Here is a 41,152-nt window from a genome sequence, read left to right as displayed (position 1 = left end):
GGCCGGCAGACCGAGGCGTCCGGTGGCCGCAGCGGTCAGCACGATCAGCGGGTCGGCGTCCTTGCCGGACCGGTGCAGGCGCGGTGCACCGAGCTTCGCCTCGGACAGCGTCCATTCGACCAGCGCCGGGAGGGACTTCGCCGGGCAGTCGAGGACCAGACCACCGACGCAGTACAGCGAACCGTCCTCGTCCAGCACGCCCAGCGGCCCGTGGGCGAAGCGCGGGTCGGTGTCGGTCGGAGTGTCGGCGGGCTTCTTCGTCGGAGCGTTTTTCGGTGCGACGTTTTTCGGCGGGGTGTTTCTCGGTGGGGTGTTTCTTGGTGAGTCGTTCTTCCGCGGGGCGTTGCTCCACGGGGTGTTCTTCGCGGCCGGTCGCCGTGACGGGGGTGGCTGCGGCTCGGTGGGGACGGCCGGGTGGGGAGCAGCGGCGGCGGCCGGCGGGGGAGGGAGATGCGCTGGAAGGGGTGCGAGGCGGGCTTCTCGGCGTCCATGTCCGGACTCAACCGGAATTCGGCCCCCGAGTTGCGGGACGCGGCCGGGACGGCTCTCAGATGCCCCTGCGGTGGTGACGGGCAGAAGATACGTTCGCGCCCGGGCGGACGGTCCGTCGGCCGCTTCTTGCTCAGCAGCCTCGGGTGCCACGGGTCCGGCCCCTGTGTTCCGCGCCGGTGGGGGCGCCTCGTATCGGCCCGGGGCGACGGAGCGGAGGACCCGGTGGGCCGGGTACCGCTCCGCGCCCGCCCGGCCGCATGCCACGAAGGCTCGCCGGTGACCTCAACTCCCGTTTTCAGCATGGAAGTTGCGCGACGGAAGTGGCGGGTGCCGCGCTTGCCGGGGGAGTCCGCCGGGTCCGGGTGCCGTGCGGCGCGCCGGACCCGGTCCCGCCGTCCACAGGCGGCCGCCGCCCGCGCGTGAACGGGCCCGCCGGCCCCCGTGGTTGGCGGCCCCGGGCGACGCAGCCCCGCGGACCCGGTGTTCGGTACCGGCCTGCCCGAACGGTCCCCCGTGTGGACGTCGTTCCCTGTCACCCGCGTGGGCGGGACGTGTCCGGGCGTCCCTGCCCGCGGCTGACGGGCGCCCGGACGCCCCGGGAACGGCGAGGCGACGCGCCTACCAGGGGCGCGGCCACGACGGGTGCCGGGCTCCGGGCCCGGCGGTGGGGTTCCGCGCGTGCTCCAGCGGCACGGACGGGTACGGCAGATGGAGCACGGATGCTCGGCACCGGCTCTGTTCGATCAACGTTCACCTGCATGGCTCACAGATCTCGCGCCGCCCGTGGGTCCCGGCCACGATCGAATCCGGGACGCCCCCCAGGACACCGGGCAGGCCGCCCCACCATTCGGCTCAGTGACCGGATCGCACCGGAACTGACGACGCACCACTGGGGCCATCGGGCCCCGAAGGAGATGCGTAGACGATGACAACGCTGTCGGAACGAATATCCCAGTCAGCCTTCGACGGCTCGCGGCTTCGGGTCGTGCTGCTTCTGGATCTCCACGACGGAGCCCAGCAGCGCTTCATGGAAGCCTATGAGCACCTGCGCAATCAGGTCGCGTCCGTCCCCGGGCACATCAACGACCAACTGTGCCAGTCCATCGAGAACCCCTCGCAGTGGCTCATCACCAGTGAGTGGGAGAGCGCACCGCCCTTCCTCGCCTGGGTCAACAGCGAGGAACACGTCAAGATGGTCCAGCCGCTGCACAGCTGTGTGCGCGACACCCGGTCGCTGCGCTTCAGCGTCCTGCGCGAGACCTCGAACATCGCCAGCCTCGCCCCCGAGCCCCCCAAGGGCCGGCTGCAGGCCAACCCCCGAGTCGGCGACGGCATCGTCCGGCACGCACTGACCTTCACCGTGAAGCCGGGCAGCGAATCGATGGTCGCGGAGATCCTCGCCGGCTACGCCTCTCCGGAGGCCCGGGTCGACGACACCACGCGGCTGCGCCGCACCTCCCTGTTCATGCACGGCAACCGCGTCGTGCGCACCGTGGAGGTACAGGGCGACCTGGTCGCGGCGCTGCGTCACATCTCCCAGCAGCCCGAGATCCGGGCCGTCGAGGAGGCCGTGAACCCGTATCTGGAGCAGGACCGCGACCTCAGCGACCCGAACTCCGCCCGGGTGTTCTTCACCCGCGCCGCGCTGCCCGCGGTGCACCACGTCTCGGCGAGCGGGCAGCAGCCCGACGGCATCCGCCGGCACGCGCTGTATTACCCCGCCAAGGAAGGGTGCGGGATGGCCCTGGCCAGGATGCTGGCCCACCAGGACGAGCTGGCCGCGGACGACCCGCAGTGCCCCATCACCGGCAGCACCGTCTTCCAGCGCGACGACGTGGTGGTCCGGCTCATCGACCTGCGGATCCCCCTCGACAGCGATCCCATGCTGGCGCTGGGTGTACGCGGTCCCCGCAAGACGGCGGTGCTGCGGCGCCTCCTCGACACCGATGAGGCCGGCGGTCTGTCGAACGACCGCGAGGTGGCGCACTTCCTGGAGCGCTCCGACATGGCCCTCATCACCGACCGCTGGGCGCCGGACGCCTGAGCGCACCCGCCCGCAGCAGGTTCCGTCCCCCTCAACCGCCGGCCCCACGCCCCTGGAGGAATCAGCCATGACCACGCACCGCCCACGCATCGTGGACCTCAGCGAGACCCAGCCCAACCGCCGGCGCGGAGGTGACCTGCGCGCCATGCTGACACCTACCGCGGTGGGCGCCACGAGCGGCTTCATGGGCATGGCACTCGTCCAGCCCGGCGAGCGCATCGGCGAGCACTACCACCCGTATTCCGAGGAGTTCGTGTACGTCGTCCAGGGCGCGCTCGAAGTGGACCTCGACGGGGAGGCGCACCCGCTGCGCCCGGACCAAGGGCTGCTGATTCCCCCTTATATGCGGCACCGCTTCCGCAATGTGGGGGACGTGGAGGCCCGGATGGTCTTCCACCTCGGTCCGCTGGCCCCGCGCCCCGAGCTCGGCCACGTCGACACCGAGGGCACGGAGGAGAGCACCCCCGCCGCACCGCCCGAACGCACGGAGCCGGTGTCATGACCCGCCGCGTGGCGGTCACCGGCGTCGGTATCGTCGCGCCCGGCGGTGTGGGGGTGCCCGCCTTCTGGGACCTGCTGTCCGCCGGACGCACGGCGACCCGTGGCATCACCCTCTTCGACCCGGAGGGGTTCCGCTCACGCATCGCCGCCGAGTGCGACTTCGATCCCGCGGCCCACGGTCTGAGCAGCGAGCAGGTGGCCCGCTCGGACCGGTACGTCCAGTTCGCCATGGTCGCCGCGCGCGAGGCGCTGCGCGACGCCGGACTGGACGCCGGGGCGGAGGATCCCTGGCGCATCGGGGTGTCCCTGGGCACCGCCGTCGGCGGCACCACGCGGCTGGAACACGACTACGTCGCCGTCAGCGGCCACGGGCAGCGGTGGGATGTCGACCACCGTCCGGCCGGCCGGTACCTGGAGCGGGCGTTCTCCCCGAGTTCGCTGGCCTCCGCGGTGGCCGAGCAGGTCGGTGCGCACGGGCCGGTGCAGACCGTCTCCACGGGCTGCACCTCCGGCCTCGACGCCATCGGCTACGCCTTCCACTCCATCGAGGAGGGCAAGGCCGATGTGTGCATCGCCGGTGCCTCGGACTCACCGATCTCCCCGATCACGGTCGCCTGCTTCGACGCCATCAAGGCGACCTCCCCCAACAACGACGACCCCGCCCATGCCTCACGGCCGTTCGACGCCCATCGCGACGGGTTCGTGATGGGGGAGGGCGGCGCCGTCCTCGTGCTGGAAGAGCTGGAACACGCCCGTGCCCGCGGCGCGCGTATCCACTGCGAGATCCGTGGCTATGCCACCTTCGGCAACGCCTACCACATGACCGGCCTGACCCAGGAAGGCCTGGAGATGGCCGAGGCGATCAACCGGGCCCTGGCCCACGCCAGGCTCGACGCCACACAGGTGGACTACGTCAACGCCCACGGCTCGGGCACCCAGCAGAACGACCGGCACGAAACGGCCGCGGTCAAGCGGTCCCTGGGCGAACACGCCCGCAGAATCCCGATGAGTTCCATCAAATCCATGGTCGGCCACTCACTGGGGGCCATCGGCGCGATCGAGATCGTGGCCTGTGTGCTGGCACTCACGCACCAGGTGGTGCCGCCGACGGCCAACTACGAGACTCCGGACCCGGAGTGCGACCTCGACTACGTGCCCAAGACGGCACGGGAGCTGCCGCTGCGTTCGGTGCTCTCGGTCGGCAGCGGGTTCGGTGGTTTCCAGTCAGCGGTGGTACTGACCCGACAGGGTGGGAGGGCATGATGAGCTCCCCGAAGGAACGTCGCTCCGTCGTCACCGGCATCGGCGTCATCGCCCCCAACGGGGTGAGCACCGAGACCTTCTGGAAGGCGACCGTCGAGGGCATCAGCGTCCTCGACCACGTCACCCGCGACGGGTGTGAACATCTGCCGCTCAAGGTCGCGGGCGAGGTCCGCGGCTTCGATCCGGGGGATCTGATCGAGGAGCGCTACCTCGTCCAGACCGACCGGTTCACGCACTTCGCCATGGCGGCGGCCAACCTCGCGCTGGACGACGCCCGGATGGGCCGCGCCGATTACACGGACTCGCCGTTCGCGGTGGGAGTCGTCACGGCCGCCGGATCGGGCGGTGGTGAGTTCGGCCAGCGGGAGCTGCAACGGCTCTGGGGCCAGGGCTCCCGTTACGTCGGCCCGTACCAGTCCATCGCCTGGTTCTACGCGGCGAGCACCGGCCAGATCTCCATCCGTGGCGGCTTCAAGGGGCCGTGCGGAGTGGTGGCCAGCGACGAGGCCGGCGGCCTGGACGCGCTGGCGCATGCCGCCCGCACCATACGGCGCGGCACCGATGCCGTCGTCGTGGGCGCCGCGGAGGCACCGCTGGCCCCCTACTCGGTCGTCTGCCAGCTCGGTTACGACGATCTGAGCCGGCTCGACGATCCGGCCCGCGCCTACCGCCCGTTCACCAGCGGTGCGTGCGGATTCGTGCCCGCCGAGGGCGGCGCGATGCTGATCGTCGAGGAGGAGGCGGCCGCCGTCGACCGCGGGGCGACCGTCCGTGCGGTGCTGGCCGGGCATGCCGCGACCTTCACCGGGGCCTCCCTGTGGGAGGAGTCCCGGGAGGGGCTGGCGCATGCGATCCGCGGCGCACTCCAGGACGCACGGTGCGCCCCGGAGGAGATAGACGTGGTGTTCGCCGACGCGCTCGGTGTCCCTGCGGCCGACCGGGCCGAGGCGCTGGCGCTCGCGGACGCCCTGGGCCGGCACGCCGCGCAGGTCCCGGTGACGGCACCCAAGACCGGTACCGGCCGGGCGTACTGCGGTGCCCCCGTTCTGGACGCCGCGGCCGCGGTGCTCGCCATGGAGCACGGCGTCGTGCCGCCCACCCCCAACGTCGTCGACGTCTGCCATGACCTCGACGTGGTGACCGGCCGGGCCCGCCCCGGCGAGTTGCGGACGGCGTTGGTGCTGAGCCGGGGACTGATGGGCTCGAACGCGGCAATGGTGCTGCGGCAGGGCTCCGGGTCCCCCTCGTGAGAAGGAGAACCCCGCATGAACGCTCAACTGACGCTCAATGAGCTGGCCGCGCTGATGAAGTCCGCGGCCGGCCTCACCGTCGATCCGAAGGAGCTGGCGAACCGGCCCGACGCGACCTTCGCCGAGTTCGGCCTCGACTCGCTCGGCCTCCTCGGCATCGTGGGCGAGCTGGAGAACCGGCAGGGCCGGCCGATGCCGACCGACGCCGAGCGCTGCAAGACGCCGCGCGACTTCCTCGACCTCGTCAACACCGCACCCGAATCCGTTCCTACGACAGGAGCCTGACATGTCCGGCCACACCGAGAACGACATCACCATCGCGGCGCCCCTCGACCTCGTCTGGGACATCACCAACGACATCGAGAACTGGCCGCAGCTGTTCAGCGAGTACGCCTCCGTCGAGGTGCTGTCCAGGGAGGGCGACAAGACCACCTTCCGGCTGACGATGCACCCGGACGACAACGGCACCGTCTGGAGCTGGGTCTCCGAGCGGACCGTCGACCGCCAGGGCCGCACGGTGCGCGCCCGCCGCGTGGAGACCGGTCCCTTCGCGCACATGGACATCCACTGGAAGTACGCCGAGATCCCGGGCGGCACCTCGATGCACTGGACCCAGGACTTCGCGATGAAGCCCGACGCGCCGATCGACGACAAGGGCATGACCGAGCTCATCAACCGCAACTCCCGGATCCAGATGGAACTCATCCGGGACAAGATCGAACAGCGGGACCGCGAGCGTCGCTCCGCCACCGTCAGCTGACGGCCCGCCAGGCCGCGTCCGGACCGCCACCCGGCGGCAATGAAGGGACCCCCCTGATGCATCACGCTCTGATCGTCGCCCGCATGGCACCCGGCTCCGCCCCGGACATCGCCGAGGTCTTCCGGGCCTCCGACCGTACGGAGCTGCCCCACCTGGTCGGGGTCAAGCGGCGGACGCTCTTCCAGTTCGGTGACGTGTATCTGCACCTCATCGAATCCGACCGGCCGCCCGGCCCGGAGATCGCCAAGGTGGCGGAGCACCCCGAGTTCCGCAACGTCAGCGAGCGGCTCTCCGCGTTCGTCAGCGCCTACGACCCGGAGACCTGGCGCAGCCCCAAGGATGCGCAGGCCCAGCAGTTCTACAGCTGGCAGTGCGAGGGCAGCGGCTGACGCGTACCCGGAGCCGGGGCGGGCCCCCGGCTTCCGCGCCGGCCCGGGCAGGGGCGAGGTCGCCTGGCGAGGAGCAGTCTCCTCGCCGGGCGACCTGCCGTGTATGCCCGGGTTCATTCGGGGACGGTGCACTCGAAGGCGTGCAGATACGGGTTGACGACCCGGAGCTCGCCGACCTTGAGCCCGGCGTCCGTCATCCGGCTCACCAGGCTGGACCTGGTGTGCTTGGCGCCGCCGACGTTGAGGAGCAGCAGCAGGTCCATCGCCGTGGTGAACTTCATCGAGGGGCTGTCGTCGACGAGGTTCTCGATGATCACGACGCGGGCGCCGGGACGGGCGGCCCCGACGACGTTGTGCAGCGTGCGGCGGGTGCTCTCGTCGTCCCACTCCAGGATGTTCTTGATGATGTAGACATCGGCCTGGACGGGGATCTCCTTCCGGCAGTCACCGGGCACGATCCGTACCCGTGAGGCGAGCGGGCCGCCGTCCCGCAGCCGCGGGTCCGGGTTCGCCACGACCGTGGGCAGGTCGAGCAAGGTGCCCTGCATCGCGGGGTACTTCTCCAGCAGGCTGGCCAGGACGTGCCCCTGACCACCGCCGATGTCCGCCACCGACGACGCGCCGGCCAGATCGAGCAGCTGGGCGATGTCCTGCGCCGACTGCTTGCTGGAGGTCGTCATCGCCCGGTCGAAGACCTCGGCGGACTCCGGTGCGTCCTGGTGCAGGTACTCGAAGAACCCCTTGCCGTAGAGGCCGTCGAAGACGTTGCGGCCGGAGCGCACCGCCTCGTCGAGCCGCGGCCAGGCGTCCCAGGTCCACGGCTCGGTGCACCACAGGGAGATGTAGCGCAGGCTGTGGGGGTTGTCCTCGCGCAGCAGCCGGGACATGTCCGTGTGGACGTACTTCCCGTCGTCGGTCTCCGCGAAGATTCCGTAGCAGGACAGGGTGCGCAGCAGCCGCTCCAGCGGCCGCGGCTCGGCCCGTACCGCGGTGGCCAGCTCCTCGGCGGTGGTGGGCCGGTCGCCGAGCGCGTCGGCGACCCCGAGGCGCGCCGCCGCCCGTACGGCCGCCGCACACGCGGCGCCGAAGATCAGCTCACGCAGCTGCATGGCCGGCTGGGGGGTGGGACTTACGGTGGTCATTCCGCCTCTATTCTCCCGTTGACGACGGGTGCATCCTGTGCTCCCGGTGCGGCCGTGGGCACAGTCCGGCCGGCTGCGAGGTCCGGCACACATTCCTGATGAACCGGTTGTGCCGGCCGGCGCGGTCCCGGTTGGCCAGGTCCACGGGCTTGTTGCGCAGCACGATGTTGTCGCTGATGACATTGCGCTCGTTGAGCGACTTCACGAAGCTGGGGAAGAGCACGACCCCGCCGGAGAACGGGGAGGCGCCGCGGTTCTCGCGGATCAGGTTGTGCCGCACCAGCGCCTGCTCGGTGCCGGTGAGCAGGACGCCGACCCCCTGGATGAACGGCAGGCGGCCATTGGCGGGGCAGTGCTTGTTGTTCTTGACGATGGTGTTGTCCCGTACGGTCAGCGCGCCCGCCCGGGGACGGGACTCGTCGCCGACGATGAAGATGCCGCCGCAGTTCCCGGCGATGCTGTTGTGGGCGGCCGTCAGATTCCGGACACGCTGGAGGGTGATGCCGATCCGGTTGTGGGACAGCCGGTTCCCGGTGATCGTGGCGCCCCGGTTGTCGGTGGCACCGCCCTCTTCGCCCACGACGTTCGCGAGGTAGATGCCGGAGTCGCCGTTGCCGGTGACGGTGTTGTCCCGGATCGCGGCGCGGGTGGACCTCTCCTGCGCGATGCCCCACACGCCGTTGCGCCGCGCGGTCACCCGGTGCACGGTCAGCCGGTCGGTGCGGGAGGCCCAGATGCCGGTCTTCCGGAAGCCCTGGACGGTCAGCCCGTGCAGCGTGACGCCGTGCAGCCTCCTGCCCCGCTCACCGATGATGCAGATGCCGTTGCCCTCGCGCCCACAGGCGTTCTGGGCCCGCTTGCCGGACGGACCGATCACCGTACGGCGGCCCGCGCCGATCAGGCGCAGCCGCGGCTTGGTGATCAGCACGCTTCCCCGGTAATGACCGGGACGGATGAAAAGGGTGTCGCCCGGCCGCGCCCTGTTCACCGCCCGCTGGATCGATTCGCCGGGGTGGACGACGTGGTATCCGGCCGGTTCGCTCGGTGCGGCCGCGCCCAGTCCGCCGACCAGCATCGCGGCGACGCAGCTCAGGTATTTCATCTGTCGTAGCGCCATGAGGCGAAGCTATGGGCGATCATGCCCGCTCGCCACATGTGGTGAGCCGTTGATGACGGTGGGTACGGCCGCCGGTGTGCGACACGCCGTCAGGTCCGGTGCCCAGGCAGGCACCGGACCGCCCATCAGGGCCGGTCAGCGGGGTCCCGCGGGCTCTCGTCGCCGGTGTGGAACGCCTCGCCGCACGGCACGGAACCGGCGGACCGGGAATCAGCTGACCGGGTATCGGACCGGCCATCGGACGGAGCGTCGGGACGGGCATCGGGGGCGTCGGGGCGGGCGTCGGGGCCGGTGTCCGACGGGGCATCAGCCGGCCCGTCCGGCCACACCTCGGTCAGGAAAGCCGCGAGGCTGGTCGGCAGAAACCACGGTCGGGCGCGGAAAACGGTCACGGAGGAACAACGCGCCAGGCCCGGCCGACGACACCGGCCCGGGGGCAGCGGGCCCGCTTGATCACCCCAACGGCCGCGGGGGAGGCGGTCGCCCCGGCCGGGGTCGCCCCGGCCGTCCGAGGGTGCCGGGCCGCTGCCGCCCGGCCCCCGCAGCGCCGCTGTCTCGCACGGCCGACGCAGGCTCAGCCCGCCCGCTCCACCGCGCTGCGCTCCACGCAGAACTCATTGCCCTCGATGTCGGCCAGGATCGCCCACCCGGTCCCGTCGGCCCGGCGGTGGTCGGCCACCAGGGTCGCGCCGAGCGCCAGCAGCCGCTCGACCTCCTCGTCCCGGCTCCGGTCCTGCGGCTGCAGATCCAGATGCACCCGGTTCTTCACCGTCTTGGTCTCGGGCACCGTGAGGAACAGCAGCGCACCGCCGGCGGTCGTGACCGTGGCCTCCGGATCGCCCGGCCGGTCGTCCTCGGCGAGCGTTCCACCCAGCACCTGTGCCCAGAAGCCGGCCAGACGGTAGGCGTCGGTACAGTCGATCGTGGTGTGCCGTATCCATGAAGTCATGGACGCCACTCTGTGGTTGAAGGACGGAGCTGTCCATCGGAAATCATCCGGCACACCACGCCGTGGGCGCGGTTCCGGCGTCCGCCTTCCGCAATTACCATGAGGGAAAATGCCGTTGAGCCGGACCGTGGCCGGCGGGCGACCGGGCGGGGACGCACCCGGGCGCCGGGACCGTCCCGGGCAGGGCCCACCCCTGCAAGTCGCCCGGCCCCGTCGTCTACAGTTGCAGAATTCCGCAATTCAACAGATGACGCGACGGCCGGTCGGCCTGAACGCGGAGGACATGCGTGGGCGGTTTCGCCGAATCGGTAAGGGAACGAGTGCGCGTGACGCGGTCCGCTCCTCGTCCCGGGGACGGGGCGCAGCGGTGAACGGTGCCTGGGTTCCGCCGGGTCGGGCCGAGGCCGGCGCACTGTCCGCGGCCGAAGCCGTGGGGGCGGCCTCGTGATCCGCCCGCTCCGTTCCCCGCTCGGTGACCGGACCGGAACCCTCCGCTCGTCCTGCGACGGAAAAGGGTGAGCGCTGATGTCCGGCGCAGCAAGGCGTAAGGGGCCACCGCCGTGGCGGGCGGTCCGCTCCCGTACCTGCATACCCACGCCCTCCGGGCACGGCACCGTACGCCCCTGCCGGGGGCGGCCGACCGGAGGGGGACCGCTGCGCACGGCCCCCGGCCGCGGCCGTGCCTGCCCGGAGAGCACCGCACCTCGCACCACCTCGCCGCGCTGCGGCATCCCGCACTCCCGTACGGCCGCGGTCCGGCCCGGAACCCAGCTGGCGCGGCTGCCCGGCGCGGTGCTGCTCACCCACCGGGCCCCCCGGCACAGCCTCTGGCGACGGGTCCTGCTCCACATCGTCGTCACCCAGCTCCTGCTGCTCTTCCTGGCGATGGTCATCTATCTGGGGCGGCACGCCGGGACGTGACGGACCACGCGGGCACGTGCCGCGCACGGACCGTCGGCACCCGCGCCGCGTCCGCCCGCTCCCGGACCCGCCACAGCCACGCGACATCACGCCCGAACGACCACACCAGGAGCGCCAGCGCCACCGCGACCGCCGCGGCCGCCGATGCCCTCGGCAGGATCCCGGCACCGGCCACCACCAGCACGACGCCCTGCAGCGCCGCCACGGTCTTACGGGCCATGCTGTGCGGCAGTGCCCCGCGCAGCCACGGCAGCGCCCAGGAGGCCGCGACGAAGGCGTACCGCATGAGGCCGATGGCCAGGACCCAGGCGCCCAGCGGCAGCGCGAGGTGGATGCAGAGCACCAGGATCAGGAAGGCGTCGACCTCCATGTCGAACCGCGCTCCGAGCGGGGTCGCCGTCCCGGTGTACCGCGCCACCTTTCCGTCCACGCCGTCCAGGACCAGCGCCACGGCGGCGAACGCGATCAGCACCGCGACCGGTACGTGCCGGCCGAAGGAGTCCGCGACCATCGCCGTCACCCCGCCGACCAGGATGGTGCGGGCCAGCGTGACGCGGTTGGCCGGTCCGAACGTCAGGGTCCATGACCGGCGCACCGCGACGGTGAGGACGGCCCAGGTGGCCACCGCGAAGACCAGGCCCGTCAGCCAGCCCACCACGCTCAGGCCGACCGCGCGGCACAGCACCTCCAGCAGCAACAGCTGCACGCCCATTCCTGCCGTAATGTCCGGTCCGAACGGCCTTGTGTCGTAGCGCTCTTGTACGGCCACCATGCCTCCCGTGACGTGTGGCGGAGTCGAAGGGTGTTGCGTATCGTGACGGCGTCCCCATGATCCCCAGCATTGTTGAACCATCCGCGTAGCGTCCAGGAGGATCCCTATGCCGCGCGTCGCTTGTGCCTTTTGGCTAAGCGTTTCAGGGCAGGGCGAAATCCGGACGGTGCCGGTCCCGGAGCCCCGTGACGACGAAGTCCTGGTGCGCACGCTCTGCTCCGGTGTGAGCCGTGGCACAGAGACCCTGGTCTTCCGCGGGGGTGTCCCCGAGAGCCAGCACGCCGTGATGCGGGCGCCGTTCCAGGAAGGCGACTTCCCCGCACCGGTCAAGTACGGCTATCTCAACGTCGGAGTCGTCGAGCAGGGGCCGTCCGCCCTGCTGGGCCGCACGGTCTTCTGCCTCTATCCGCACCAGACGCACTACGTCGTCCCGGCGAGTGCGGTGACCCCGGTACCGGACTCCGTCCCCGCCTCGCGCGCTGTGCTGGCGGGCACGGTCGAGACCGCGGTGAACGCCCTGTGGGACGCCGCGCCGCTGGTCGGCGACCGGATCGCGGTGGTCGGTGCGGGCATGGTCGGCTGCAGTGTGGCCGCGGTCCTCGCCCGCTTTCCCGGTGTCAGGCTACAGCTGGTCGACGCCGACCCCGCACGGGCCGCCACCGCCGAGGCGCTGGGGGTGGACTTCGCGCTGCCGCAGGACGCGAGGGGCGACTGTGACCTGGTCGTCCACGCCAGCGCCACCGAGCGGGGGCTGGCCCGCTCGCTCGAACTCCTCGCCCAGGAAGGCACCGTCATCGAGCTGAGCTGGTACGGCGACCGGCAGGTCAGCCTGCCGCTGGGGGAGGCCTTCCACTCCCGCCGGCTGGTCGTGCGCAGCAGTCAGGTGGGTGCCGTCTCCCCGGCCCGGCGCGCCCGTCGTACCTTCGCCGACCGGCTGGCGCTCGCCCTCGACCTGCTCGCCGACCCCGCCTTCGATGCGCTGGTCACCGGCGAATCCGCCTTCGAGGACCTGCCGCGGGTGATGCCCCGGCTCGCCTCCGGCGACCTCCCCGCGCTGTGCCACCGCATCCGGTACACCCCGGCGGACGGCTAGGCGGGGTCCGCAACGGCCCCGTGGACCGCCTGAATTCGCCCTCTCGCGACACCGTCACTGAGACCGACATCACACCGGAGGAACGGCCTTGTTCAGCATCACCGTCCGCGATCACCTCATGATCGCCCACAGCTTCCGTGGCGAGGTCTTCGGCCCCGCACAGCGTCTGCACGGCGCGACCTTCCTCGTGGACGCCACCTTCCGCCGGCCGGAGCTCGACGACGACAACATCGTCGTCGACATCGGCCTTGCCACCCGGGAACTCGGTGCCGTGGTCGGGGAACTGAACTACCGCAACCTCGACGAGGAGCCCGCCTTCACCGGCATCAACACCTCGACGGAGGCCCTGGCCAAGGTGATTGCCGACCGGCTCGCCGACCGCATCCAGGCGGGCAACCTCGGCGAGGGCGCCCGCGAGCTGACCGGCATATCGGTCACCCTGCATGAATCCCACATCGCCTGGGCGACCTACGAGCGCACTCTGTGACCCGCACCGGCGCCACGGCGACGGCGGAGCGCGTGGTGCATGTGGTCCTGCCCGGCGACGTCGACGATCCGGCGGCGCCCAGCGGCGGCAACACCTACGACCGCCGGGTGTGCCGCGATCTCCCCGCGGCGGGCTGGCGGGTGCGCCCGTATGCCGCGCACGGAAGCTGGCCGCGGCCGGACGCCGCCGCCCGCGTGGGGCTGGCGCAGCATCTCGCGCGGCTACCGGACGACGCCGTGGTCCTGCTCGACGGGCTGGTCGCCTGCGGTGTCCCGGAAGTGCTCCGCCCCGAGGCGGACCGGCTGCGGCTCGCCGTCCTCGTCCATCTGCCGCTGGGTGACGAGACCGGGCTCGATGCCGCCGTGGCCGCGGAGCTGGACGCCCGCGAACGCCGCACGCTGCACGCCGCCGAGGCCGTGGTGGCCACCAGCGACTGGGCCGCCCGCCGGCTCGTCACGCACCACGGACTGGCGGCCGCGCGCGTCCATGTCGCCAGGCCGGGAGCCGACCCGGCACCCCCCGCGCCCGGCACCGACGGTGCCTCCGGACTGCTGTGTGTCGCGTCGGTCACCCCGCGCAAGGGCCAGCACCTCCTGGTGGAGGCGCTGACGGAGGTCGCCGATCTGCCCTGGAGCTGCACCTTCGTCGGCGGGCTCGGCCGCGACACCGGCTACGCCGACCAACTGCGCGACCGGGTGACGGAGTTGGGCCTCGACGACCGGATCACCTTCACCGGGCCGCAGGCCGGCGCCGCGCTGGACGCGCGCTATGCCGCCGCCGATCTGCTGCTGCTCGCCTCGTCCGCCGAGACCTACGGCATGGTCGTCACCGAGGCGCTGGGGCGCGGGATTCCGGTCCTGGCCACGGACGTGGACGGGGTACCGGAGGCGGTCGGCCGGGCTCCGGACGGCAGGGTTCCCGGACTTCTGGTACCGCCCGGACGGCCGGCGGCGCTCGCCGGGGCGCTCCGTGACTGGCTCGGCGATCCGCAACTCCGCGGCCGGCTGAGGGAAGCGGCACGCGGCCGGCGTGCCATGCTGGAGGGGTGGGAGATGACGTCGCACAGTCTGGCCGGGACGCTCGATCGGCTTCGGCACGAGCCCCGGAGCACCCGATGAATGCCACCGACCGGCCCCGATTCGCCCCTGACTGGCTGGAGTTGCGCGAACGGGCCGATGCCGCAGCGCGCGCTCCGGAACTGCTGCGTCCGCTGCGCGAACGGCTCTTTGCGCAGCCGGCTCCGGACGGCAGCCGGGGGCTGGTGATCCGTGACCTCGGCTGTGGCACCGGCTCGATGGGGCGCTGGCTCGCCGTCCGGCTGCCCGGGCCGCAGCACTGGGTCCTGCACGACCACGACCCCTTGCTGCTCGCGCACGCCGGGGCGCGGATGCCGATAACCGCCGCCGACGGCACGCCCGTTGAGGCCACGACCACGCGCGGCGATCTGGCCGACCTCAGCGCCGCCGACCTCGCCGGCACCTCGCTGGTGACCGCCTCCGCGCTGCTCGACCTGCTCACCCGCGAGGAGGTGGAGGACCTCGCCGAGGCCTGTGTCGGCGCGGGCTGCCCGGCGCTGCTGGCGCTCTCCGTCGCCGGGCGGGTCGAACTGACCCCGCCCGATCCCCTCGATACCGAGATCGCCGAGGCCTTCAACGACCATCAGCGCCGTACGGACCAGGGCCGCGCGCTGCTCGGTCCGGATGCGATCGCGGCGGCGGTCGCGGCGTTCGAGCGGCGCGGTGCGACGGTCCTGGTGCGGTCCAGCCCCTGGCGGCTCGGCTGCGTCGAATCGGCGCTGATCGCCGAATGGCTGCGTGGCTGGGTCGGGGCCGCGCACGCCCAGCGCCCGGAGCTGGCGCCCGATGCCGTGGCCTATCTGCGCCGCCGGCTGGAGGAGTGCGCGGCGGGGGAGTTGAACGTCGAGGTGTACCACACCGATCTGCTGGCGCTGCCCCGGCCCGTCTCCGGGAGCGCGTGATGGACCGGTCCCGCTGGGCGGCGTGGCTCAGGATGCTCGCGGGACTGGCCATCCTGGTGGCGCTGGTGTGGCATCTGGGATCCGACGCCTTCGTGTCGGGCCTGCGCCGGATCGACGCCGCCACGCTGCTGGCCGGGCTCGCGATCGGCCTGCTGACCACGGTGTGCAGCGCCTGGCGCTGGTCGCTGGTGGCCCGCGGTCTCGGACTGCGACTGCCGCTGGGCCGGGCCGTCGCGGACTACTACCGGGCGCTGTTCCTCAACGCGGCCCTGCCCGGCGGCGTGCTGGGCGATGTGCACCGCGCGGTACGCCACGGTCGCACCTCCGGTGACCTGGGCCGCGGCGTCCGTGCGGTGGTCCTGGAACGCACCGCGGGCCAACTCGTCCTGCTCGTCGCGGGGGCGGCGGTGCTGCTCGTACGGCCCTCCCCGGTCCTGGCGCCGGTCGGCCGCATCCTCACCTCGCCCGCCGTCGCGCTGTCCGTGGCCGCGGTGGCCGTGCTGCTGACGGCGGCCGCGCTTGGGCTGCGGGCCCGGCGGGGTGCCTCGCGGGCCGAACGCGCCGTCCGCGGCATGCTGGCCGAGGTACGGCAGGGCCTGCTCGGGCGTGGGGTGTGGCCCGGTGTCGCGCTCTCGTCCGTGGCGGTCCTGACGGGGTATCTCGGGATGTTCGTGCTGGCCGCCCGGGTGGCCGGAGCCACCGCGCCGATCGCCGAACTCGTGCCGCTGGTGGTGCTGGCGCTGCTGGCGATGGCGCTGCCGCTGAACGTCGGCGGCTGGGGCCCACGCGAAGGCGTCGCCGCGTGGGCCTTCGCCGCCGCCGGCCTAGGCGCGGCGCAGGGGCTCACCACCGCCGTGATCTACGGCGTGCTGGCTTTCGTGGCGAGCCTGCCCGGCGCCGCGGTCCTGCTCGTGCGCCGCTCCGTCACCCGGCGTGGCGAGCGGCCGCAGGTCGAGCTCGAAGAGCGTGTCCTCGCCGAGCAGGGCGCGCCGCAGCGGCGGGCGTAGCGCCTCCCGCATCACCGGCGTTCCGGGAAACCGCAGCCCGGGGACGCCGTCGCCGAGCAGCACCGGCGCGACCGTGACGTACAGCCGGTGCAGCGCCCGGTCCTGCAGGAACCGCGACACGGTGACCCCGCCGCCCTCGATCAGCACCCGGCCCAGCCCGCGTGCCGCCAGCGCGGTCAGCAGACGCCCCGGGGAGGCGGCCGCCGCGTCCGGCAGCACCAGCACATCGACCCCGTCGGGCCGGGGGACGGGGGTGACGTCCGGCCCCACCACCCAGAGCGTCGGTGCGGCCCCATCGGTGAACACCCCGCTGTGCAGCGGCACCCGTCCCCGCGGATCGAGCACCACCCGCACCGGATTGTTGCCCGCACAGGCGCGCACGGTCAGCCGCGGATCGTCCGCCACCGCGGTGCCCGCGCCGACGAGCACCGCGTCGGCGAGCGCCCGCAGACGGTGCAGATGGCAGCGGTCCTCCGGGCCGGTGACGAAGTCGGCATCGCCCGTACGCGTCGCGATGAAGCCGTCCAGGCTCTGCCCGAGCTGGGCGAACGCGACCCGGGGGCCGGCCAGGCACAGCGGCAGATAGCGGGCGGTGAGCTCCACCGCCTCGGGGGTGGCGGGCTCTCCCCACCGCAGCCCGCCGTCGCCGTCGGACACCAGCCCGGCGGCGTGCGCCCCGGTGGTCGTACGGATGTCCCGCAGCCGGTCCCAGGCGGCCGCCGCGTCGAGTTCCTCAGTCATGGGCCGGTTCCCCCGCGCCGAAGAGTGCGGCATATTCGCCGAATGTCTCGGTCAGGCCGGCCAGCAATTCCCGGCCCTTCCGGGCGGACGCGAGTGACGGCCGTCCGATGACTCCGGATTCGGTATAGGCCGACATGCCCAGCGTCAGGAGGTGCTTCCGGTCATCGGCGACACAATCCGCCGATTCATAGCCTTCCTTGACCAATTCGGGATGGGCATGCAGCAGAATGGACGTCTCGGCCTCTCCGGCATGCATATCGGTGTGCCCGGACGTCTGCACCCCGGCGCGGGCGCGTGCCCGGTCCCAGTCGGCCGATCCGGGGAACAGCGCCATCCGCACACCGCGCCCGGCGGATTCCTGAACGACATTGCGCAGTACGTAATTTCCGCCGTGCCCGTTGACGAGAATGAGGGTGCCGATACCGGACCGGCTCAGCGAATCGGCGATGTCCGTGACGACCGCATGCAGGGTGCGCGCCGAAATGCTGACGGTCCCGGGCCAGGCGGCGTGTTCGTGGGAACAGGACACGGTCAGCGGCGGCAGCAGCTGGACCCGATGGGCGGCCGCGAGCTCCCTGGCGATGGTGCAGGCAATCACCGTGTCGGTGGCCAACGGCAGGAAGGCGCCGTGCTGTTCGAAGCTACCGATGGGCAGAACGGCCATCGTCGGCTGCCGTGCCCGGATGTCCTCGGTGGTGTCGGCCGGCCACGGGCCGGGGGGCGAAGTCGGGTGTCCCGAAGCGGTCATGGTGTGCTGCGGCCTTTCGTCGCTGACTCACCGAGTCATGGTCTTCGCAGCATACTTGTTGTGTTCTGAGTGAGTCCTGACGATCATTTCCTCACGCGGGTACGATCACGCCATGATGGACCCCGACGACGATGCCGTGCGCAACCTCCGTGTCGCTTTCGACGATGCTCTTGGCCAAAAACCAGGTGTGGAACGGGTGGTGGAGGTCCGGCTGCCCACCGCATACGGCGAATTTCTCGCCGTCGGTTATCTCGACCACCGCAGCGGCATCGAGCAAGTGGCGCTGGTCCACGGTGATGTGGCCGGCGAGCTGACGCTGGCCCGGATGCATTCGGAATGCCTGACCGGCGATGCCTTTGCGTCCACCCACTGCGAATGCGGCGACCAATTGTCCGCGGCGCTGCGCGCGATCGTGGCGGAAGGACGCGGCATTCTGGTCTATCTCCAGGGCCACGAGGGCCGCGGTATCGGCCTGCTGGCCAAGCTCCAGGCGATGAAGCTGCAGGAGGGCGGGCTGGACACGGTGGAGGCGAACATCGCGCTCGGGCTGCCCGTCGACGCCCGCGACTACGGCGCCGCGGCCGAGATACTGCAGGACCTGGGCGTGCGGTCGGTGCGGCTGATGTCGAACAATCCGCGCAAGCGCGAGGCGCTGGTGCGGCACGGCGTCGCCGTCGCCGAACAGGTCCCGCTGCTGATGCCGCCCCGTGCGGAGAACATCCGCTACCTCCGCGCCAAACGGGAGCGCCTCGACCACGACCTGCCGCATCTGGACGGCGTCACCGGGCTGTCCTGACGCGGCCGGCCGGTCCGCGCGGGTGGTCACGCAGGCCACGAGGGAGGGTCCCCGACCGTGTGGTCGCGGGCCCTCCCCCGGGTGATCCGGGCAATGGGACCGCCGGATCAGGAGGCGGCGACTGTCGCCCTCTCGGCCGCGGCGGCTTCCTGCCGGGCCGGCAGGACACGCTCCGCGAGATGACCGAAGACCAGCCCGAAGGCCGTCCACAGCACCAGTTGGATGGCGATCGCCGACAGCCGGAACTGCCAGAGGAGGGTGGCGGAGAAGTCGGCGGGCACCTCGTTGACGGCCGGCAGGAACGCGTACGCGAGGCCGACGGCCACCACGAACGCGGCGGCTGCCGCGACCGTGGCGTTCCAGTTGCCCAGCTTCGGAGCCAGCCGCCGCCCGAGGATCGTGGCGGCGACGGCCAGCAGGACGCCGAGCAGCATCATCAGGAAATACAGCGTGGTGCGGGTGCCGATGGTGTCGGGGTCACCGACGGACGGCGGGTTGGCCGGGTACTTCAGGAACGGTACGAGGTAGACGGCCAGCAGCGCCGCTCCGGAGAGCAGCACGGCCGTGGCCCGGGCACCGAAGCGGCCGATCCGCCCCAGCGCGAAGCAGAAGGCCAGTGCGGCGATCCCGCCCAGCGCCACGCCGTAGACCAGCACGCCGGTCGCCAGCCCCGCAGTGGACTGCAGACCGCGGCTGACGACCTCCATCTCGTGTTCGTGGCTGTGTGCTTCCTCGAACGCGATGGCGGCGTCCACCTGCGGTTCGCCCAGCAGAAAGGCGACGCCGAGGGCCACGACACCGGCTGCCAGCCCGGCGAGCATCCCGCGCACCAGAAGAGCTCTGATGGTGACGGAGTTCATGGGTGCGGCGTCCGATCAGTGGCAGGGGAATCCGAGGAGGTGGCGCCCGTCGTGGACCCACTCGTGGACGTCGGTACCGGAGAGCAGCGAGGTCGCGCCCTGCTCCGCGCCGATGAAGTACAGCAGCACGAGCATCAGGACGCCGAAGAACAGCGCCCAGGGGGCAAGGGCCTTGAGGGGGAGCGGGGCGGGGGTGACGGCGCCGGTGGCCGGGGGTGCGATGGTCTGAGCCATGGCAGAACCTCCTGTGCGGGGAACTCGCGTCCCTTGTCGGTGGAGTGCGCGACAACATGCCGGGTCTGGCTCGCCCGGTTCCGGCCCTGCTGGGCTGGTGAAGACCGGACATACAGTGGCGCGACCGCGCCGGGATCCCACCGGCTTCCGTCATGTCGTCGTCAATATCATCGGGAAGGTACCGCGGACCGTCCCCCGGGCCAAGGCCCCCGAGGGGGCGGAGAGGCGCAGGGCAGGGCGCGCCGGACGGCCAACTCCCTTGCGGCGTCGAGAGGTTGCCGTCGCGGGCGGCAAGCGAAAGAAGAGAGCATGACAACTCGGGTGATGTTGGTCTCAGCGGCCGCGGGTCAGGCCCAGCGCGAGGTGCGCTTCGACGACGACGGCCCGCTGAGCGAGGCCGGGCGGCGCCGGGCCCGGGCCGCCGCCGGAGCGCTGCCGCCCGTCGAGCGGAGCATGGTCTCGCCCTCGGTCCGGTGCCGGCAGACCGCCGAGGAGCTCGGACTGGCGGTCCGGTCCGCGCCGGAGCTGGCGGGCTGCGCGATGGGCGCCTGGCGCGGCCGGACCCTGGCCGAGGTCGCCGACGGCGATCCGGCCGCGGTGTCCGCCTGGCTCTCGGACCCGGCCTTCGCGGCGCACGGCGGGGAGTCGCTGCGGCAGCTGTGCGCGCGGATCGCGGGCTGGCTGGCGCGCACGGCCTCGGACGGGGGCCGGGTGCTGGCCGTCGTCGAGCCGGACGTCGTCCGTGCCGCGGCGGTGTGTGCCCTCCGGGTGCCCGAGGAGGCCTTCTGGCGGCTGGACGTTCCGCCGCTGACCGTGACCGAGCTGAGCGGCCGCGGCGGCCGCTGGAATCTGAGCCTGGGGAGGGCGCTCGACCGCAGGTGAGGGCGGTGCGGCGGCATTGGTTCACAATTCATCTGTCCTCTCATCTACACATAAAGGCGACATAAGCGCAGAATAAAAAGTGCGTGGTCCTACGCCACGCGGAAACGGCCAGCTTGCGAACGAAGGAGGCGAGTCGCATGGCCGACGTCTCACACCACAGGGGAGATCTCGCCGGTCACCCCGATGCATCGGAGATGCAGGCCCGGTACGACCGGGTACTCGGCGGGCGGGACGTGGTACTCGTCGACGGACCGGTGTTCCTGGTCGGCCTGTACTGCGCGGTCTCGCCGTGGATCCTCCACTTCACGGCCGCACAGCCGGCACTCGTGACGCACAACCTCATCCTCGGTATCGCGATCGCCCTGCTGGCGGTCGGGTTCACCGTGACACCGGAGCGGATGTACGGCCTGAGCGGCGCGATGTGCGCGATCGGTGTGTGGATGATCATCTCGCCCTGGGTCGTCGGCAGCGCTCCGGACGCCGGCGTCATCTGGAACAACGTCGTCATCGGCGCCCTGACGTTCCTGTTGGGCGCGATGTGCGTCGCCGCGGCGTCGAAGAGTCGCCGCGCCACCTGAGGCGCGCTCCCCGCGGGAGCGTGCGACGAGCCGCCGACCGTACGCCCCTCGGGGCGAGCCGGCCGGCGGCTCTGCGCGCGGGCGCGCCGGGCCCCGAGAAGCCGGCCGCCGCGGGTCGTCGGGGCGGGGTCCGGGGGCGGCGGACGGTGCGGTGAGAGGGTGCGGTCAGGGGTGCACGCCGTGGCGGGGCGGCCCGCCCGCACGCATGCGGTCACCGGGTAAATTCGGTTAAATCGGTTGCATGGGTCCTCCGACTGTGGCCCCTCGCCCCGGAGAGGTGGCGTCCCGTGACCGCTGTGCCCGTGGATGATCACGAAGACTTCGCCGACGCCGACCGCGGCTTCATCGCGGCGCTCGACCCGCCCGAGATCACCATGGACGACGGCCGGGTGGTCTGGAACGCCGAGGCCTACGCTTTCCTGGCCGGCAACTGCCCCGACACCGCGCACGAGAGCCTGTGGCGGCAGGGCCGGCTGGTGAGCCGGCACGGTCTGTACGAGATCACCGACGGCATCTACCAGGCGCGCGGCCTGGACCTGGCCAACATGACGCTGGTCGAGGGCGACCACGGCGTCGTCGTCATCGACCCGCTCCGCTCCGCCGAGACCGCCGCCGCGGCCCTGGAGCTCTACCGCAAATACCGCGGCGACCGGCCGGTCACCGGCCTGATCTACACCCACTCGCATGCCAACCACTTCGGCGGAGCCCGCGGCGTGCTGCCGCACGGCCACCACCCCGTGCCCGTCCTCGCGCCGGCCGGCTTTCTCGCGCACGCGGTGGGCGAGAACGTCGACGCCGGCGTCGCGATGGCCCGGCGCGCCGTCTACCTGTACGGAACCGGGCTCCCCAAGGGGCCGGACGGCCAGATCGGCTGCGGCCTGGGCACCGTCCCCTCCACCGGCACCATGACCCTCATCCCGCCGACCGTGGACATCACCAGCACCGGCCAGGAGGAGATCGTCGACGGCATCCGTACCGTCTTCCAGCTCACCCCCGGCACCGAGGCCCCCGTCGAGATGAACTTCAGCCTCCCGGCGCATCACGCGCTCTGCCTGGCCGAGAACGTCACCCACACCCTGCACACCGTCCTGACGCTGCGCGGCGGCGCCGTCCGCGACACCCGGGCCTGGGCCCGGTACCTGGGCGAGGCGCTGGCCCTGTTCGGCGACGAGGCCGAGGTCGCCTTCGCCTCCCACCACTGGCCCACCTGGGGCAAGGAACGCGTGGCGGCCCTGCTGGCCGGGCAGCGCGACCTGTACGCCTATCTGCACGACCAGACGCTGCGGATGCTCAACGAGGGGCTCACCGGCACCGAGATCGCCGAGGAGCTGCGGCTGCCGCCGGAGCTGGAGCGGGTCTGGGCCCACCACGGCTACTACGGCTCGCTCGGCCACCACGTCCGCGCGATCTACCAGCGCCATCTGGGCTGGTTCGACGGCAACCCCGCCCACCTGTGGGAGCATCCGCCGGCCGAGCAGGCCCGACGCTACGTGGACACCATGGGCGGCATCGAGGCCACGGTCGACGCGGGCAAGCGGTACGCCGCCGACGGCGATCTGCGGTTCGCCGCCACCCTGCTCAACCACGCCGTCTTCGCCGACCCCCACAACCTCCGCGCCCGGCGCGAACTCGCCCTCGTCTACGAGCGGCTGGGCCACGGCTGCGAGAACGGCGCCTGGCGCAACTTCTACCTCACCGGTGCGAGCGAACTGCGCGGCACCCTCGCCGAGGCCTCGCCGGACACCACCGAGCCCGAGCTGGCCCGGGCCCTGACCGTCGACCAGCTCCTCGATTCGCTCGCCATCCGCATCGACGGCCCCCGCGCCTGGTCCACCGCGCTCACCCTCGACCTCTACCTCCCCGACGAGGACCGGACCTGGCATCTGACGCTCTCCCACGGCGCCCTCACCCACCTCAGCTCGCCCGGCGCGCCCACCCCGTCCAAGGAGCGCACCCCGGACCTCACGCTCACCCTCACCAAGCCGCAACTGCTCGGCCTGCTCACCGGCGACGGGCCGGGCGAGAGCGCACAGAACGGCGAGAGCGGCGCACTGCACCAGCTTCTCGGCCTCGTCAGCACCCCGCACCCCACCTTCCCCGTCGTCACCCCCTGACGGGCCCGTCCGCGGGGCCGTCCGTCAACCTCGTGCCCCGGCGCGCTGACACCACCGGGCTGCTCCGTACACCCCGGCTGGGGCAAACTGGGCCGGTGGTGAGCAACATTCCCGAGGAGTCGACCACCTTCATCGGTCGACGAGCTGAACTGCACCGGATCGGCAACGACTTGACGGAGCACCGGCTGGTCACCCTGACCGGCCCCGGTGGTGTGGGCAAGACCCGGATCGCGATGCGGGCCGCGCGCGCGGCGGAGGCCCGGTTCCGCGACGGGGTCTGCTGGGCCGATCTGTGGCCCCTGCTGGGTGACGGCCGGCTGGTGGCCGGCGTCTGCGATGCCGTGGGGCTGGCCGACCACTCGGCGCGGTCCCCGGTGGCGGCGCTGTGCGAATGGCTCGCGGACAAACGGCTGCTGCTGGTGCTGGACTCCTGTGAGCATCTCGTCGAGGCCTGCCGCGACCTGCTCGGCGATCTGCTGACCGCCGCCCCGGGCGTGACCGTCCTGGTCACCAGCAGACAGCCGCTGGACATCGTCGGCGAGTGGACCACCGAGATCGGGCCGCTGTCCTGCACCGGCGACAACGACGCGCTGGCCCTGTTCACCGAACGGGCCGGCGCCGCGGCCCCCGGCCGGCGGCTCACCGCCCCGCGCAGTGTCGCGGCCGCCGCCGCCATCTGCCGGCGCCTCGAAGGCATCCCGCTGGCCCTGGAACTGGCCGGCGCCCAGCTGGCGCACAGCTCCGTCGAGCGGATCGCCGCCCGCCTCACCTCCCGTTTCGACGCCCTCGACGGCGACGGTCCGGTGCAACCGCCGCGGCACCGGACCCTGCGCTGCGCCATCGGCTGGAGCCATGAGCTGTGCGCCCCGCTGGAGCGGCTGCTGTGGGCCCGGCTGTCCGTCTTCCGCGGTACCTTCGACGAGGAGTCCGCGAGCGCCGTGTGCGCCGGCGGTCCGCTCACCGGGCCGGGGGTGCGCAGCGCGCTGGCCGGGCTGGCCGCCAAGTCGGTGCTCACCCGCGAGGGCTCCCGCTTCCGCATGCTCGACACCCTGCGCGAGTACGGCCGGATGTGGCTGGCCGAACTCGGCGAGACGACGGAACTCGCCGACCGGCACGCCGCCCACTTCGCCGCCCTCGGCCGCCGGGCCGAGCAGGGCTGGCTGGGCCCCGAACAGCTGGCCTGGTACGGCCGGATCGCCGACGCCCATGTCGACCTGTGCACCGCACTGGACCACTTCCTGGCCACCGATCCGGAACAGGCCCAGGAACTCGGTGCTTCGATCGGCTTCATCTGGAGCTGCTGCGGCCATCTGCACGAGGCCCGCGACTATGTGGCCAGGGCGCTCGCCGCCCACCCGGGCCCTGGCCCGGCCCGCACCAGAGCGCTGTGGACGCTGGGCGTCGCGGTGCTGCTGCAGGGCGAGCTGGCCTCCGCCGAGGCCCTGGGCCGGGAGTGTGCGCGCGCCGCGCGGGAGTCCCGGGACGCGGAGGCGGTGCTCCAAGCGGGCTACCTCATCGGCCTCACCCATCTGATGGCCGGCCGCCCGATGTCCGCGCACACCGTCGCGGCCCAGGTGCTCGGCCCGCCGCCGCACGCCCCGTTCGACTCTCCCGGGCGGCTGCGCTGTCACCTCGTACAGATCTTCGCGCTCACCGGGCTGGGCCGGCTCGACGAGGCGCGCGCCGAGGCGACCGCGCTGCGCCACGGCTGTGTGCAGCGCGGCGAGTACTGGACCCGCTCCTACACCGACTACCAGCTCTCGCTGATCTCGCTGTTCCAGGACCGGCCCGAGGAGTCGGCGGAGCACGCCCGGGCGATGCTCGCGGCCAAGCAGGGCATCGGCGACAAATTCGGGATCGCGCTCGGCCTGGACCTGCTCGCGGCCGCGCTGGCGGCCCAGGGCGACGGTGCGGCCGCCGCCCGCGTCTCCGGCAGCGGCCAGGCCGTCTGGCGCACCGTCGGGCACCCCCAGCGCGGCACCCCGGAACTGCGTGCGGTGCGCGAGAAGTGCGAACAGCGGGCCCGCGCCGCGATCGGCGACGAGGCCTACGCGGACGCCTTCCACCAGGCCAGCGAGGAGTGCCCGGGCACCTCCCTGCCCCGGATCCTGGCGGGCGACCTGTGAGGACCGGCGGCCCCCGGCTCAGTCCGGGGCCTCGCCGGCCAGCGCGTACAGCAGGTCGTAGGCGGTGCCGGTCATCCGGCAGGTACGGCCACGGCGGGTGGCCAGCGCGACCACGCCGGTGTGCGACGCCCGGTGGTAGCCGAGGAACGCCTGCTGGCCGAAGGTCGCACCGACATGGAAGAGCAACGGTCCGCGCGGCGACGGGTGCTGATACCACGTCAGGGTGTGGGTGTGGCGCTTGCGCCAGCCGCGCCGCAGCAGCGGCACCTGGACGTCGCGCAGCGCCCCGGCCAGGGGAGTGCCGTCGGGGGAGAGCAGCGCCTCCAGGTAGGTGAGCAGATCGCCCGGGGTGGCGCGGACCGAGCCGGCGGCGACGAAGGCGCCCATCTCGGTGCTGCGGACCGGCGTCACGCCGTTCGCTCGGTGGCCGATGGCATCGGTGCCCGTGGTGCCGGGCCCCAGCGTCGTGCCGGTCAGCCCGAGGGGGCGCAGCACCCGGTCGGCGAGCAGGGTCGCGTAGCCGGCGCCCGCGGCGTGGGACATGGCCGGGCCGAGCAGCGCCAGCCCGAAGTTGGAGTAGCGCCAGCGGGTGCCGGGCCGGTTCCGCGGCCGCGTCCGGGCGAAGGCGTGCAGCAGCCGCTCGGTGTCGTAGCGGGCGTAGCCGTTGTCGTACGGCTTCACCAGCGCGCCGGGGATCAGATCGGCGGGGATGCGCGGCAGCCCGGAGGTGTGGGTGGCCAGATGCCGCAGGGTGATCCGGCGCGACTGCGGATGCGCCGGCGGCACCTCGGGCAGATGCACGGCGAGCCGGTCGTCCAGGGACAGCGCGCCGGCCCGGGCCAGGTCGGCCAGCAGCAGCACGGTGAACGTCTTGGACAGCGACCCCAGTTCGTAGCGCAGCGCATGCCGTGGGGTGGGCGGCGTGAGGGCGGAGCCGCCGGTCATCACGGTCCGCCGGCCGTGCCGGGTGACGGCCACCACGACGTCAGGGGCGTCGATCAGGGTCACGGCGTCTGCCAGGCGGTCACCGAGCGCCGGTTGCGCGAGGTCGGGGCTCATCAGACCGCGGACATCGCCCGGGAGGTGGCCATCGCGGAGGCGAACGCGGCGACCAGGGTGGGGTGGTGCACCTGATCGAAGACCTGGGCCGCATCGCCCCGCGGCATCTGATGGTGGATCGGCATCGCGCCCTCGGGCGACTGCGCGGCGGCGTACCGCTCCCACAGCTCCGCGTCCAGGGCGGGCCGCGGCAGACAGGCGTCGACGACGAGGAGCTCACCGAGCAGATCCCAGTGTTCGAGGTCCGCCCAGTCCTCCAGCCAGGCCGGCAGATACCGCGTCAGATAGTCGGCGACGGCCGGCGGAATGCGCTCGGGGGCCTCGCCCCAGTTGGTGAGGTGGAAGACGGTGTGGGTGATGTCGTAGGCGATGTGCAGCTGCACCGTCCACGGTTCGGCCAGCTGCCCCAGCCAGGTACGGGCCATGGCCTGGTCGAAGTCGCTGCTGGGCGGCAGCCCCAGCTTGCGTTCGGCGTTGAGGACACCGAGCCGCCGGTTGGGCACCATCTCCAGCGTCGCCCAGGTGGCGGTGCGCCGGCAGACCTCCAGCGTCGCCTCCAGCCCCGGATGGCGGTGGCCCAGTTCGTGGAAGGTCGCATAGACCTCCACCGGCACGGGGGAGAGCGGCTCGTCCTGCTGGAGCCGGGCCAGCACATTGCCGCCGTCCAGCAGCTCCCGCCAGGCGAAGTCCAGCAGCTGTCCGGCGCGGGCCTTCTGCCGGGAGCCGGCCACCCCCTCCCGGAACAGCACCTGCATATTGAGTGCCAGCTCCCCGATGGGCTTGAGCCGTTCGGTGACCGCGATGTTGTCGGCGAGGTCGCCGGCGGTCAGCCGGAAGTGCTCACGGTGGTTGTCGAGCCAGGTCAGGGCCCGGTCGCCGACAGCGTGCAGCAGGGCGGGGGACGCGGCCGTCACGGTCACGGGGCATTCTCGCTTTCGCAGGGGGTCCGCCCGCCCACCAGCGCCGGATCCCCGGCCACCGGACCGGCCTCGGCCTCGTCGCAGGCGATCCGGGCGAGGGTGGCGGCGAACGCGGTCACCAGGGTGGAGTGGTAGCAGGCCAGGAAGGTCTCGGCCGGGTCACCCGAGGACGGCGCGGCGCCGATCTCGGGCACACTGCCGTCGGCCGCCTGGGCGGTGGCCAGCCGCTGCCAGGCCACCGGATCGAAGGGGGCGGCGGGCAGGCAGGCCGTCACGGCCAGCAGCTCGCCCACCAGGTCCCACATCTCCTCCTCCAGCCAGGTGTCCAGCCAGGAGGGGAGCCACAGCCGCAGATAACCGGCGAATTCGGGGGACAGCCGCTTCCGGTTGCGCCCCCAGTCGGTGAGGTGGAAGACGTCATGCGTCACGCCGTAGACCGACTTGCGGTCCAGCGTCCAGGGCTCCGGCAGCCGGCCGAGGCCGGTCAGCGCCAGCACGGAGGCGAAGTCGGCGTGCTGGCGGAGCCCGAGTCGCCGCTCCGCGTTGAGCACGTTGAGGGTGCGGGTGTGATCCTCGCGGGCCACCCGCCAGCCGCGCAGCCGGGTCGTGGTCTGCACCAGCGCGTCCGCGTCCGCGTGCCGCAGCCCGGCCTGGGCGAAGGTCCCGTAGAGCTCCACGGGATAGGTGGCGAACGGCTCCCCGTGGATCAGCTCGGCGAACAGCTCACCGTCCCGGGTCTCGTTCCAGGCGAACGCGAACAGCCCGCGGGCGGCCTGACGGATCTCGTCACGTGGGTGCAGTACCCCGATCAGCTGGGTCAGCTCGGCGAGTTCACCGAGCGGTTTGAGGGTCAGATTCGGGTCGGCGTCCGTCGTCACGTTCGGGGGCAGCCGGAAGAAGCCGCGTGCTTCGTCCAGCCACCCCAGGCTGCCGCGGACCATCCGGTCCAGCAGCCCGGGGTCGCCCCGGCCGCCGGTCACCAACCCCGTCCGTAGAACCGCTGAGCGGCCACGACGTGCAGCGCCACCCGGGGGTCCGCACCACCCATCTGGCGGACGAACGCCAGTCCGCTGTCGAGCCCCAGCGTCGGTGCCACATCGGGCAGCCGCGCCAGCCAGCGCCCCAGACCGGCCGCCTGCAGCCAGTCCCGGCGGCGGACCGCCCGGACGAAACCGCGGGACAGGTCGTCGGTGCGCGCGGTCAGCTGCTCGGCGAGCCCCGGGGCCAGCTTGGGCAGCGCGAGCGCCGCGAGCTGGGACACGCGGTGGGAGAGCTTCGGCCAGGGCGTGCTGACGACCCAGCCGGTCGCGGCCTCGGGCGGTGCGGGCCAGGGCTGCGCGCCCGCGGGCAGAAACGCGTGCGAGGCCTCGACCAGGCCCCGGTAGGTCCACCGCGATACCTCCGAGGCATCCGCGCCCGGTGGATAGGCCGCCAGCGCCTGCCGGACCACCGCTTCGTCCTCGGGGCCTACGGGTGCCCCGCGGTGTTCCATGGCGTACGGCGCGAGCGCATCGGCGCCGAGCACCCGGACCGCCGCCGGGGTCAGCGCGTCGTCGTGCCGCAGAATGCCGGACAACGCATAAGGGTCGCCCTCACCCCGCAGGGCGAGGGCGACCCCGGTTGCGGCATCGGCAATCACAGCGCTGAGCGGGACTGCTCCCTGCGTCTGTTCAGCCAACGCTTTCCCCTCAGCCTTATCGGTTGTCAGTCTTGGGCCGGGGGGTGGGCGGCGAGATCAGCAGCAACCCGAAAAACAGCAGCGCTGAGCTGCACTCGCGCGTATCGCGGTAAACGCCGTCGGCCTCGGCGGGTTCAAGCAGTCCCTCGACCTCGGCGGCCAGGGTGGCCGTCTCGACCGGCGCTGTGCGATCCGTAACCATGCGATCAACTCCTTCGACGAATGGGATACCAGATTCACATCGTCATTTATCGGATGCAACGGGAGAAATCGGACGAGTGCTCATCTTTCGGGCGAAGGTGATGGAGTCTCAGTCTGCCCGTGCGCCTCAACACCCTTGGGGGGAAGGGGAGTTAGTGATCATGGAGCCGGGTGCCGATGGAGTAGAGCGGTGTGGTGCTCCGGGTGGGAATGTTGCCCCGATGGCGGAGCGGGCTGCTCTGTTCGGATGCATCCACGTGGCGGCGGCACCTGCCGGGAGGGGCGCCGCAGTGGCTCGGGGGGCCAGTCGTACGCCCACATCGGCGATGTGACCGGCCGGTAGGTCCTTCCTCAGCGGCAGTTCGTCCGGCAGTCTCCGGTTGCGGTCGAGGAGCCCCAGGGTCCGCACGCCAGTGACGGCCCCGCCCCGGCCGGACGGGACCCGGGACCCCTGCCCCCGATGCCGCCGGGCTCAGCCGGTGGCGAGGGCGACCTCCGTCGACTTGATCAGCGCGGTGACCTCGGAGCCGGTCGTCAGGCCCAGGTCGTCGACCGCGTCCTTGGTGATGGCGGCGGTCAGTTCACCGCCCGCGACGGCCACCTTGACGCCGGCCATCGCGCCGCCGGCCGCGACCTCGGTGACGGTGCCGGGGATCCGGTTGCGGATGCTGACGCCGTCGAGCGTGCTGGTGGCGAGCGCGACCTCGGTGGATTTGATCAGGGTGCGCACCGCTGAGCCCGGTGCGAGGGCCAGGTCCTGCACCGCTTCCCGGGTGATCGCGGCGGTGATCTCCTGGCCGCCTTGCAGACGGACCTTGACGGTCGCCATGACCTCGCCGGGGGTGACGGAGAGAACGGTGCCGGGAATCTGGTTGCGGATGCTCAGGCTCATGGGCGGTGCCTCACCGGGAGGGGGAACAAGGGGCTTCTGGCTGTGCGGGGCCATCGGCTGTGCGGGCCTTTGACGTTTGTGGCGTATTTCCTCTTATGTCCGCTGCACTCTAGTCGTCTTCCGTGCCGCCGGCCGGGCGCGTGGTGCGGGCGCCAGGGGAGAGCCGAAGGGGGGCGGGGCCGAGGAGGGCGGCGGAATGCGTCCCGGCATGCGGGGCAGCCGGCGGACGGCCGCCGAGGTGTCGTCGGTTCCTCCGATGGGACTGACATCTGCCCTGGAGAATCGCCTCATGGCATTGCATGTGCGAGCCCATCCTGCCTATCTTGCTGCACATGCAGTCCTACACGATCGGGCAGGCGGCGCGGATCCTGGGCGTCAGCCCGGACACCGCCCGCCGCTGGGCGGATGCCGGCAAGGTCGCGACCCACCGCGACGAAGGCGGCCGCCGCCTCATCGACGGCCGCGATCTGGCCGCCTTCTCCATCGAGTTGGCGCAGAACGGCACCGGCGAGGACGACACCTCGTACACCTCCGCGCGCAACGCCTTCCCGGGCATCGTCACCGCCGTCAAGCTCGGCGATGTCGCCGCCCAGGTCGAGATCCAGGCCGGTCCGCACCGCCTGGTGTCGCTGCTCACCCGGGAAGCGGTGGAGGAACTCGGTCTGGAGGTCGGCATGCAGGCCACCGCCCGCGTGAAGTCCACCAGCGTGCACATCGACCGCACCTGACCCGTCACGGGCCGCACCCCAGCCGGACCACCGTCCCCCACCGGCAGGCTGCCTCACCTCAGCGGCGTCGCCCGTCCACGGCGCGGCTTTCCCATTGCCCGGACGACACCCGTCGTCCGCGTCCCAAGGAGTCCCGCCTCATGTCCCAGCTCTTCACCGGGCGCCGCGCCGCCGCCGCGCTCGCGACCGCCGCCCTCCTCCTGCCGCTCACCGCCTGCGGTGGCAACGGCGACGCCAAGAAGGACGAGGGCGCCACGAAGTCCGGCAGCGCCGCCAAGACGGACCTCACCGTGCTCGCCGCCTCGTCGCTGACCGACGTCTTCAAGAAGGCCGGTGCGGTCTACGAGAAGGCGCACCCGGGCACCACGGTGAACTTCTCCTTCGCCGGCTCCCAGGAACTGGCCGCCCAGGTCAAGAACGGCGCTCCCGCCGACGCCCTGGTCACCGCCGACACCAAGACGATGGACGGGCTCCGGGCCGACGCCGGCAAGCCCACCGTGATCGCCAAGAACCGGCTGGTGATCGTGACCGGTAAGGGCAACCCGAAGAAGGTCAAGGACCTCAAGGGCCTCACCGGCAGCAAGCTGAAGGTCGTCCTCGCCGCCTCCCAGGTGCCGGTCGGCCGCTACAGCAAGCAGGTCCTGGACGCCCAGAAGCTGACGGTCAAGCCGGTCTCGCAGGAGCCCAACGTCCGGGCGGTGCTCAGCAAGGTCGAGCTCGGCGAGGCCGACGCCGGCCTCGTCTACAAGACGGACGCCGCCACCGCACCGGGCAAGGTCGACGCCGTCGCCATCCCCGACGCCCAGAACGCCGTCGCCTCCTACCCGGCCGCGCCCCTCAAGTCCTCCCGCCACAGTGCCGCCGCGACCGCCTTCGTGAAGTGGCTGAGCACGCCGGAGGCGCAGAAGATCCTGCAGCAGGCGGGCTTCCAGAAGCCGTAACCGGCGGGGCGCGCACGGGAGTCCGGCCCCGCAGCGGACCCGTGCGCGTCACCCGGCCCGCCCCGATCCCAGGAACGCCATGAGACGTCTTCGCATCCCCGCCCCGGCCCCGGCAGGCGGGCCTCGCGCACCCGGCAGCCGCGCCCCGCTCGCGCTGGCCGTGCCCGCGCTGATCGCCGTCGCGTTCCTGCTGCTGCCGCTCGTCGGCATCCTCGCCCGCACCACCTGGAGCGAGCTCGGCACCCATCTGACCTCTCCCGGCGTCCTCGAAGCGCTCCGGCTGTCGCTGCTGGTGTCCTTCTGCGCGCTGGGGCTCGCCCTGCTGCTGGGCGTCCCGTTGGCCTGGCTGCTGGCGCGGGTCAGCTTCCCCGGAAAGGCGCTGGTCCGCTCGCTGGTGCTGCTGCCGATGGTGCTGCCGCCGACCGTCGGCGGTGTCGCGCTGCTGCTCGGCTTCGGCCGCCGCGGACTGCTCGGCCCGTGGCTGGAGGACACCTTCGGCATCGTGCTGCCGTTCCACACCTCGGGCGCCGTGCTCGCGGCCACCTTCGTGTCGATGCCGTTCCTCGTCATCAGCCTGGAGGGCACGCTCGCCGGGCTGCGCACGAGCTACGAGGAGACCGCGGCCTCCCTGGGCGCCTCACCCGTACGGGTCTTCTGCACCGTCACCCTCCCCATGGTCGCCCCCGGCCTCGCCGCCGGCGCCGCACTGACCTGGGCCCGGGCGCTCGGCGAATTCGGCGCCACGATCACCTTCGCCGGCAATCTGCCCGGGGCCACCCAGACCCTGCCGCTGGAGGTCTATCTGCTGCTCCAGGACTCCCCGGAAGCCGCCACCTCGGTCTCCCTGCTGCTGCTCGTCATCGCCATGGCCGTGCTGATCTGTCTGCGGGGCCGCTGGACCGGCGCCACCACCGGCCGCCCGGCCCGCACCGTACGGCCGGCCGACGACACCGCCCTCCCGGCGCCGCCCGCCACCGACACCGCGGAGCCCGCCACCGGATCCGCGGCGCCCGGGGAGCGCTGGCCGCTGCACGCCGAGGTCACCGGCTTCAACCAGCTCACCCTGGACGCCGGTCCGGGCACCACCATCGCCGTCGTCGGCCCCAACGGCGCCGGCAAGACCACCCTGCTGCGCGCCCTGCTCGGCCTCACCCCGCGCGCCCGCGCCGCGCTGCGCCTCGGCGACACCGACGTCGGCGCGCTCCCCCCGCACCGCCGCGGGGTCGCCTGGGTTCCCCAGGACGGTGCGCTGTTCCCCCATCTGACGGCGCTGACCAACACCGCCTACGGGCTGCGCGCCCACGGCATCCCGCGCGCCGAGGCCCGCCGCACCGCGCAGCAGTGGCTCGACCGGCTCGGCGTCGGCCCGCTCGCGCACCGCAAGCCCGCCCAGCTCTCCGGCGGCCAGGCCCAACGCGTCGCACTGGCACGGGCGTTGGCCGCCCGGCCCCGTCTGCTGCTGCTCGACGAACCGCTCGCCGCGCTCGACCAGACCACCCGCGCGCACGTCCGGCACACCCTGCGCGCCCATCTGGCGGCCTTCGGCGGCGTCTGTCTGCTCGTCACCCACGACCCCGTCGAGGCGGTCTCGCTCGCCGACCGGGTGCTCGTCCTCGACGACGGCCGGGCCCTCCAGGACGCCCCGCCCGCCGAGGTCACCCGGCATCCGCGCTCGCCCTGGGTCGCCCGGATGCTCGGCCGTAACGCCTGGCCGGGCACCGCCGCCGGCGACGGCCTCGCGCTGGCCGACGGCGGCCGGCTGGTCCTGGCCGACCGTCTCCCCGACGGCGTCCGGGCGCTGGCGATCATCGCCCCGGAAGCGGTGTCCGTCCACCTCGACAAGCCGGCGGGCAGCCCCCGCAACGTCTGGCCGGGCACCGTGCGCGAAATCACCTCCGCGGGCAGCCGGCTGCGGGTCCTGGTCACCTCCGACCGGGCCCCCGATCTGGTGGCCGAAATCACCCCCTCGGCCGCCCTCGAACTCGGCCTCGCCGACGGGGTGTCCGTATGGACCAGCGTGAAGGCCACCGAGGTCTCCGTCGTCACGCTCTGAGCGCCGGCGGCGGCCCGGTCACCTCATTCCGGTCCGGCGCGCCCCCGCGGGTACCCCGCCGGCCCCTGCCTGGCGCCTGCCCGCCCCTCCGCGCGGCGGGCAGGCGCCACCGGTCAGGACACCAGCTCCACCGTCTGCCGGCTCCGACGGTGCTGTTCGGCCCAGTTCGTCAGCGCGGCACCACAGGCGTGGTCGAGATGGCGCAGCCCGCTCAGGTCGAGCTCCACATCCCGGTCGGCGGGCAGCGTCTCCAACTGGTCGAGGATCTTGGGCAGCCGCAGGAACGTGGCGTTGCCCACGGCGCGCACCTGCACCGGCTCCTCCTCGTCGTCCGGGGTGTGGATCTCCAGGTGGACGTGGGAGGTCTCCCAGGCCGTCTTCGCGACGGCCAGCAGCAGACCGATGAGGACCCCCTCGAACATGTTGACCGTCACGATGGCGAGGGCCGTGACGACGAGGACGAGCGCCTCACCGCGGTGCTCCCGCCACAGCGGACCCAGCTCCCGCACCGGCATCAGCTTCCAGCCGGCGTGCACCAGCACGCCCGCCAGCGCGGCCACCGGCACCACGCCCAGCGCCGCCGGGAACGCCGCGGCGAACACCAGCAGCCAGACCCCGTGCAGCACCCGCGACAGCTTGGTCTTCGCGCCCGCCTGCACGTTGGCGGCACTGCGGACGATGACGGCGGTCATGGGCAGCGCACCGAGCAGACCGCACACGGTGTTGCCCGCGCCCTGGGCCATCAGCTCCTTGTCGTAGTCCGTACGCGGCCCGTCGTGCAGCCGGTCGACCGCGGCGGCGCTGAAGAGGGACTCCGCGGAGGCGATCAGCGCGAAGGCGAGGACCGTACCGAGCACCCCCACGTCGGCGAGCGCGCCGAAGTCGGCCGCGCCCGGTGGCTGGATCGCGTCGAGCAGCCCGCTGACCTCGACCCGTGCGACGGACAGATCCAGCGCCCACACCGCGAGGGTGGAGAGCGCCACCGCGGCCAGCGGCGCGGGGAAGACCCGGGCGGCGCGCCGCCAGCGCGGCCACAGCACCAGGACGGCGATGGTGCCGGCACCGATGCCGAACGCGGCCAGCGCGGTTCCCGAGCCGAGGGTGTCGCCGATCAGGCCGGGCAGCCCGGCGAGGTTGCTCAGGCCGGTGCCCGGTGCCTTGGCGTCCGTGAGGGCGTAGAGCTGCCCGGCGATCAGCACCAGGCCGATACCGGCCAGCATGCCCTGGACGACGGCGACCGAGATCGCCCGGAACCAGCGCCCCAACTTCAGGGCGCCCATGGCCAGTTGCAGGACACCGGCCGCCAGCACCAGCGCACCGAGGGCGCCGAGCCCGTACTCCTTGACGGCCTCGAAGACCAGCACCGTCAGCCCGGCGGCGGGGCCGCTGACCTGCAGGCTGCTGCCGGGGAGCAGACCGGTGAGCAGTCCGCCGACCACACCGGTCACCAGGCCCAGTTCGGCCGGGACGCCGGAGGCGACCGCCACCCCGACACACAGCGGGACGGCCACGAGGAAGACCACGAGGGAGGCGGTGAAGTCCGCCCGGAACGAAGTGAAGTGCTTCATGAGAGGTACCCGCGCCTTCACAGCGGGAGGAACAGGTCGGTGGCCGGGTGATGCGCCGCCACCAGGCCGGTGTGCACTTCGTAGAACCAGCCGTGCAGTGACACCTCACCGGCGGACAGCCGCTCCTGGACACAGGGGTAGCCGCGCAGCCGGTCGAGCTGTTCGCGCACATGCTGCTGCACCGCGGCGGAGACGGCCGCGTCCTCGTCCTGCGGCAGCCGGTCGGACACCTGCTGGGTCAGCCAGTCCCGGACGGCGGGCGCGCCGTTCAGGTCCTCGCCACGGACCCGGGCGCCGACCGCACCGCAGTGCGAGTGCCCGCACACGATGATGTCGGCCACGCCCAGGACGCGCATCGCGTACTCGATGGTGGCGGCTTCCGCACAGGCCGCCATGTCTTCCTGGTAGACGGGAACGGCGTTGCCGGCGGTGCGGAGTTCGAAGAGTTCGCCGGGCTGTGCACCGGTGATCAGGGACGGCACCACGCGGGAGTCGGAACAGGTGATGAACAGGGCGAGGGGCGACTGGCCGGCGGCGAGCCGGCCGTAGGTCTCCCGTTCGTCCTGCCGGTCGGCAATACGGGCCGTCAGGCTCCGGGCATGCTGGATGAAGGTCTCCACGAGAAGGTCTCCTGCTGAAGAGGGGGGCCACCGTGGGGGAGTGGCGAGAACGTGTGAGGCGCGGCAGGTGGGGAGGTGCACCACCGGCCGTGCTCAGCAGAGGAACACGCAGTGCAGGACGGGGAGCTGGACCGTTCTGCCCGCGGCCTTGGTGGAGTTGCCGGCCGCGGCGGTCGCGGAGGGGCAGGCGAGGGGCGGCGCCATGGGCCCGCCCCGCCAGGGCGGCAGCTGCCGGCCGGAGGGGTGGGGACCGCCGCCGGAGGCCCGGGCGGTGCGCCGGGGCTGGCCGCGCCCGGTCTCGTATGTGGTCTTCTTCTCGGTGTGCCGGTAGTCGGGCTTGACGGCCGGACGGCTTCCGGCGGACGTCATGGCGAACGGTCCGGCCGGTGTGTGCGCTGCCGCGTCGGGCGCCATCGCCAGGGTGCCCAGCAGGAACGTCAGGATCACCATCAGGGCGGTCAAGGGCAGGCGGCGCGGGCGCGACGACGGTGCGTCGCCCGGTATGCCGGTGTCCTTCCGCATCATGGTCCCCCGTGTTTCGGCCATACGGCTACACCCTGTCCTGACAGTGCATCATCCAGGTTTCCTCCGTGATAACGACAAATGACGCCATGTTTCATGATCTGCCGAATGTGCCGTCGGGCACCTTCGCTTCGCCGCCGGTCCTTCCGCGGGCCGCGTGGCCGTTCATGCCCGTTCCGTTTCCGTACGGGGTGCCTGCGGCGCGGCGCGGGCGGGTGCCGGCCGGCGGGCCGCCCACCCGAGGACGGGTATGACCGCCAGTGCCAGCAGCCCGCCGGCCAGCGCCAGCGTGCGGTAGCCGCCCAGGACGACGACGAGCCCCGAGGACATGCCCCCGACCGCACCCGCGAGGGCGATCCCGACGTCCACCAGCCCCTGGCCCGAGGCGCGTCGGGCGGGCGGCAGCGCGTCGATGACCAGGGCGGTGCCGCTGACCAGTCCGAAGTTCCACCCGAGGCCGAGCAGCACCAGCGCCGTGGCGAGCGCGGGAACCGAGTGCGGCGGTGCCAGCGCGGCGAGGGCCCCGGCGGCCGCCAGCGTCACCCCGGAAGCACCGGCGATCCACCGCCGGCCGACCCGGTCGACGAGCAGACCGGTGAGCGGGGAGGGCAGGAACATCGCACCGACGTGGAGCGCGATGACCAGCCCCGCCGCCTGGGTGCCGTGGCCGTGTGCCTGCATGTGGACCGGCGTCATCGTCATGATCGCGATCATCACGAGCTGGGTGAGGACCATGACCGTGGTGCCCACGGCCACCCCGAGCCGGTGCCCGGACGCGTCCGTCGGGCCGGCGTCCCCGTCCGTGGGGCCCTCGGCGGCGCCGTCGTCCCGTGCCGCCGCGGCCAACTGCTCGGCCAGCCGCAGCGGATCGGGCCGCAGCAGCGCGGCCAGAGCCACCGCGGCCGCCCCGAACGCGGCGACCGCCAGCAGGAACGGCCCGGCGAGCCGGGGGATGCCCCAGGAATGGGCCACCTCGCCGGTCAGCGCCACCAGGTTGGGGCCGACCACCGCGCCGAGCGTGGTGGCGAAGAGCACCGTGCTCACCGCCCGCCCGCGCCGCGCGGGCGTCGCCAGGTCGGCCCCCGCGTAGCGGGCCATCAGATTGGTGGCGGTGCCCGCCCCGTAGACCAGCAGGGACACGAACAGCAACGGCGCGCTGCCGACGGCGGCGGCCACCACGACCCCGAGGCTGCCGAGCGCCCCGACGGCGTAACCGAGCGCGAGCCCGGGGCGCCGGCCGTGGCTCCGGCAGAGCCGGCCGATGCCGACGGCGCCGAGCGCGGCCCCGGCGGTGAACAGGGCACTGGGCACGCCCGCCAGACCGGTCGAGCCGAGCATCTCCTCGGCGAGCAGTGCGCCGACGGTGATGCCCGCGGCGAGACCCGCGCCGCTGAGGATCTGGGAGAAGACCAGGACCGCCAGAATCCGGCGCTGTTCCGGCACCTCGCGGGGGGCCGGGACACCGTGGGGAGCCCTCATGATTCCTTTCGGTTCGAGTCGGCGCCGGCCGGGCCGGCAGCGGGTGTCAGGCCGCCATGGGTTCCAGCGCGGCGATCTCATCGAGTGACAGCCCCATCTGCTCATGGAGGAAGCGCACGATGGTCCAGTGCGGCAGCGCGCCCTCGTCGAAGGGGCCGAATTCCCGGCAGTACAAGGGGATCCAGCGCAGGGCCTCTTCGACCGCCTGCTCCCGTCCCGGTTCCTGCTGGTAGTCTTCGTAGGCGATGCTGCGGTGTTCGATGAAGAAGTGCCCCGGCAGCCGCTGCCCGCACAGCTCGCGGTATTCACGGGTCTGCAGAATGAGGTAGTGCCAGATCTCGTCGATGTCCTGCTCGACCGGCAGGAACAGGCCGCCGAGTTGGTCATGGTGCCGGGAGACGAGATACAGATAGCGCAGGCACTCGGTGACCTGGCGCTCCACGTATTCCCGCGGTGCGTCGCTCTTGTTCTCGAAATGCGTCACCACTTCGGTGTGCAGCGCTTCACCGAGCAGTTGCCTGAGATCGCCGGCGGATATCCACGGCTGGCTGGTCATGCTTCTCCTGTCCGGGAGGGAGCGTGGTCCGGGTCGGGGGCGGTCGTGAGCCAGGCGTACTTTCCCGACTTCCCGATGGGGAGGTGCCCGCGGTGCTCGGTGTGGCAGCGGCGCCCGGTCAGCGCGCTGACAGCCTCCGCCAGCGCCGCGGCGCGGTCGGGGTCGAGGGGCGTTCCCTGGAAGGTCGTGTACGCCAGGCGTGCTTCCGCATCGCCGGACAGCTGCAATTGGTAGACGAAGACGTGTGGTGACACCTCGGCGACGCACCGGTCGAGGTCGCCCTGGGCGACGGGGCCGCCCGGCGTGCTCAGCAATTCCTTCTGCCGGCCGCTGAATTGGGAGATCTTTCCCGGGTCCGGGGTGCCGTCCAGGGTGCGTACACAGTCGCCTGAGCGGTACCGGATCAGCGGCATATAGGGGTTGCGGACACTGGAGACGATGAGCTCGTAGAGGGTGCTGTCGGGCGCCACCGGATGGAGCTCGACCGTCATCTTGTCGAGGTGCGGCCAATAGGTGCCACGACGGTCGCTGAAGTAGAGATAGCCGAGTTCGGTGCTGCCGAACAGGTCGATGACCGGGCAGGCGAAGTGCTGGTGCAGATAACGCCGGACGTTCGCCGGGGCGTATTCATAGGCGTGGATGATGCTGGCGGGAGGCGGGAAGTCGTCCCACAGCCCCCATTCTCCGACCTTCCGCAGCAGATGCGCCAGGTGATACCCGGAGCAGTCGAGGTGGTACCAGCCGCGCGGATGCGCCTGCCGGGCGTCCTGGATCTCCTTGAGCATCCGCACCACCTCCGCGCGCTCCCAGAGCGCCGGGTCGAGCCGCAGATTGAGGTAGCAGGTCCGCTCGTCGAGCCACCGGTCGTCGAGGGCGGGCACCGGATCCGGCTCGGCGCCGCGCCGTGCGGCATTGACCCGGGCCACGTGTTCCGTCGCCAGCACCGTGGTCAGGGAGACCCGTCGGCAGCCGGACTCCCAGGTGTCGCCGATGTCGGGATGCGTGCGCCACAGTTGGTAGTAGGAGTGCAGCAGGAAATACGGGGGCCGGATGATCTGCATCCGGGCGTGATGGGTGCCGGTGGAGAGGACGAACTCCGCGTCTCCGGATTCCAGCGCCGCGGCCAGCCGGGGAGTCATCCAGTTGTCGGGGAAGCCACGCGCGATTTCCGGCTTGTCGAGCACCGGGAAGTAGCCCTTCGCCAGCGACTCGCGGTAGATCGGTATGTCGCGGATCTGCTCGATGACCTCGGAGGTCGGCTGCCCGTCCATGGAATCCTCGTCACTCTTCGGAATGCGGTGCCCGGGAGCGGCCGTTTGGCCGGCGGCGGGGGGTTCTTCGCCGGCCCGCTCCCGGGCACCTCGGTGGCGCAGGGTCAGGAAATACAGCCGGCCTTGGGTGCGGCGCTGATGCAGCCGGACTTCGGCGCCGCGCTGATGCAGCCGTTCTTCGCCGCCTGCTGCGCAGAGTTGGCGGCGAGCCAGTTCTGCCAGACGCCGTCCTGGGCCATCTTCTTGATGAGCTGCTCCACGGGAACCTCCGGTGTGTGCGATAGACGGGTGGTACAGGTGTTGACCTGCACCGATGCCGGCACCACGAAGGTAAAAGTATGACCAAGTGAATGTCAATGAAGGGCAATGCTGTAGGGCGGGGGAAGGGGGTTCGGCGCGCCAACTTTGGCGGGATTTCGTCGAGATGATCAACAGGGGAACCATGTGACGGCCCGTCAGGTGAGGTGCGGCGCCGCCCGCCGGGACCCGCATTGCGCCGCACGGCGGCCGTCGATCGGGTGACCCGGACTCGCGGACGGAGCCCCGCGGCCGCGGGCGGGGAACGCTCAGGATCAGCCAAACCCGCCCATCGGTTTCCAGCTCCAGGGGAGTCTGCCGTGCGCATTCTGCTCATCGCCGGCGCGTTCAACAGCCTGACGCAGCGCGTGTACGCCGAACTCGGCGACCGCGGACACCAGGTGAGCGTGGAGCTGGTGACCCGGGAGACACCGCTCGCCGAGGTCGTCCGGCGCCGTTCCCCCGACCTGATCGTGGCGCCGATGCTCAAGACGGCCGTCCCCCGTGAGGTGTGGTCCGCCCGGCCCTGTCTGATCGTGCACCCCGGCCCCGTCGGCGACCGGGGCCCGTCCTCGGTGGACTGGGCGGTGCAGCTGGGCGCGGACCGGTGGGGTGTCACCGTCCTCCAGGCCAATGACGAGATGGACGCCGGTGACATCTGGGCCGCGGTCGAGTGCCCCGTCCCCGGTGTGGGCAAGAGCGACCTGTACCGCAACGAGATCGCCGATGCCGCGGTCGAGGCGGTCCTGACGGCCGTCGCCCGGGTGGCGTCCGGCACCCATCGCCCGCAGCCGCAGGCCGCCCTGTCCGCCGCCGAGAGAACCGGCCGCCCCCGGCCGCCGCTCCGCCAGGAAGCGCGCCGCATCGACTGGCACCGCGACCCGACCGACACCGTCGTCCGCACGCTGCGCGCCGCCGACTCACAACCCGGCGTCCGGGACGAACTGCTCGGCGACATCTGGTATCTGCACGGCGGTCACCCCGAGGACACCCTGACCGGCCGGCCGGGCGAACTGCTCGCCACCCGGTGTGGCGCGATCTGCCGGGCGACGGCCGACGGCGCGGTGTGGATCCCGGAACTGCGCCCGCCCCGCACCCCCGGGGAGCCCGGCCGGTCAGGGTG

42 protein-coding genes, 2 pseudogenes and 1 riboswitch are annotated in these 41,152 nt (G+C 72.3%); of the genes and pseudogenes, 22 read left to right on the top strand and 22 right to left on the bottom strand.

Going from position 1 to position 41,152, the window contains the following annotated elements:
• Positions 1-228: pseudogene (locus EST92_RS12635) on the bottom strand (transcriptional regulator); the annotation flags it as partial.
• Between the two features lie 1,189 nt (positions 229-1,417).
• On the opposite strand from EST92_RS12635, the gene EST92_RS12630 reads away from it, so the two are divergent.
• The 7 genes from EST92_RS12630 to EST92_RS12600 all read left to right on the top strand — a co-directional run bounded on the left by EST92_RS12630 (position 1,418) and on the right by EST92_RS12600 (position 6,699).
• Positions 1,418-2,536: a SchA/CurD-like domain-containing protein gene (locus EST92_RS12630; protein ID WP_129281024.1), complete on the top strand. Its 1,119-nt coding sequence runs from the start codon at positions 1,418-1,420 to the stop codon at positions 2,534-2,536.
• Between the two features lie 67 nt (positions 2,537-2,603).
• A complete protein-coding gene (locus tag EST92_RS12625) occupies positions 2,604-3,038 on the top strand; it encodes a cupin domain-containing protein (RefSeq protein WP_006606505.1) in 435 nt (144 codons plus the stop codon).
• Positions 3,035-4,300, top strand: coding sequence for a beta-ketoacyl-[acyl-carrier-protein] synthase family protein (locus EST92_RS12620; protein ID WP_129281023.1), 1,266 nt, complete (start codon positions 3,035-3,037; stop codon positions 4,298-4,300). Before EST92_RS12625 ends, EST92_RS12620 begins: the two co-directional genes overlap by 4 nt.
• Entirely contained in the window at positions 4,300-5,550 is a 1,251-nt protein-coding gene (locus EST92_RS12615; RefSeq protein ID WP_129281022.1) for a beta-ketoacyl synthase N-terminal-like domain-containing protein, read from the top strand. The genes EST92_RS12620 and EST92_RS12615 overlap by 1 nt, the downstream gene beginning before the upstream one ends.
• A 15-nt stretch (positions 5,551-5,565) precedes the next feature.
• The gene (locus tag EST92_RS12610; protein WP_006606508.1) at positions 5,566-5,835 is read left to right on the top strand and encodes an acyl carrier protein; all 270 of its coding nucleotides are present in this window, start codon (positions 5,566-5,568) and stop codon (positions 5,833-5,835) included.
• 1 nt (position 5,836) lies between these two features.
• On the top strand, positions 5,837-6,310 hold the full coding sequence (locus EST92_RS12605; RefSeq protein WP_129247019.1) for an SRPBCC family protein: 474 nt from the start codon (positions 5,837-5,839) through the stop codon (positions 6,308-6,310).
• Positions 6,311-6,366: 56 nt separating this feature from the next.
• Positions 6,367-6,699 carry a TcmI family type II polyketide cyclase gene (locus EST92_RS12600; RefSeq protein ID WP_093481888.1) on the top strand — a complete coding sequence of 111 codons (333 nt, stop codon included), beginning with the start codon at positions 6,367-6,369 and terminating at the stop codon, positions 6,697-6,699.
• Positions 6,700-6,812: 113 nt separating this feature from the next.
• Here the strand turns inward: EST92_RS12600 and EST92_RS12595 are convergent, their stop codons facing one another.
• The 3 genes from EST92_RS12595 to EST92_RS12585 all read right to left on the bottom strand — a co-directional run bounded on the left by EST92_RS12595 (position 6,813) and on the right by EST92_RS12585 (position 9,907).
• Positions 6,813-7,841 carry a methyltransferase gene (locus EST92_RS12595; protein ID WP_129281021.1) on the bottom strand — a complete coding sequence of 343 codons (1,029 nt, stop codon included), beginning with the start codon at positions 7,839-7,841 and terminating at the stop codon, positions 6,813-6,815.
• Positions 7,842-7,848: 7 nt separating this feature from the next.
• Entirely contained in the window at positions 7,849-8,958 is a 1,110-nt protein-coding gene (locus EST92_RS12590; RefSeq protein ID WP_129281020.1) for a right-handed parallel beta-helix repeat-containing protein, read from the bottom strand.
• Between the two features lie 574 nt (positions 8,959-9,532).
• On the bottom strand, positions 9,533-9,907 hold the full coding sequence (locus tag EST92_RS12585; RefSeq protein WP_129281019.1) for a VOC family protein: 375 nt from the start codon (positions 9,905-9,907) through the stop codon (positions 9,533-9,535).
• Between the two features lie 525 nt (positions 9,908-10,432).
• Here EST92_RS12585 and EST92_RS12580 point away from each other — a divergent pair.
• On the top strand, positions 10,433-10,828 hold the full coding sequence (locus tag EST92_RS12580) for a hypothetical protein (protein ID WP_129281018.1): 396 nt from the start codon (positions 10,433-10,435) through the stop codon (positions 10,826-10,828).
• Here the strand turns inward: EST92_RS12580 and EST92_RS12575 are convergent.
• Positions 10,797-11,540 carry a CDP-alcohol phosphatidyltransferase family protein gene (locus EST92_RS12575; protein ID WP_129281028.1) on the bottom strand — a complete coding sequence of 248 codons (744 nt, stop codon included), beginning with the start codon at positions 11,538-11,540 and terminating at the stop codon, positions 10,797-10,799. The two genes, EST92_RS12580 and EST92_RS12575, sit on opposite strands and share 32 nt — an antisense overlap.
• A gap of 166 nt (positions 11,541-11,706) precedes the next feature.
• On the opposite strand from EST92_RS12575, the gene EST92_RS12570 reads away from it, so the two are divergent.
• The 5 genes from EST92_RS12570 to EST92_RS12550 all read left to right on the top strand — a co-directional run bounded on the left by EST92_RS12570 (position 11,707) and on the right by EST92_RS12550 (position 16,165).
• A complete protein-coding gene (locus EST92_RS12570; RefSeq protein ID WP_129281017.1) occupies positions 11,707-12,693 on the top strand; it encodes a zinc-binding alcohol dehydrogenase in 987 nt (328 codons plus the stop codon).
• 88 nt (positions 12,694-12,781) lie between these two features.
• Entirely contained in the window at positions 12,782-13,180 is a 399-nt protein-coding gene (locus EST92_RS12565; RefSeq protein WP_129247030.1) for a 6-carboxytetrahydropterin synthase, read from the top strand.
• A complete protein-coding gene (locus EST92_RS12560) occupies positions 13,177-14,298 on the top strand; it encodes a glycosyltransferase family 4 protein (protein ID WP_129281016.1) in 1,122 nt (373 codons plus the stop codon). The genes EST92_RS12565 and EST92_RS12560 overlap by 4 nt, the downstream gene beginning before the upstream one ends.
• A complete protein-coding gene (locus tag EST92_RS12555) occupies positions 14,295-15,158 on the top strand; it encodes a class I SAM-dependent methyltransferase (RefSeq protein ID WP_129281015.1) in 864 nt (287 codons plus the stop codon). Before EST92_RS12560 ends, EST92_RS12555 begins: the two co-directional genes overlap by 4 nt.
• Entirely contained in the window at positions 15,158-16,165 is a 1,008-nt protein-coding gene (locus EST92_RS12550; protein ID WP_174243996.1) for a lysylphosphatidylglycerol synthase transmembrane domain-containing protein, read from the top strand. The genes EST92_RS12555 and EST92_RS12550 overlap by 1 nt, the downstream gene beginning before the upstream one ends.
• A gap of 102 nt (positions 16,166-16,267) precedes the next feature.
• On the opposite strand, the pseudogene EST92_RS12545 reads toward EST92_RS12550, so the two are convergent.
• Positions 16,268-16,906: pseudogene (locus EST92_RS12545) on the bottom strand (RibD family protein); the annotation flags it as partial.
• A complete protein-coding gene (locus EST92_RS12540) occupies positions 16,899-17,654 on the bottom strand; it encodes a creatininase family protein (RefSeq protein ID WP_129281013.1) in 756 nt (251 codons plus the stop codon). The gene EST92_RS12540 and the pseudogene EST92_RS12545, both read right to left, overlap by 8 nt.
• A gap of 115 nt (positions 17,655-17,769) precedes the next feature.
• Between EST92_RS12540 and ribA the strand changes: the two genes are divergently transcribed.
• Entirely contained in the window at positions 17,770-18,450 is a 681-nt protein-coding gene (gene ribA, locus EST92_RS12535) for a GTP cyclohydrolase II (protein ID WP_129281027.1), read from the top strand.
• 107 nt (positions 18,451-18,557) lie between these two features.
• Here ribA and EST92_RS12530 read toward each other — a convergent pair whose 3' ends face one another.
• Both EST92_RS12530 and EST92_RS12525 read right to left on the bottom strand, forming a co-directional pair.
• Positions 18,558-19,310, bottom strand: coding sequence for a CbtA family protein (locus EST92_RS12530; protein WP_129281012.1), 753 nt, complete (start codon positions 19,308-19,310; stop codon positions 18,558-18,560).
• Positions 19,311-19,325: 15 nt separating this feature from the next.
• Positions 19,326-19,544, bottom strand: coding sequence for a CbtB-domain containing protein (locus EST92_RS12525; protein ID WP_129247042.1), 219 nt, complete (start codon positions 19,542-19,544; stop codon positions 19,326-19,328).
• A gap of 63 nt (positions 19,545-19,607) precedes the next feature.
• Positions 19,608-19,693: riboswitch (cobalamin riboswitch) on the bottom strand.
• 160 nt (positions 19,694-19,853) lie between these two features.
• Here EST92_RS12525 and EST92_RS12520 point away from each other — a divergent pair.
• From EST92_RS12520 to EST92_RS12505, 4 genes are all read left to right on the top strand, one after another.
• Positions 19,854-20,426, top strand: a complete 573-nt coding sequence (locus EST92_RS12520) for a histidine phosphatase family protein (RefSeq protein ID WP_129281011.1) — start codon at positions 19,854-19,856, stop codon at positions 20,424-20,426.
• A 137-nt stretch (positions 20,427-20,563) separates the two neighbouring features.
• On the top strand, positions 20,564-21,004 hold the full coding sequence (locus EST92_RS12515) for an SPW repeat protein (RefSeq protein ID WP_129281010.1): 441 nt from the start codon (positions 20,564-20,566) through the stop codon (positions 21,002-21,004).
• 287 nt (positions 21,005-21,291) lie between these two features.
• Positions 21,292-23,118: an alkyl sulfatase dimerization domain-containing protein gene (locus tag EST92_RS12510; RefSeq protein ID WP_174243995.1), complete on the top strand. Its 1,827-nt coding sequence runs from the start codon at positions 21,292-21,294 to the stop codon at positions 23,116-23,118.
• Between the two features lie 95 nt (positions 23,119-23,213).
• A complete protein-coding gene (locus tag EST92_RS12505) occupies positions 23,214-25,244 on the top strand; it encodes an NB-ARC domain-containing protein (RefSeq protein ID WP_129281009.1) in 2,031 nt (676 codons plus the stop codon).
• An 18-nt stretch (positions 25,245-25,262) separates the two neighbouring features.
• On the opposite strand, the gene EST92_RS12500 is transcribed toward EST92_RS12505, so the two are convergent.
• The 6 genes from EST92_RS12500 to EST92_RS12475 all read right to left on the bottom strand — a co-directional run bounded on the left by EST92_RS12500 (position 25,263) and on the right by EST92_RS12475 (position 29,994).
• Positions 25,263-26,303: a serine hydrolase domain-containing protein gene (locus EST92_RS12500; protein ID WP_129281008.1), complete on the bottom strand. Its 1,041-nt coding sequence runs from the start codon at positions 26,301-26,303 to the stop codon at positions 25,263-25,265.
• Positions 26,303-27,223 carry a hypothetical protein gene (locus EST92_RS12495; protein WP_129281007.1) on the bottom strand — a complete coding sequence of 307 codons (921 nt, stop codon included), beginning with the start codon at positions 27,221-27,223 and terminating at the stop codon, positions 26,303-26,305. The genes EST92_RS12500 and EST92_RS12495 overlap by 1 nt, the downstream gene beginning before the upstream one ends.
• Entirely contained in the window at positions 27,220-28,203 is a 984-nt protein-coding gene (locus EST92_RS12490; protein WP_129281006.1) for a hypothetical protein, read from the bottom strand. The genes EST92_RS12495 and EST92_RS12490 overlap by 4 nt, the downstream gene beginning before the upstream one ends.
• Positions 28,200-28,901 carry a hypothetical protein gene (locus tag EST92_RS12485; protein WP_254068784.1) on the bottom strand — a complete coding sequence of 234 codons (702 nt, stop codon included), beginning with the start codon at positions 28,899-28,901 and terminating at the stop codon, positions 28,200-28,202. The genes EST92_RS12490 and EST92_RS12485 overlap by 4 nt, the downstream gene beginning before the upstream one ends.
• A 16-nt stretch (positions 28,902-28,917) precedes the next feature.
• The gene (locus EST92_RS12480) at positions 28,918-29,103 is read right to left on the bottom strand and encodes a hypothetical protein (protein ID WP_129281005.1); all 186 of its coding nucleotides are present in this window, start codon (positions 29,101-29,103) and stop codon (positions 28,918-28,920) included.
• Between the two features lie 471 nt (positions 29,104-29,574).
• Complete coding sequence (locus EST92_RS12475) at positions 29,575-29,994, bottom strand: TOBE domain-containing protein (RefSeq protein ID WP_129281004.1); 420 nt, start codon at positions 29,992-29,994, stop codon at positions 29,575-29,577.
• A 332-nt stretch (positions 29,995-30,326) separates the two neighbouring features.
• Between EST92_RS12475 and EST92_RS12470 the strand changes: the two genes are divergently transcribed.
• The 3 genes from EST92_RS12470 to EST92_RS12460 all read left to right on the top strand — a co-directional run bounded on the left by EST92_RS12470 (position 30,327) and on the right by EST92_RS12460 (position 33,716).
• Positions 30,327-30,722: a helix-turn-helix transcriptional regulator gene (locus EST92_RS12470; RefSeq protein WP_129281003.1), complete on the top strand. Its 396-nt coding sequence runs from the start codon at positions 30,327-30,329 to the stop codon at positions 30,720-30,722.
• Between the two features lie 140 nt (positions 30,723-30,862).
• Positions 30,863-31,663 carry a molybdate ABC transporter substrate-binding protein gene (modA, locus tag EST92_RS12465; RefSeq protein ID WP_129281002.1) on the top strand — a complete coding sequence of 267 codons (801 nt, stop codon included), beginning with the start codon at positions 30,863-30,865 and terminating at the stop codon, positions 31,661-31,663.
• Between the two features lie 79 nt (positions 31,664-31,742).
• Positions 31,743-33,716, top strand: a complete 1,974-nt coding sequence (locus tag EST92_RS12460) for an ABC transporter permease (RefSeq protein ID WP_129281001.1) — start codon at positions 31,743-31,745, stop codon at positions 33,714-33,716.
• Positions 33,717-33,829: 113 nt separating this feature from the next.
• On the opposite strand, the gene EST92_RS12455 is transcribed toward EST92_RS12460, so the two are convergent.
• From EST92_RS12455 to EST92_RS31605, 7 genes are all read right to left on the bottom strand, one after another.
• Positions 33,830-35,284: a SulP family inorganic anion transporter gene (locus EST92_RS12455; RefSeq protein WP_129281000.1), complete on the bottom strand. Its 1,455-nt coding sequence runs from the start codon at positions 35,282-35,284 to the stop codon at positions 33,830-33,832.
• A 17-nt stretch (positions 35,285-35,301) separates the two neighbouring features.
• Complete coding sequence (locus EST92_RS12450) at positions 35,302-35,904, bottom strand: carbonic anhydrase (RefSeq protein ID WP_129280999.1); 603 nt, start codon at positions 35,902-35,904, stop codon at positions 35,302-35,304.
• 93 nt (positions 35,905-35,997) lie between these two features.
• Complete coding sequence (locus EST92_RS12445) at positions 35,998-36,450, bottom strand: hypothetical protein (RefSeq protein WP_129280998.1); 453 nt, start codon at positions 36,448-36,450, stop codon at positions 35,998-36,000.
• Positions 36,451-36,591: 141 nt separating this feature from the next.
• Positions 36,592-37,905 (bottom strand): MFS transporter, encoded by a 1,314-nt coding sequence (locus EST92_RS12440; protein WP_129280997.1) that lies wholly within the window; start codon positions 37,903-37,905, stop codon positions 36,592-36,594.
• A gap of 46 nt (positions 37,906-37,951) precedes the next feature.
• Complete coding sequence (locus EST92_RS12435) at positions 37,952-38,461, bottom strand: hypothetical protein (RefSeq protein ID WP_129280996.1); 510 nt, start codon at positions 38,459-38,461, stop codon at positions 37,952-37,954.
• Positions 38,458-39,732 (bottom strand): hypothetical protein, encoded by a 1,275-nt coding sequence (locus EST92_RS12430; RefSeq protein WP_129280995.1) that lies wholly within the window; start codon positions 39,730-39,732, stop codon positions 38,458-38,460. Before EST92_RS12430 ends, EST92_RS12435 begins: the two co-directional genes overlap by 4 nt.
• Positions 39,733-39,836: 104 nt before the next feature.
• Positions 39,837-39,992 (bottom strand): hypothetical protein, encoded by a 156-nt coding sequence (locus EST92_RS31605; protein ID WP_006606546.1) that lies wholly within the window; start codon positions 39,990-39,992, stop codon positions 39,837-39,839.
• A gap of 357 nt (positions 39,993-40,349) precedes the next feature.
• Here EST92_RS31605 and EST92_RS12425 point away from each other — a divergent pair.
• On the top strand, positions 40,350-41,152 hold an 803-nt coding region (locus EST92_RS12425), incomplete at its 3' end, for a formyltransferase family protein (protein WP_275540876.1).

It is taken from the genome of Streptomyces sp. TM32 (genome assembly GCF_004122755.1).
GTDB lineage: Bacteria > Actinomycetota > Actinomycetes > Streptomycetales > Streptomycetaceae > Streptomyces > Streptomyces sioyaensis.
Note: the sequence above shows the minus strand (reverse complement) of the source record. Positions and strands in the feature narration are given on the sequence as shown.

Bases quoted from the DNA above. Each gene is read 5' to 3' on its own strand.
- EST92_RS12630 (WP_129281024.1), top strand. From the start codon at position 1,418: ATGACAACGCTGTCGGAACGAATATCCCAGTCAGCCTTCGACGGCTCG.
- EST92_RS12625 (WP_006606505.1), top strand. From the start codon at position 2,604: ATGACCACGCACCGCCCACGCATCGTGGACCTCAGCGAGACCCAGCCC.
- EST92_RS12620 (WP_129281023.1), top strand. From the start codon at position 3,035: ATGACCCGCCGCGTGGCGGTCACCGGCGTCGGTATCGTCGCGCCCGGC.
- EST92_RS12615 (WP_129281022.1), top strand. From the start codon at position 4,300: ATGAGCTCCCCGAAGGAACGTCGCTCCGTCGTCACCGGCATCGGCGTC.
- EST92_RS12610 (WP_006606508.1), top strand. From the start codon at position 5,566: ATGAACGCTCAACTGACGCTCAATGAGCTGGCCGCGCTGATGAAGTCC.
- EST92_RS12605 (WP_129247019.1), top strand. From the start codon at position 5,837: ATGTCCGGCCACACCGAGAACGACATCACCATCGCGGCGCCCCTCGAC.
- EST92_RS12600 (WP_093481888.1), top strand. From the start codon at position 6,367: ATGCATCACGCTCTGATCGTCGCCCGCATGGCACCCGGCTCCGCCCCG.
- EST92_RS12595 (WP_129281021.1), bottom strand. From the start codon at position 7,841: ATGACCACCGTAAGTCCCACCCCCCAGCCGGCCATGCAGCTGCGTGAG.
- EST92_RS12590 (WP_129281020.1), bottom strand. From the start codon at position 8,958: ATGGCGCTACGACAGATGAAATACCTGAGCTGCGTCGCCGCGATGCTG.
- EST92_RS12585 (WP_129281019.1), bottom strand. From the start codon at position 9,907: ATGACTTCATGGATACGGCACACCACGATCGACTGTACCGACGCCTAC.
- EST92_RS12580 (WP_129281018.1), top strand. From the start codon at position 10,433: ATGTCCGGCGCAGCAAGGCGTAAGGGGCCACCGCCGTGGCGGGCGGTC.
- EST92_RS12575 (WP_129281028.1), bottom strand. From the start codon at position 11,540: ATGGGCGTGCAGCTGTTGCTGCTGGAGGTGCTGTGCCGCGCGGTCGGC.
- EST92_RS12570 (WP_129281017.1), top strand. From the start codon at position 11,707: ATGCCGCGCGTCGCTTGTGCCTTTTGGCTAAGCGTTTCAGGGCAGGGC.
- EST92_RS12555 (WP_129281015.1), top strand. From the start codon at position 14,295: ATGAATGCCACCGACCGGCCCCGATTCGCCCCTGACTGGCTGGAGTTG.
- EST92_RS12550 (WP_174243996.1), top strand. From the start codon at position 15,158: ATGGACCGGTCCCGCTGGGCGGCGTGGCTCAGGATGCTCGCGGGACTG.
- EST92_RS12540 (WP_129281013.1), bottom strand. From the start codon at position 17,654: ATGACCGCTTCGGGACACCCGACTTCGCCCCCCGGCCCGTGGCCGGCC.
- ribA (WP_129281027.1), top strand. From the start codon at position 17,770: ATGGACCCCGACGACGATGCCGTGCGCAACCTCCGTGTCGCTTTCGAC.
- EST92_RS12530 (WP_129281012.1), bottom strand. From the start codon at position 19,310: ATGAACTCCGTCACCATCAGAGCTCTTCTGGTGCGCGGGATGCTCGCC.
- EST92_RS12525 (WP_129247042.1), bottom strand. From the start codon at position 19,544: ATGGCTCAGACCATCGCACCCCCGGCCACCGGCGCCGTCACCCCCGCC.
- EST92_RS12520 (WP_129281011.1), top strand. From the start codon at position 19,854: ATGACAACTCGGGTGATGTTGGTCTCAGCGGCCGCGGGTCAGGCCCAG.
- EST92_RS12515 (WP_129281010.1), top strand. From the start codon at position 20,564: ATGGCCGACGTCTCACACCACAGGGGAGATCTCGCCGGTCACCCCGAT.
- EST92_RS12500 (WP_129281008.1), bottom strand. From the start codon at position 26,303: ATGAGCCCCGACCTCGCGCAACCGGCGCTCGGTGACCGCCTGGCAGAC.
- EST92_RS12480 (WP_129281005.1), bottom strand. From the start codon at position 29,103: ATGGTTACGGATCGCACAGCGCCGGTCGAGACGGCCACCCTGGCCGCC.
- EST92_RS12475 (WP_129281004.1), bottom strand. From the start codon at position 29,994: ATGAGCCTGAGCATCCGCAACCAGATTCCCGGCACCGTTCTCTCCGTC.
- EST92_RS12470 (WP_129281003.1), top strand. From the start codon at position 30,327: ATGCAGTCCTACACGATCGGGCAGGCGGCGCGGATCCTGGGCGTCAGC.
- modA (WP_129281002.1), top strand. From the start codon at position 30,863: ATGTCCCAGCTCTTCACCGGGCGCCGCGCCGCCGCCGCGCTCGCGACC.
- EST92_RS12460 (WP_129281001.1), top strand. From the start codon at position 31,743: ATGAGACGTCTTCGCATCCCCGCCCCGGCCCCGGCAGGCGGGCCTCGC.
- EST92_RS12455 (WP_129281000.1), bottom strand. From the start codon at position 35,284: ATGAAGCACTTCACTTCGTTCCGGGCGGACTTCACCGCCTCCCTCGTG.
- EST92_RS12445 (WP_129280998.1), bottom strand. From the start codon at position 36,450: ATGGCCGAAACACGGGGGACCATGATGCGGAAGGACACCGGCATACCG.
- EST92_RS12440 (WP_129280997.1), bottom strand. From the start codon at position 37,905: ATGAGGGCTCCCCACGGTGTCCCGGCCCCCCGCGAGGTGCCGGAACAG.
- EST92_RS12435 (WP_129280996.1), bottom strand. From the start codon at position 38,461: ATGACCAGCCAGCCGTGGATATCCGCCGGCGATCTCAGGCAACTGCTC.
- EST92_RS12430 (WP_129280995.1), bottom strand. From the start codon at position 39,732: ATGGACGGGCAGCCGACCTCCGAGGTCATCGAGCAGATCCGCGACATA.